Below are 57,671 nucleotides of genomic sequence, written 5' to 3'. Positions count from 1 at the left end.
TTACGCGAATCTTACTGCTTCAGCAAGCGCTCTTTGGGTAAAGAGTATGGTTATTCCGCTTTGCCAAGGGCCACGCGCAGGCGGTCAAGCCAGCCGGTAAATGCGCTTTGAGTAAGCAGATTGACGGCGCGGATATCGGGGATCCCAACATCGTTCAGCGGCGTGAATTGCGCCGCGCTAAAACGATCCGGTGAACGGGTCAGTAGCTCTACTGCCGCAGTCAGCACCCCGTGCGTTTGTAGCGCGTTTTGACGATGATTGATCAGAATCTCGCCCGTCAGGTTGAGCAGCGCAGGTTCATGGCTCAGTACCGGCGTGAGCGCCTGAAGTTCAGGCTCCGCTTGCCAGCGTGAAAGAGTCTCAAGCTGGAGTGGGGTGGCGTAGCGCAGTTCGACGACGGGGAGTACAGGAGTCCATACAGGAATAGTCACCGGTAAGGAGTGAGGCGGAATATGGTGTCCGGGCAGCCAGCGCACAGGATGCCCCAGTAACGCCTGAAACACCGCCACAACGCGCGCCTGAAAGCCAATAAAGCCGATAATCTGGTTGATCAGCACCATGTCATAGGTAGTCAGGCCCACTTCATCGAGCTGTAGCTGCGCTTTGTGGTCAATGACGTCTGGTGAGCTGGCGAGCTGGCGGGCATATTGCGTGATTTGTGCCAGACGGCGGTTGCTTTCGCGAGAGGAGTCGGGACCAGGAAGCGGGGCGAGCAGGGCAGCGTAGTGGTTACAGAGTCGCTGAACACCACATGCCTGAGCGACCGTCAACGCCGTACTGAGTCTGTCGTAGGCGCTGAGCGTGTGCAGCCGGTTAACCTCAATATCGAGCGGGAACAGTAGGTGGCACATGGCCCTGGCGGGAGAGAGCCAGCCATGGCACGCGGTGACAATCTTTTCAGGTAGATCTAAATCGAGCAAAAAACGATCGTCGACGTTAGCGGCTTCGGGCACCAAAGGCAGGACATCCGTTTGCGAGTGGTTGGACTGGGTTTCATGATACCAGTGGCCTTTGCCGGAAAAGCGGCGTTGTTCCATGGGCGTTCCTTGATCTCAAAATGGCGATCAATATCCTGGCGTAAGGCGGATGAGGGGAAAAATATTGTTAGGTGATAACAAATAACAGAAGGGAATAACGAAGAGGACTGCGGGGGGAGAGAAACTCTCTTCCCGGACGGGAAGAGAGTGACATGCTTATTTGATTTCCAGCTCGTTCATTGCAGCGATGTTGAAACCGCCGTCAACGTGAACCACTTCGCCGGAGATACCCGCAGAAAGGTCAGAGCACAGGAAGGCTGCAGAGTTACCCACATCTTCAATGGTAACGGTACGACGAATCGGGGTAACCGCTTCGCAGTGTGCCAGCATTTTACGGAAATCTTTAATACCGGAAGCGGCCAGGGTGCGGATAGGACCTGCAGAGATGGCGTTAACGCGCACGCCTTCAGGACCCATAGCATTCGCCATGTAACGTACGTTCGCTTCCAGAGAGGCTTTAGCCAGACCCATCACGTTGTAGTTAGGGATTGCACGCTCTGCGCCCAGGTAGGACAGGGTCAGCAGGGCAGCGCCCGGGTTCAGCATCGCGCGGCAGGATTTTGCCATCGCAACGAAGCTGTAGGAGCTGATGTCGTGAGCGATTTTGAAGCCATCACGGGTAACCGCGTTCACGTAGTCGCCGTCCAGCTGATCGCCAGGCGCGAAACCGATGGAGTGAACGAAACCGTCGAATTTCTCCCACGTTTTAGCCAGTTCAGCAAACATGCCATCGATGCTTTCGTCTTGTGCAACGTCACATTCCAGAACAATGCTGGAACCCAGCTGCGCGGCAAACTCTTCAACACGGCCTTTCAGCTTGTCGTTCTGGTAGGTGAACGCCAGCTCAGCGCCTTCGCGATGCATTGCCTGTGCGATGCCGTATGCGATGGACAGTTTGCTGGCAACGCCAGTCACCAGAATGCGCTTACCGGAAAGAAAACCCATAGCTTTAATCCTTATATTCATTGCTAATTTTGCCTTGTAATTCATAGCGTTACAGGCGGTATTTCAAAATCATTCGAAATTAGCTCGAAATTATAGCCCACTCACAGCCCCTTGTGTCACGATATTTCTCGCACTTCTCCGAAGACGCCTGCCCCGAAGAATGCACCGCGGACTCGCGGGGGCTCAAAATTTCAGCATTCGTCCAGTATATCACCCGGTAACAGCTTCGCCTCATCCAACCAGAGAAGGAGCGCGATTCCACCAGGGTATTCACGCTTTCCTGATGTTGTCGACGAAACGCGCAATGACGATAAAGAAAACGGGTACGAAGAAGATCGCGAGAAGCGTACCGCTGATCATGCCTCCAAATACGCCGGTACCGATGGCATGCTGCGTACTGTCGCTCGCCCCCCTGGCCAGCATCAAGGGAACAACCCCTAAAGTAAAGGCTAACGAGGTCATCACAATTGGGCGCAGGCGCTGGCTGGCGGCATGAATGGTTGCCGCCAGCAGGGGCTGCCCCTGGCGATGGAGCTGCCTGGCAAATTCAACGATTAAAATGGCGTTCTTGGCTGACAGGCCGATAAGCGTAATCAGGCCGACCTTGAAGAAAACGTCATTCGTCATACCAGCAACAGACACAGCTATCACCGCGCCGATAAGACCCAGCGGAACGACCAGCATGACCGCAAAAGGAATAGACCAGCTCTCATACAGGGCGGCGAGTACCATAAATACGACCAGTATCGACAGGACGATAAGGCCCGGAAGCTGAGATTCCGATTTTCTCTCCTGCAATGAACTCCCGGCCCACTCGCCCGCCATACCCTGAGGTAAATCTCTGGACAAACTCTCCATAATCTTCATTGCGGTGCCGCTGGACTCTCCCGAGGCCGCATTTCCGGTAATGCGAATAGCAGAATATCCCTGGTAACGCGTCAACTGCTGCGGCGCAACGTTCCAGGAAAGCGTGGCAAACGTCGATACCGGTACCATCTGACCCATCCAGTTTTTCACTGATAACATCAGTATCTGCTCAGGCTGCATTCGGTAGGGCGCATCGGCCTGAATAATCACCTGCTGAACGCGGCCGTTATACGTATAGTCATTAACGTAATTTGAGCCCAGGGTGACGGAGAGCGTCTGGTTGATTTCATCAAATGAGACGCCCATCGCTTCCGCCTTTTCTCTGTCAACCTGGAGCGCAAGGCTTGTTCCTTCCGGAAGTCCGTCTATATACACGTCACTCAGTTCAGGGCGCTGATTAGCGTGCAGGACCAGCGCGTCGGCAGCGCGCTTTAACGCCTCGTAGCCCAGCCCCGCTCTGTCCTGCACGTACCAGGTGAAGCCCGACGAGGTGCCCATATCCGAAATGGCCGGCGGGAGCAGGCTCATCGTGACGGCATCAGAGACGTTCGCCATGCTGGCCTGTATCTTGTCGGCTTCGCCCTGAGCCGTCGAGCCCTGCCGATCTTTCCAGTCCTTCAGCGTAGTGAAGGCCATAGCCGAGTTTGGTCCTGAACCTGAAAACCCAAACCCCAGGATCATAATGTTGCTTTCAATATCCGGCTGGGCCGCAATTTCCTTTTCAAATTTTTTAACCACGTTGAGGGTGCGCTGCATCGTGGCATCAGAAGACAGCTGGATTGAGGACATAAAGTAGCCCTGATCTTCGTCCGGCAGAAAGGACGACGGTAACGAAGACAATCCCAGAAACAGCGCAGCACAAAGCGCAGCGTACAGGAGCAGCATACGTCCGCTTCGCTTCAGAACGGCACCCAGCCCGGCTTCGTAGCAGACAGTGAGCGAACGGAAGCGCGCGTTAAACCTGGCCGCGAACCGTCCACCTCCACTCTTTCCTGCCTTGTGCGGCTTGAGTAACGTTGCGCACAGGGCGGGCGTCAGCGTCAGGGCTAGAAACGCGGACAGCAGTATGGAGACCGCCATGGAAATACAAAATTGTCGGTAGATAATCCCGACGGATCCTTCAGCAAACCCCATGGGGATAAAGACCGCGGTTAGCACCAGCGTGATCCCTATAATCGCCGGGGTGATTTCCTGCATGGCTTGCCGCGTTGCGTCACGCGGGGACAGGCTTTTTTCCTCCATCAGTCGTTCAACGTTTTCTACGACCACAATGGCATCATCAACGATAATCCCTATCGCCAGCACCATGCCGAACATCGTCAGAATATTGATGGAGTATCCGCTCAACAGCATCACCGTGAAGGTGCCAAGAAGTGCGACGGGAGCAACAATCGCCGGGATAAGCGTACAGCGTATCTTATGCAGAAACAGCAGCATAACCAGGAAGACCAGGACCATCGCTTCCACAAATGTCTGAACAACCTTCACGATAGAAAGTTTCACAAACGGCGCGGTATCGAAGGGAACCGTAAACGTCATTCCGTCGGGTAACACCCGGGAAAGCTCGTCGATGCGCGCACGCACGCCTGAAGCCGTACTCATTGCGTTGGCGCCTGGCGAGAGCTGAATTGCCGCCGCCGTTGCGGGCACCCCATTTTCGCGGATACCAAAGGCGTAGCTTTGCAGGCCAGATTCAACCCGTGCAATGTCGGACAGTTTCAGGCGGGCGCCGGATGCGTCAGATTTCAGGGTGATATTCCTGAACGCCTCGACCGAGGAGAGCTGTCCCTTTACGGTGATGGGATACGTTACCCCTTGTCCTTCAGAAGCTGGCTCATCTCCCGTTTTACCGGGCGAAACCAGGGCATTTTGCTGGCCAACAGCGGTAAGAACATCACTTACTGAAAGCCCATAGCTGTGGAGCTTCATGGGATCCAACCATATGCGCAGCGCTTTTTCGCCGCCAAACAGCTGAACTTTCCCTACGCCGGGCACGCGACGAAGCTCGTCACTGACGTTTCTGGCAAAATAGTCGCTTAAATCGGCTTCCTCAAATTGACCTGTCGCGGACTTCAGCCCCACCATCATTAAGAATCCAGAATTAGCGGCCTCAACGTTAATACCGTTTTGTCTTACTGCCTGAGGTAAACGAGGCTCGACGGTCTTAATCTGATTCTGCAGGTCCATTTGCGCCAGCTTGATGTCCGTGCCTGGTTTAAACGTGACGGTAATTGATGCGGAACCGGTTGTGTCACTGGATGATTCGAAATAGAGCAAGTTATCGACGCCAGAGATTTCGCGTTCTATTAACGACACCACCGACGTATTCATGATATCGGGGCTGGCCCCCGGGTAACTGACGGAAATAATGATTCCCGGTGGTGCCACCGCCGGATACTGCGAAATCGGTAAACGGGGAATAGAAAGAAGTCCCGCCAGAACGATAAAAAGCGCCACTACCCAGGCAAAAACGGGGCGTTCAATAAAAAAATGAGGCATTAAATTAACGTCCAGTTACGTGAATTTCATCATCAGTGGAAACGCGTTTACCGATGTCCCTGAGCTGCGAAAATTTCTCAAGAAGCTGCGGTGCGTCATCGAGGCTCGTCGCAAACATCCACATGTAGGTCATCACGGAATAAATATGCCCGGCGGTGATACCGGTTGAGCGCGTCATCCAGACGATGGTCAGTGTAAAAAGCGCGGCAACAAGTACGCCAACCCACAAATAACCCCACGCCTCGCGGTCAGATAATGCGATACGTAAACGCGCAAGCATGGAGTAATGTCGGTGAAGGGTGGCCGTACCCGCCTTATGAACATAATCCACTTCTTTTTCCAGCCGATTATTCAGGCGCATGAATAGCCATTCATTTTTACGGGCATATTCGGAGACAAATCCCAGGAGGATAAGTACAATCGCAAAGCACATGACGCCGGCCCAAAATTCAATAAACAGCAACATGATTGCAGCACCTAAAAGTGAACTCAGCGATGTAATAAGCAGGGGAAGGTGCATTTCAAAGAAATCCACATACTCGCGCGAGAGCGTTACCCTGGCGGCGATTGCCGAATGGTTTAGCTGATATTTGCGTTGTGTCAGGACGACGGATACCGCGAGTCCGGCATAAATGCGTGCAAACGTGCGGGTGTCTACGCTCCGTCTGGCCGCGCCGATGAACCACATACAAAGTACCATCAGGCCATACAGCGCGGCGTTAAGCGTCTCACCTGCAAGGATGGCATTTATCGCGATACCTGCCAGAACGGGATAAAGTAAAAAAGTGACGTTTTCGGCCACCACCAGCAAGAAAGTGACAACCAGTTTTTTTCGGTACCGTATCGCGAGCTTTTTAAGCGAGTGCATCACACCGACAGATTCCGAAGAACGGAGATTATTATTACGATTCATCATTATGGGTAAGTCGTGTCAGACTTTTCAGTGTATTATTTTTGTGCAAAAAAATGAGGTAGAGAGTCTACCGCACGCCTGTTTAGCGGAAATGGGTGGTTTGTGGAGGACGTGTGGAGCTCAGATTCAAATCATTCTCATAATGAGGTACAGCGGTGTTCCGCCAAAAAAAATGATCAAATAACACTCGTAATAAAAGATCAGATCTTCGATGTCGGGCATCGCGTTTAACAGCACGGTGAACGTAATAATGAGATAAACAAAAATCACCATTAGCCAAAAGGCGATGACAAGTAGTTCAGTCAGCGCGCCAGCTTTATTTTGGATTGTCAAAGAGACAACCGACAATGCGATGCAGCCATAAATGATGGGGGAAGAGGGTAGTGTCGAGGCGACTTTTTCGTCCATTCTGTGTATCAGCACCAGCCAAATATATAATAATCCCCAGGACAGCATCAGGAATAGGGAATATATGCCGATTTTTTTAGGGTGGAAATATTTAGAGAGTTCCATGTTCATTATCTCAGCCAACTTCAGAATGTCTTTAAGGGACACGATTATTTAGTCACGTTCGATGAAAAGATGGCATATGCCTGAACAGCTATTTTGAACAGGCATTGTCGAGTTTTTATTGCCTGAATGTGTATGCTGTGTGGAGAAACAACCGGGAATTTAAATCCACCCCGCAAAATTTTTTGACCACGGCACTTTTTCCCGAAGACTGTGTCTTATTGTGCTAAAGATGTCTGATAGCGTGCTCAAAGGGATTTCACCCACGGAGATAGAATGTACAAAAATACGCTGATCCTTGTCGTTGAAGATGAAGAGGAAATCGCCGATATACTCATGAGCTACTTAGAGCGCTCGGGAATGAAAACGCTCAGGGCCAGCCAGGGCGAGCAGGCAATAACGCTTAATCGCCTCCATAAACCGGATCTCATCTTGCTGGACATTCACCTGCCCGTATGTGACGGCTGGAGCGTACTTACCACGCTTCGTCAGGAAAGTTCTGTCCCCGTCATTATGGTTTCCGCTCTTGATCAGGATGTCGATAAGCTCATGGGGCTGAGGCTGGGCGCGGATGATTATGTGATCAAACCCTTCAACCCTTCAGAAATTGTCGCACGGGTTGAGGCGGTGCTGCGCAGGACGAAACCCACGCTTCAGCAGGCGGGTTCCCTGCCGCTGAGAACGCCATTTATTACGGTCTATCCGGATGACTTCTACGTGGAAGTCACCGTGGGCGAAGAGGCTATCTCCCCGGTATTAACGACGACCGAATTTAAATTACTTACCTACCTGGTGAGATATCCGCGAAAGGTCTGCTCCCGTGAAGAGTTACTCAACGCGTGTCTGCCGGAAGGTGATACTCTCGACAGAACGGTTGACAGCCACATGAGCAAGTTGCGTAAAAAACTAGAGCTTGCTGGCCTTTACGGTGTTCCCGAGAGCATCAGAGGCATGGGCTATCGGCTTGGGGAAAAGAAATGAACAAAGAGTCTGTCCTGAGCCGTCAGATCTTAACGTATATGCTGTTGCTGACGTTTACGATAATTGCCATCGCCATACTGGGCTCCTGGTTTTTTTACTCCTTTATACTGGATCATCTCCCGGGTGGCGCTGTTGCGGGCGATGACGAGCAGATGACAATGTGGGACTGGGTATGGATTGGGACCGCGACAACGATTAGCCTGATTATTGCACTCTTTTTCACGGTCAAACTTTCATCACGAATACTGACCCCGCTTAACGCAGTAGCGTCCAGCCTGAAAAAGATTTCTCAGGGCGATTTGGACGCACGGGCATTTTGTACCAGTTCCCGGCTTGGTGAGATCAATCACCTTGTGACGGATTTCAATGAAATGGCGGAAAAATTACAGACGCTGGATATCCAGCGAAAATCCTGGAATGCCGCTATTGCGCACGAACTGAGAACCCCGGTCACGATCTTACGCGGACGGCTTCAGGGATTGGTTGACGGTGTTTTTACCCCGGACCCGGTTCTGTTTAATAATCTTCTCAAGCAGACGGAAGGGTTAACCCGTCTGATTGAAGATCTCCGGGTTATCAGTTCGGGTGGCGGGGCGGGATATACCTTATATAAGTCCAGAACGGATCTAAAAGGGACAATACAGGATGCACTCGATACATTCATGCCCGAGTTCAACCGTAAGGCATTTACCGTCAATACAGAACTGAGAGATCAACAATGCGTATTCGATCCATTACGTATCAATCAGTGCCTGACCGTTTTATTTGACAATGCCTTACACTATTCAACCTCGCGCAAACTCATCGTGAAAAATGGCGTTTCTGATAAAGGCAATTATATCCTTATTCAGGACGGGGGGCCGGGCATCCCCAGGGAGTTTCATGATTTTTTATTTCAGCCCTTTCAGCGCGATAATGGCACCAGACATTTGAACCCGGAAGGCTGTGGTTTGGGCCTGTCGGTAGTAAAAGCCATCATGCTGGCTCATGATGGCGATGTTACCTATACCTTATCGACGCAAAACCATTCGATATTTAAACTCACCTGGCCCGACTCGTGAGATTCAGCGGCAGGCCAAATGTGCCTGCCCGCGATAAATGCCATATTTTTCCTAACTTAGCATCCCATTCCTGCGGGGTAATTGTCAGTTTACCGCGTCTTGGGCTTAAGGTTATTTCACTGAAGTAGATTTCATCTTTTTTCAGCATAAGGTCAACGCGGCAGTAGTCAATTCCAGCCGCCAGCTCCTGGGATGCCAACAATGCCTGTCGGAACAAGACCGGTTCGCATGGATCAGATGAAGTATTCGGATATTCCATCTGGAAGGGTTGTAAGTTCCAGTGCCTGTCATAAACGTTGATAAAACCTTTGCCGTTATCATCCGTAAAATCCGCTTCAATATAGTGGGCAACGCCATGAAAGCAATGGATCCTTAGCATTTCGGGCGTTATATTCCTGTCAGCATCATCGAAGAGATCGATGAGCGGCTCACAAAGTATACTCGGCGCAATGTTTTTGTATTGCCATTCGCGCGTGGTGTAGTACAAATTTTTCTTTAACGCGAGACTCAGTTTTTTACACGCTTCCCTATCGTTAAATTGCGCTTTGTTTGTACATATTACTGTGCTGCCACTGTCATGGTTGCACTTAAGGACGAACTTGTCAGGGAGTGCTGAAAAATCAATCTGCGACGCCCGGGAATAAACGCCAATTAGGGGAACCGTTTTCACTCGTTTTGTTCTGGAGGAAACGTATGCCCGAACGGCGAGTTTATCGGCGAGCATTGTGTAGAGGTTATTATGGTCATAGACCAGACGATGACATATTTTTTCACTCAACGTAGTGGGTGATTGAATGTTTGGGATTCTTCCTGAGGTTTTTTTAAGCCTGGTTGTATGGAAATGCAGGTCTGTGATTAAAAAAGAACGGCATTTTCTTATTAGATATTCAGTGTATTTGAGAACGTAAGTGGCGTTATTCATTTCTTCTCCTCCGTAATTTCTGGATATTCTGGAGGGGAACTATTGATTTATTTTGTGTGAAATATGGAGCAGGAGTGGAGACGAAAAGACAAAGGATTAAATAGCGTATACTAACTATTTAATCCTTAATTCAGTTGAGCAATTTCGTTCAGTGCCGCTACAGGAGCGTCTATCTCATGCTTATCGATCTTTTCTCCACGCATCGGCGGTCAATGCTTCACCGAAATGCCCGGCGATGAGCCGTTTCGTCAAATCGTGCAGCGGGGAGGCCAGCACATCAGCCGTGCTTCCACGTTCGACTACTTCACCCTGGTGCATCACCATGACCTGGTCGCTGATGTGTTTCATCATGCCAAGATGCTGGGTAACGTAGATATAAGAGATACCCTGTTTTTCCTGTAATTCCAGCATCAGGTTAATTAACTGCGAACGCATCGACATATCCAGCGCGGCAAGGGCTTCGTCGGCAATAATCACCTTTGGACGCAGAATCAACGCGCGTGCCAGCCCCAGACGTTGTTTCTGACCCGGCGCGAGCATGTGCGGGTAGTAGCTCACATGATCGGGAAGCAGTCCCACTAAACGCAGCGTTTCAACGATGCGTTTACGCCGGGCTTCAGGCTCCAGGTCGGTATTCAACCGCAGCGGGAAATCCAGGATCTGCGAAATTCGCTGGCGAGGATTGAGAGAAGTAGAGGGATCCTGGAAGATCATGCGGATGCGCTGGCTGCGGAAAGAGTAGTCACCGAATTTTAGCGGGTGATCGTCAATCAGCACTTCGCCATCGGTGGGTTCGACCATGCCCGCAAGCATCTTCGCCAGCGTGGATTTTCCTGACCCGTTCTCGCCAATGATCGCCAGCGTCTGTTTCTCGCGCAGCGTGAAGCTCAGCGGCTTTACCGCTTCTACGGTCTGGCGATGAAAGAGCCCTGTGCGGTAGCGAAAGGTCTTACTCAGGTTGCGAACTTCCAGCAAGGTTTCGACCATTTCACTCTCTCTCCATGTTCAGCGGGAAATGACAGGCGTACAGGTGGCTTTTTGCCCCTGTCAGACGCGGCGTCTCAATGCATTTGCGCTGAGCGTAGGGGCAACGCGGTCCCAGACGGCAACCAATAGGCAACGACTCCAGCAGGGGAATGGCACCCGGCAAGGTATTCAGACGGCTTTTATGCGGCATCGCGCTACCGAAATCCGGTATCGCGCGGATCAGTGCCTGGGTGTATGGATGATGCGGCGTATTCACCAGATCTTCGCTGACGGCCGTTTCGACCGTCTGACCGCAGTACATCACGTCAATTTTATCCGCCCATTTGCTCAGCATCTGCAGGTCATGGCTGATCAGCAAAATGGTGGTGTTATTGTTCTGGTTAAGACGCGTCAGCAGGCGGAAAATTTGCGCCTGCGTTGTTGGCTCCATCGCGTTTGTGGGCTCATCGGCAATCAGCATGCGCGGCTGGTTTGCCAGCGCAATGGCAATCATCACTTTTTGACATTCGCCATCGGTCAGCTCGTAAGGGAAGCTGCGCATCGCGTCTTTGTGATCTTTAATCCCGACACGGTGCAGTAGCTCAATGGCGCGGCGCTTGCGCCAGCCAAAACGCTGCCACCAGCGTCCTTTATAGGTCCAGCCGGGGATGTTCTGCATCAGTTGTTTACCGACGCGCTCGGACGGGTCGAGACAGGATTGCGGCTCCTGGAAAATCATCGACACGTTATGACCCACCAGCTTGCGGCGCTCCCGAGGGGAGAGGCGCAGCAGGTCGATATCATCAAAGCGCATGCGGTCAGCGGTGACGCGCCAGTTGTCTTTCGCCACGCCGCAGATGGCTTTGGCGATCAGGCTCTTACCGGAGCCAGATTCTCCCACCAGCCCGCGAATTTCGCCTTCAGCAAGGGTTATGCTGATGCGGTCCACGGCCTTCACCCAGCCTTCACCGGTCTTGAATTCGATTGTCAGGTTGCGGATATCAAGTAACGGCATTATTCCACCCCCGCATTAATCGCACGGCGAATGCCGTCGCCCAGCAGGTTGACCAGCAGTACGCTCACCATAATGGCCGCCCCTGGCAGCATGACCGTCCACGGCGCGACATAGATAAGCTCCAGGGCATCGCCGAGCATTGCACCCCATTCCGGGGAGGGCAGTTGCGCCCCCAGATCGAGGAACCCCAGCGCGGCGATGTCCAGGATGGCCATCGACAGAGCGCGGGTGATCTCAGTGACAAGCCCGGCAGCAATGTTCGGCAATACGGCAAACCACAAAATATTAAACGTGGTCGCGCCGTCCAGACGGGCAGCGACAACGTACTCTTTTTCCAGTTCGTCATGCACCAGGCTGTATACCGAGCGAACCAGACGCGGCAGGATCGCCAGCCAGACGGCAAACATCGCGTGTGACAGATGTGGGCCCGCGAACGCCACGACGATAATGGCAAGCAGCAAAGACGGAATAGAGAGCAGGGTATCCAGAATGTGGTTCAGCACCGCCGAACGCAGGCCGTGGGTAGAGCCTGCAAAAATACCCAGCGCCAGGCCGCAGATGGTGGCCGCCAGCGTAACCACAAACGCACCGCCCACCGTCGGGGCCGCACCGCTCAAAAGACGGCTTAACACGTCACGTCCGAGATCGTCAGTCCCGAGGAAGAAGGAGACTTCACCATAGCGGGACCACGACGGCGGCAAAAGCTGATAGCCAAGGAACTGCTGATCGATGCCATACGGCGCAAACCACGAGCCCAACACGCACAGCAAGGCCAGGCCAGCGCAGCCGTAAAGGCCGATCATTGCCGTGGTGTCACCATAGAATTTACGCCACACGGTACGTAGCGCACCGGGCGTGCGCTTTTCACTGTATACGCTATCGTAAGGCATACCATTCCTTATGCTTCAGTGGGTTGGCCATGGCACCCAAAATATCGGAAAGAACGTTAACAATAATCACCAGTGAGCCAATCACCATCACACCGGCGGAGATCGCCGCGTAATCCTGCTGGCGAATGGCATTAATCATCCAGCGCCCCAGACCCGGCCAGCTAAAGACCATCTCAGTGATCATCGCCAGGGTCAGCATGGTAGAAAATTGTAATCCAAGGCGGGGAATAACCGGCGGCAGCGCATTGTGCAGCACATGGCGACGCAGAATAGTCAGACGCGACAGCCCGCGCGTGGCGGCAGCTTTGACGTAGTTCTGGTCGAACACCTCGATGGTGCTGATGCGCATCAGGCGGATCACTTCAGTAGTAGGCGCAACGGCCAAAGTCAGAACCGGCAGCACCATATGACGCAGCGCACTCATGATCATCTCATCGCGCCAGACCGAATCGGAAAGCCATGCATCAATGATGGCAAACCCGCTTACCGTTTTTACCGTGTAAAGCAGATCGAATCGCCCGGAAACCGGCAGCCAGCCTAGCGTCAGCGAGAAGAAGAGGGTGAGCAGCAGTGCCAGCCAAAATACCGGAATTGAGAAGCCGAGCAGGGCAATTGCGCTGATAAATTTATCCTGCCATTTATTGCGATAAATGCCCGCCAGCATCCCCACGGGAATGCCCACCATCAAAGCAAAGCCAAAAGCCAGGATGCACAGCTCCATGGTCGCCGGGAAAACCTCTTTCAACTGTTCTGAGATCAGCTGTCCGTTAATGCTGGAAACCCCGAAGTCCCAGTGCAGTACGCCGTTAAACCAGAACAGCCACGCATCCCACAGTGACGATCCCTGAAGCGGGGCGTGGGGGGTGAAATAGCTCAGGCTAAAGCCCACGAAGGTCAAAAAGAACAGCGTAACCAACAGCAACAGCAGACGGCGCAAGGTAAATATAATCATGGTTTCTTCACCTCTTGCTCTTTTTCACGGGTGACCCCTGCGAAGGAGGCGTTGCCAAACGGACTCAGTACCAGCCCTTTAATATCGTACCGGTAGGCCTGCAAACGCAGGGATGATGCCAGCGGGAGCACCGGGAGTTCCCGAGCCAGAATATCCTGAGCCTCGTCGTAGGCTTCAATACGCGACGCAAGCTGCTGTGAGGCCAGTGCTTTTTGTAAAACGGCATCAAACTCCCGATGACACCAGTGCGCGTAGTTAGTCTGCGAGTTAATCGCGGCGCAGCTGAGCAACGGGCGGAAGAAGCTGTCCGGGTCGTTACTGTCGGTAGACCAGCCTGCCAGCGTCAAATCATGGTTCATATCCATCAGGCGAGCCTCCTGGAAACGACCTTCGACAGGGACGATGATCACTTTAACGCCCACCTGCGCCATATCGGCCTGCAACAGTTCTGCCGTTTTGAGCGGGCTTGGGTTCCAGGCCTGTGAGCTGGTTGGCACCCAGAGTTGCAGCGTCAGGTTTTCCGCTCCCAGAGCCTTGAGCTGCTCGCGCGCTTTCGCCGGATTGTATTCCGTAATTTTAGCTTCACCATCGTAGGCCCAGGAGGCTCTCGGTAAAATAGAAGCCGCCGTTTCTGCGGTACCGTAGTAAATCGACTGCATCAGACGCTGGTTATTGATCGCTAACGCCAGCGCGTGGCGAACGGCGGGATTATTCAGCGGCGGTTTATCGGTGTTAAACGCCAGATAGGCAATGTTCATCCCCGGACGCAATGTCAGGCGCAGGCGCGGATCGTCACGAAGAATAGTCAACTGGCTGGCAGCAGGCCAGGCGAGCACATCGCACTCACCGGTTAACAGTTTCGAAAGACGTCCCGTGCCGCCAGAGCCCAGATCGACAACCACCTGAGGCATCAGCGGCGTGCCGCGCCAGAAATGCTCGTGACGCTGCAGGCGAATAAACTGTCCGGCGCGATACTCTGCCAGCTGGAACGGACCTGTACCGACAGGCTGGCGGTCGAGCAGTTCCGGGCGATCTTTTTGCGTCAGCTTAGCCGCGTACTCCGCCGACATCACTGAGGCATAGTGTGTAGCCAGATGCCAGAGGAAAGAGGCATCCGGACGAACCAGCCGGAACTCCACCGTCCGGTTATCCAGCTTGCGCACGCTTTTGACCGTATCGGCAAACTGCAAACTGTCGAAATAGGGGAAGTTTCCGCCGTTAACGTTATGCCACGGATGGTTACGGTCAAAGATGCGCTGGAAGGTAAACACCACGTCATCCGCGTTCAGTTTGCGGGTAGGCGTAAACCATGGCGTGCGCTGGAAGTCGACATCATCGCGGAGGCGGAAACGGTAGGTTGCGCCGTTATCCAGCACTTCCCAGCTTTCAGCAAGCTCTGGCACGAGGCGATAGGTATAGGGGTCAACATCAAGCAGACGATCGTACAGCTGCGCGGCCAACGTATCGACAATCAGGCCGCTACCCGCTTTCTGCGGGTTAAAGGTATCAACTTGCCCGCTGACGCAATAGACAAAACCGCTATCGCGAATATCAGGGAGCGCAGATCGCTCAGGCGCAGCAACAGCCAGGTTGCTGAACAGACCGAGTGCCAACAAGGACGATAAAACCAGACGCATAATTTTTAAGGTTTTTAGGTTCGATCTGCAAAGTGTATCGCACTTACACCTACTTCGTAAAAATGTCTGCGGATAAGTGCTGATAATGTCAGCGCATTTGATGCTTTTTGAGCAATGCCCTTAATTGATGGTAGGTCAGACCCAGCAATTCAGCCGCCTGTTTCTGGTTATATTTCGCCTGCTGCAGGCTCTGTTCCAGTAACTGCTGCTCCTGCTTGTGCTGAAACTGGCGCAAATCGAGCGGCAGAGACGGCACGTCCGTTTTATCGACAGGCTCAACGGTGGGCTGAGCGTTGCGCTTAAACGGATCGAGAATGATGTTGTCCAGTTCGGTTTCGCTGCTGCCGTGGCGATAAACCGAACGCTCTACCACGTTTTTCAGTTCACGAATATTCCCCGGCCACGGGTAGCCGAGCAGGGTTTCTGTGGCGTAGTCGCTGAAGCCGGGGAAAAGTGGCAGACCCAGCTCACGGCACATCTGGATGGCAAACTGCTCTGCCAGCAGCATGATGTCGCTGCGCCTTTCACGCAGCGGCGGCAGTTGTACGACGTCAAACGCCAGCCTGTCGAGCAGGTCTGCGCGGAATTTATCTTCCGCCACCATTTCCGGCAGGTTGGCGTTGGTCGCGCAGACCAGACGCACGTTAACCTGCAGCGGCTGGCTTCCGCCGACGCGCTCCAGTTCGCCATATTCAATGACGCGCAGCAGCTTTTCCTGAACCAGCATTGGGGCTGTCGCCAGTTCATCCAGGAACAGTGTGCCGCCATCTGCACGCTCAAACCGTCCGGGATGGCGTTTTTGTGCGCCGGTAAACGCCCCCGCTTCATGCCCAAAGAGTTCCGTGTCGAGCAGGTTCTCATTCAACGCCGCACAGTTAAGGGAAATAAACGGCCCATCCCAGCGGCCGGATAAATAGTGGAGACGGTTGGCAATCAGTTCCTTGCCCGTACCGCGCTCGCCGATGATCAGCACCGGTTTATTGAGAGGCGCCAGGCGCGAAACCTGTTCAAGAACTTCAAGAAAACTGTTCGCTTCACCCAGTAAGTTGTCTTTGTATCCACTCATGACGAAATTAACCACTCCTTAGCGATATTCACCAGGTGAGGATAGTGCCTTGCTGCGCAAATATCAATCACATCTAATGATATCAATGAGATAAAAAGTTGGCATGAGAATTGTATTATCTCTGTAGCAGGGCATCGCCCGATAACAGAAATATGAGGATTTGATTATGGGTATTTTTTCTCGTTTTGCCGACATCGTGAACGCCAACATCAACTCGCTGCTTGAGAAAGCGGAAGATCCGCAGAAGCTGGTGCGTCTGATGATTCAGGAAATGGAAGACACGCTGGTTGAAGTGCGTTCTACCTCCGCTCGTGCGCTGGCTGAGAAAAAGCAGCTCACGCGCCGCATTGAGCAGGCGACCGCCCAGCTCAACGAATGGCAGGAAAAAGCCGAACTGGCGTTACGTAAAGATAAAGAAGACCTCGCTCGTGCCGCGCTGATTGAAAAACAGAAGTTGTCTGATGTCGTTACTGCGCTCGAACACGAAGTGACGCTGGTAGATGACACGCTCTCTCGTATGAAAAAAGAGATCGGCGAGCTTGAGAATAAACTCAGCGAAACCCGTGCACGTCAGCAGGCGCTGACGCTTCGCCACCAGGCGGCAAGCTCTTCCCGTGACGTTCGCCGTCAGCTGGACAGCGGTAAGCTGGACGAAGCGATGGCCCGTTTCGAATCTTTCGAACGCCGTATCGACCACATGGAAGCGGAAGCGGAAAGTCACAGCATCGGTAAGCAGAAAACGCTGGATCAGCAGTTTGCTGATTTGAAAGCCGACGACGAAATCAGCGAGCAACTGGCGGCGTTGAAAGCCAAAATGAAGCAAGACAACCAGTAATAATTCGTGCGGCACCTGAGCGTGCCGCATCATAAAACAAGGAGTACACATGAGCGCGCTTTTTCTGGCAATTCCCCTGACCATTTTCGTGCTGTTCGTTCTGCCGATTTGGTTATGGCTGCACTACAGTAACCGTTCTTCGCGTGGTGAGCTTTCTCAGAGTGAGCAACAACGTCTTGCGCAGCTTACCGATCAGGCGAATAAGATGCGCGATCGCATTCAGGCGCTGGAAGCTATTCTGGATGCAGAACATCCGAACTGGAGGGAGCGTTAATGTCTGGACTGAACCTGAATAAGAAATTATGGCGCATCCCGCAGCAGGGTATGGTGCGCGGCGTTTGTGCTGGACTGGCTCACTATCTCGATGTACCGGTGAAACTGGTTCGTGTGGTGACGGTGTTATCGATTTTCTTTGGTCTGGCTTTTATTACCCTGGTGGCCTATATCGTGCTGTCCTTTGTACTTGACCCCATGCCTGACGGTGAACTGGCGGCAGAAGGCGCACCGACCAGTAGCGATCTGCTCAACGCTGTTGATGATCGGCTGGCTGAAGGGGAGAAGCGGCTACGGGAAATGGAACGCTATATCACCTCTGATACCTTTACGCTGAGAAGCCGTTTTCGTCAGCTTTAAGAGAGAACATTAATGAAACAGAACTGGCAACAGGCCGGTCAGAAGGTAAAACCCGGCCTGAAAATCGCAGGTAAACTGGTTCTGCTGACAGCGTTGCGTTACGGTCCTGCCGGCGTGGCGGGCTGGGCGATAAAATCTGTTGCCCGTAAACCGGTCAGAATGCTGCTTGCCGTGGCGCTGGAACCGATGCTGCAGAAACTGGCAAAACGCGTCTCTCGCCGATACTTTTCCTGATCCTTCCTGATTGCGTTAGCCCTTTCTCACTCGAGAGAAGGGCTAGCGGCGTTTCTGCCTTCCTCCCCGTCTTTTTATTCTTTCTTTGCTGTAGCTCACATTACTGCTCTGTGCTGCTTTGTCAGGGCGATTTTATGCTTCCTGGTCCGTTGACAGATATTTTTCATGGGAGTAGATTGCAATCCGTGGGACCGCTACCATGGAAAATAATGTGAACGAAAAAATTAATAAACTCATTGATCTTGTTTACGGGGAAACCTTTACTGATACACACCGCAAGGTGTTATTAGAAAAAATCGGTAATGCCGCTTCTCTTATTACGGAAAAACGTAAATCTGGCTGGGATGAAAAAGATGTCGTACTCATTACCTATGCCGATCAGTTTTCGGCAGCAGGGGAGAACGCGCTGCCGGTGTTTACCCGTTTTTATAATAAGTGGCTTTCTCATTCCTTTTCTCATGTCCATCTTCTGCCTTTTTATCCGTGGTCCTCTGACGATGGTTTTTCTGTTATCGATTATCATGAAGTGGCACCAGAAACGGGAACCTGGAGTGATATTGCTGAATTAAAACAGTCCGCCAGCCTGATGTTTGATTACGTGTGCAATCACATGTCGGCAAAAAGCCAATGGTTTGCAAATTATTTACAGCAAACGCCTGGCTATGAAGATTTCTTTATCTCTGTCGATCCGGATACAGATTTATCCGCAGTGACGCGCCCGCGCGCGTTACCGCTTCTGACGCCTTTTACGCTTCATGACGGCAGCATTCGTCACCTGTGGACCACCTTTAGCGAAGACCAGATCGATCTGAACTTTGCTTCGCCGGATGTGTTAATCGCGATGGTGGATGTACTGCTTCATTATCTGATGGAAGGGGCGAGTTACATCCGTCTCGATGCCGTGGGCTTTATGTGGAAAATCCCCGGAACGCATTGCATCCATCTGGAACAAACCCACCAGCTCATCCAGCTCTTCCGCGCGATTACTGAGGTTGTGGCGCCGGGGACGGTCATCATCACCGAAACCAACGTTCCGCACAAAGACAACATTTCTTATTTCGGCAACGGTGAAAATGAAGCGCAGATGGTGTATCAGTTCTCTTTACCGCCGTTGGTGCTGCATGCGATTCATCGTCAGGATGTCCGTACCCTGAGCCAGTGGGCCTCATCGCTGGAACTTCCCTCCACGAAAACCACCTGGTTCAATTTTTTAGCTTCGCATGATGGTATAGGCCTGAATCCGTTACGCGGGATTTTACCTGAGTCCGATATCCTTTCGCTGGTGGAAAATCTTCAGCAGGAAGGGGCTCTGGTCAACTGGAAAAATAACCCTGACGGAACGCGAAGTCCGTATGAAATTAATGTTACCTATCTGGATGCATTAAGCCCAAAAAACGCTGCTGATGACGAACGTATTGCACGCTTTATTCTGGCGCATGCGGTCTTATTGAGTTTTCCTGGCGTGCCTGCCGTTTATATTCAAAGTGCACTGGGCTCTCGTAATGATTATGAAGGCGTTGAGCGACTCGGATATAACCGTGCAATCAATCGCAAAAAATACATTGCCAGTGAGATTGATTCCGAACTTTCAAACAAAACAGGCATTCGTCATAAAATATTTAAACAGCTAAGCGAATTGATTGCGATTCGCAGAGCAGAGCAGGTATTTCATCCAGACAGCGATGCAATTTTTGAAACATCCGGTGAACATATTCTTAAAATTATTCGCGTGGCCGATAACGGTGAGCGTATGACGGCGTTATTTAACTTTAGCCAACATATTCAGACCGTGAATTCTGACGGCGTATCCGGTACGGAATTGATTTCGAAACTGAATATTAGCGGAACGACTCTGACCCTTAATCCATGGCAGGTGATGTGGATTAAAGAAAACTAAAAAGGAACTTAAAAATGAAGATGCCAAAAATTGTGCTGATTTCAGCACTGGTTTCGTGCGCCCTGTTATCAGGATGTAAGGACGACAAGCCATCGAACGTCACCATTGAATTTATGCACTCGTCAGTGGAGCAGGAGCGCCAGGCCGTTATAACGAAGCTGATTGAGAAATTCGAGAAGGAAAACCCAACCATCACGGTGAAACAGGTTCCGGTGGAAGAGGATGCCTACAACACCAAGGTTATCACTCTGGCCCGTACCGGCGCATTGCCGGAAGTGATCGAAGTCAGTCATGACTACGCAAAGGTGATGGACAAAGAGCAGCTACTGGACCGGGACGCGATCGGTGAAGCGATTAAAGCCGTAGGCGAAAACACCTTCTACGACGGCATTCTTCGCGTCGTTCGTACTGAGGACGGCACGGCGTGGACCGGCGTGCCTGTCAGTGCCTGGCTGTCCGGCGTCTGGTATCACAAAGATGTTCTGGCGGCTGCGGGCATTGAAGAGCCGCATAACTGGGAGCAGCTGCTGCAAGCCAGCCAGAAACTTAACGATCCGGCCAGGAAACACTATGGCATTGCGTTGCCAACGGCAGAAAGCGTGATGACGGAACAGGCGTTCTCCCAGTTTGCTCTTTCCGGTGGTGCAAACGTCTTCAATGCGAAAGGTGACGTGGAGATTGATACGCCTGAGATGACGAAAGCGCTGGCCTTTTATAAAGCGCTGGCGGCAACCACCATGCCTGGGTCAAACGATGTCATGGAGATCAAAGATGCCTTTATGAACGGCTCTGCGCCGATGGCCGTTTACTCCACCTACATCCTTCCGGCGGTCTTCAAAGACGGCAATCCCGCTAACCTGGGCTTTGTGGTCCCGACTGAAAAATCCTCTGCTGTCTACGGCATGATCACATCACTGACGATCACCACAGGCCAAACCGAAGAGGAAACCAAAGCGGCAGAGAAATTTGTCACCTGGATGGAGCAGGCTCAGAACGCGACAGACTGGGTAATGATGTCGCCTGGCGCGGCGTTGCCTGTGAACAAACTGGTCGTGGGCACGGAAACCTGGAAAAACAACGATGTGATCAAAGCGTTTGGGCAACTGCCTTACGAGCTGATCGCGCAGTTCCCGAACGTGCAGGTGTTTGGTGCCGTGGGTGACAAAAACTTCACCCGCATGGGCGATGTCACGGGTTCCGGCATTATCAGTTCTATGGTGCATAACGTCACGGTTGGTCAACAAGATCTCAGTGCAACGTTAAGCAATAGCCAGAAGCGACTGACTGACCTGATTTCACAACGATAGGAGCGCTTTGCGAAGGGAATTATGAAGACGTTGTTTTCTGGTCGTTCAGATATGCCTTTCGCCATGCTGCTGTTGGCCCCCAGCCTGATTTTGCTGGGGGGCCTTGTGGCCTGGCCGATGATTTCCAACATTGAAATCAGTTTATTACGCTTGCCGCTCAACCCGCGCATCGATGCCGTGTTTGTTGGGCTGGATAACTACATCCGTATTCTGAGCGATGCTGCATTCTGGCACTCTCTGTGGATGACGTTCTGGTACACCGCGCTGGTCGTCATGGGCAGTACGGGGTTAGGGCTGGCCGTCGCCATCTTCTTTAACCGCGAATTTCGTCTGCGCAAAACGGCACGTTCACTGGTGATTTTATCGTACGTAACGCCGTCAATTTCGCTGGTGTTTGCCTGGAAGTACATGTTCAACAACGGCTACGGCATTGTGAACTATTTGGGTGTTGACCTGCTGCATCTGTATGACCAGGCACCGCTGTGGTTTGACAACCCCGGCAGCAGTTTTGTGCTGGTGGTGCTGTTTGCCATCTGGCGCTACTTCCCGTACGCGTTCATCTCGTTCCTGGCCATTTTGCAGACCATTGATAAGTCGTTATACGAAGCAGCGGAAATGGATGGTGCCAATGCCTGGCAGCGTTTTCGCATCGTCACGCTGCCCGCCATCATGCCGGTCCTGGCAACGGTGGTCACGCTGCGAACCATCTGGATGTTCTACATGTTTGCGGATGTCTATCTGCTGACAACGAAGGTCGATATTTTGGGCGTCTATCTCTATAAAACGGCCTTTGCCTTCAACGATCTGGGTAAAGCCGCCGCTATTTCCGTGGTGCTGTTCGTGATCATCTTCGCCGTCATTCTGCTGACCAGAAAAAGGGTAAACCTCAATGGCAACAAATAAACGCGTGCTGGGTCGTATTGGTTTTTATCTGGGGCTGGCGGTGTTCCTCATCATCACGCTGTTCCCGTTCTTCGTGATGCTGATGACGTCGTTTAAAAGCGCAAAAGAGGCGATCTCGCTGCATCCGACGATTTTGCCGCAGGAGTGGACGTTGCAGCATTACGTCGACATCTTTAACCCACTGATCTTCCCGTTTGTGGATTACTTCCGCAACAGCATGGTGGTGTCGCTGACCTCATCAGTGATTGCGGTGTTTCTCGGTACATTGGGTGCCTACGCCTTGTCCAAACTGCGTTTTAAAGGACGCACGACGATCAATGCGAGTTTTTACACCGTCTACATGTTCTCCGGGATTTTGCTGGTGGTGCCGCTGTTCAAAATCATCACTGCACTCGGGATCTACGATACCGAATTGGCGCTAATTATCACCATGGTGACCCAGACGCTGCCGACGGCGGTATTCATGCTGCGCAGTTACTTCGACACCATTCCGGATGAGATAGAAGAAGCCGCGATGATGGACGGCCTTAACCGCCTGCAAATCATCTTCCGCATCACCGTGCCGCTTGCAATTTCCGGTCTGGTGTCGGTGTTTGTCTACTGCTTCATGGTGGCGTGGAACGACTATCTGTTTGCCTCCATTTTCCTGTCCAGCGCCAGCAATTTCACCTTGCCGGTCGGGCTGAACACGCTCTTTAGCACGCCAGATTACATCTGGGGTCGCATGATGGCGGCATCGCTGGTGACGGCACTGCCTGTGGTCATCATGTACGCGCTGTCTGAACGTTTCATTAAAAGTGGTTTGACCGCCGGTGGCGTGAAGGGCTGAGGCGGCCAATTTTAACAAGGAGTAAGTCATGAAAAAGTTAGTTGCGACAGCGCCTCGTGTGGCGGCGTTGGTGGAATATGAAGATCGTCCTGTTGCCGTTCACGAAGTGAAGATCCGCGCGCGCTTTGGTGCCCCGAAACACGGTACCGAAGTGGTGGATTTCCGCGCGGCAAGCCCGTTTATCGATGAAGAGTTCAACGCCGAGTGGCAGATGTTCACGCCACGTGAAGAGGACGCGGCCCGCGGTATCGAATTCGGTAAATTCCAGCTGGGGAACATGATCGTCGGCGACATCATCGAATGCGGGGCTGACGTGACGGAATACCAGATTGGCGACAGCGTCTGCTGCTACGGCCCATTGCAGGAAACGGTCATCGTTAACGCGGTTAACAACTACAAGCTGCGCAAAATGCCGAAGGGTTCGTCCTGGAAAAATGCCGTTTGCTACGATCCGGCGCAATTCGCCATGAGCGGTGTGCGTGATGCCAATGTCCGCGTGGGTGATTTTGTGGTTGTTGTCGGGCTGGGTGCGATTGGACAGATCGCGATTCAGCTGGCGAAGAAAGCCGGCGCGTCAGTGGTCATCGGTGTCGATCCTATCGAACATCGCTGTGAGATTGCTCGCCGTCATGGCGCAGACCACTGCCTGAACCCAATCGGTACTGATGTCGGTCTTGAAATCAAAAAGCTGACCGGTAAGCAGGGCGCGGATGTGATCATTGAAACCAGTGGCTTTGCCGATGCACTGCAATCTGCACTGCGCGGTCTCGCTTACGGCGGAACCATCTCTTACGTGGCGTTCGCCAAGCCGTTTGCGGCAGGATTCAACCTCGGTCGCGAAGCGCATTTCAACAACGCGAAAATTGTCTTCTCCCGCGCCTGCAGTGAACCGAACCCGGATTACCCGCGCTGGAGCCGCAAGCGTATTGAAGAGACCTGCTGGGAATTGCTGATGAACGGTTATCTCAATTGCGAGGATCTGATCGACCCGGTTGTCACCTTCACCACCAGCGCTGAGAGCTACATGAAATATGTCGATCAGCACCCTGAACTGAGCATCAAAATGGGCGTCACTTTTTAAGCTAAGGAGAGCAAGCAATGAAGATTGCAACACAAAACCAGGCCTTTTTCCCGACCAATATCATGGCAAAATTCGAGTACATCAAAGCGATGGGTTTTGATGGCTACGAAATTGATGGCCGACTGCTGGTAGACAACCTTGATGAGGTCAAAGCGGCTATCAAAGCGACTGGCCTGCCGGTGACAACGGCCTGCGGCGGATACGATGGCTGGATCGGCGACTTTATCGAAGAACGCCGTCTTAACGGTTTGCAGCAGATTGAACGTATCCTGGAAGCGCTGGCAGAAGTGGGCGGAAAGGGCATTATCGTCCCAGCGGCCTGGGGCATGTTTACCTTCCGTCTGCCGCCGATGACCTCTCCACGCAGCCTGGACGGTGACCGCAAAGCAGTCAGTGCTTCGCTGCGCTGGCTGGATGAAGTGGCAGCACGCACCGGGACGACGGTATACCTGGAGCCGCTGAACCGCTATCAGGACCACATGATCAACACCCTGGCGGATGCGCGCCGTTACATCGAGGAAAATGCGCTCAAGCACGTGCAGATCATCGGTGATTTCTATCATATGAACATCGAAGAAGACTCACTAACGGATGCGCTGCATCAGAACCGCGATCTGCTGGGTCATGTGCACATTGCAGATAACCACCGCTACCAGCCGGGCAGTGGCGGCCTCGATTTTGCCAGCCTGTTCGATCAGCTGCGTGCTGACGATTATCAGGGTTACGTGGTGTATGAGTGTCGTGTTCGTGCTGACAATCCTGCGCAGGCTTATCAGGATTCGCTCACTTATTTGCGTGAATGCTAAGGATGACATGCGTGATGAGTGCTTCAACATCTTCGCCTCTGCGCGTCGCCATCATTGGCGCCGGACAGGTCGCGGACAAAGTTCATGCCTCGTATTACGCCACACGCAGTGATGTTCAGATGGTGGCTGTCATGGACAGCCGCCCTGAACAGGCACAGGCGTTTGCGGAACGTCATGGGATCCCGTCTGAATGGCAGGACGTGCGAACCATGCTGGAGACGGTCAGACCGGATGTGGTGAGCGTTTGTTCGCCTAACCGGTTTCACTTTGAGCATGTTATGGCGGCGCTTGAAACCGGATGCCATGTCATGTGTGAAAAGCCGCCCGCCATGACGCCGCAGCAGGCCGATCGGATGCGTATCGCTGCACGGAAGGCAGGCAAAGTGTTGGCGTATGATTTTCACCACCGGTTTGCACAGGATACGCAGTTGCTGCGTGAGGCCGTGTTGAATGGTGTTCTGGGTGAGGTCTACTTCACGACGGCGCAGGCGCTGCGTCGATGCGGTGTGCCGGGCTGGGGCGTTTTTACGAACAAATCGTTGCAGGGTGGCGGACCGTTGATCGATATCGGCATTCATATGCTGGATGCCGCCATGTATGTACTGGGGTTCCCGGCTGTAAAAAAGGTCACGGCGCACAGTTTCCAGCGGCTGGGTAACCGGAAAAACAGTGGCCAGTTTGGTGAGTGGGATCCGGCTCAGTTTACGGTCGAAGATGCGCTGTTCGGCACAATTGAATTCTGCAACGGCGGCATCCTGCGTCTGGATACCTCCTTTGCCCTGAATATTCGCGAGCAGTCGATCATGAATGTCTCATTCTGCGGTGAAAAGGCCGGGGCAACGCTGTTCCCGGCACACATTTACACTGACGAGGCCGGGGTATTACAGACCCTCACGCAGCGTGAAGAGGCTGACGACCAACGGCATTTGCGCAGTATGGACGCCTTTGTTCGTCATGTGCAGGGAGAGCCGGTCATGATTGCTGATGCGGAGCAGGGGCTGGTTATCCAGCAGCTTGTTGCCGCGCTCTATGAATCAGCAGAAACAGGGGAAAGCGTGACGTTATGCTGAACGTGTCTGTATTAACCGATCCGGGCTTTTGTCCTCACAGCCTGAACAAATTCGCGTCTATTATGGCATGCGGCAATGGCTATATGGGCATTCGCGCTGCGCATGAGGAAGACTATACCCAGCAAACCAGAGGAATGTATCTGGCGGGACTGTATCATCGTGCAGGTCGGAACGAGACCACTGAACTGATCAACCTGCCGGATATCACCGGTATCGAAGTTGAACTGGATGGCGTGAATTTTACCCTCCTGTCAGGTGAGATCCTGAGCTGGCAGCGCGAGCTGGATTTTGCCAACGGCGAACTGCGTCGCACGGTTCTCTGGCGCGCGCCCGATGGGAAGCGCTATCGTCTGGATAGCCGTCGCTTTGTGTCACTTGCTCAGCTGCCTCTGGTGGCAATGCAACTGTCGATCACGCCGCTGGATGCTGCATCGCAGGTGGTGTTGAAAACAGGCATTGATGCGACCCAAACCAACAGCGGCAGACAGCATCTGGATGAAGTATCAGTCAGAGTCTTTGACCAGCAATATCTGCAGGGCGTCTATGAAACCCAGGATCGCGCTGCAGAGGTGGTAATCTCCACAAGCTGCCGTCTGACATCGACTGGCAGCGACAGCTGCTTTAGCGCAAAAAATCGCCGCATCATGGCGCACCATTCGCTGACGCTTCCATTAGGTGACACTGTCACACTGGAAAAGCTGGTATGGATCACTCACCGCAAGGACAAAACGCTCTCGCAGGAAACCTATGCGCGTAATGCGCTGGCCGATCTCAAAGTGTGTGCGGCAAAAGGTTATGCATCGCTGCTTGAGCACTCCGCGCGTGCCTGGGAAAACGTCTGGCGCGACGCGCGGGTTGAGGTGGCATCCACGGACAAACAGGATCAGATGGCGCTTGATTATGCCGTCTGGCACCTGACAACCATGACGCCTGCGCATGATGAGCGAAGCAGTATCGCCGCCAAAGGTTTGACCGGGGAAGGGTACAAAGGCCACATCTTCTGGGATACCGAAATTTTCTTGCTGCCTTTCCATCTTTTCACCCGTCCACAGATTGCCCGCAACCTGCTGCGATATCGCTGGCTTAACCTGTCCGGAGCACGTGAAAAAGCGCGTCGTAACGGTTGGCCAGGCGCGCTGTTCCCGTGGGAAAGCGCCGCGAGTGGTCAGGAAGAGACGCCGGAATTTGCGGCAATCAACATCCGTACGGGCACTCGTCAGAAAGTGGCCTCTGCGCTGGCCGAACACCACATTGTGGCGGATATCGCGTGGGCCGTTGTCGCTTACTGGCAGGCGACACGGGATGACGCCTTTATGCGCAATGAAGGTTTGACGTTACTGATCGAGACGGCAACGTTCTGGATGGGGCGTGCCGTCGAAGCCAACGGTCGTCTGGAAATCCATGATGTGATCGGGCCGGACGAATACACGGAACACGTGAACAACAACGCTTACACCAACTATCTGGCCTGGCATAACGTCGCCTGTGCCCGCCAGTTTATGACGATGTTTGGTCGTGACGATGCCGCTTTCATGGCGAATGCCACCCGTTTTCTGACGCGCTTATGGCTTCCGGAAGCAAATGCCGAAGGTGTCCTTCCTCAGGACGATACCTTCATGGCGAAACCGGCTATCGATCTGAGTCGCTATAAAGCCAAAGCCGGTAAGCAAACCATTTTGCTTGATTACTCTCGCGCTGAAGTGAATGAGATGCAGATCCTCAAGCAGGCCGATGTGGTGATGCTTAACTACCTGCTGCCGGAAAGGTTTACCACACAACAGTGCGCTGCAAACCTGGCTTTCTACGAGCCACGCACCATACATGACTCTTCGCTGAGCAAGGCCATTCACGGGATTGTGACCGCGCGTTGCGGCGACACTGAAGGGGCATATGTCTTGTGGCGTGACGGCGTCGCCATCGACCTGGGGGACGATCCGCACAGCAGCGATGAGGGTATTCACGCCGCCGCGACCGGTGCCATCTGGTCGGGTGTGATTCAGGGTTTTGCCGGGTTGCAGATTGTGGAAGGGGAACTTCACCTCGCGCCGAAACTGCCTGTCCACTGGCGAATGCTGAGCTTCCCACTGCGGTGGCGAAACGCGCGAATGCATTTCTCATTTGAAAATGATGCGTTGACCGTCGAAACCTCTGCACCCGTCACGTTAACGCTCTGGAGTAAAACCCTTAACGTATCGGGGCAGCAGATCTTTGCACGTAAGGATTTTCTTGCGTCCATTAATGGGACCGCTACCACGGAGGGGCGCTATGACGCTTAACGCTGTTGTATTCGATTTGGATGGCGTGATCACCGACACCGCACATCTGCATTTCCTGGCCTGGCGTACCGTGGCAGGGGAGATTGGCATCACCATCGACGAAGCGTTTAACGAGCAGCTTAAGGGAATTAGCCGCATGGATTCTCTGCAACGGATCCTTCAACACGGCGGAAAAGAGGGGACGTTTGACGACAAGCAGCGCCTCGCGCTTGCCGGGAAGAAAAACGAGATCTATGTCCAGTCCCTGGCCTCGCTGACGCAAGATTCACTGCTTCCGGGTATCCGCGAAGTGCTGGCGGATATTCGCGCGGCGAATGTCAAAATTGGGTTGGCCTCTGTTTCCCTCAACGCTCCCGGCATATTACGGGCGTTGGGCATTCATAAGGCTTTCGATTTTTGTGCAGATGCTTCGCGTATTACCTGCTCAAAACCTGACCCGGAAATTTTCCTCGCCGCCTGCGCAGGGCTGAATGTACGCCCGGAAGAGGCCATCGGTATCGAAGATGCGGCGGCTGGCGTTGAAGCGATCAATGCGGCGGGAATGCTGTCGGTTGGGATTGGACCTGGCCTGGACCATGCGGAATTACAACTTCATTCAACGCGGGAACTGACCTGGAAATGCCTGACGGATTTCTGGGCGTCCCGGACGGTATTGATAAGGAATTAATAATGGCTCAACTGTCTCTGAAACACATTCAGAAAATCTACGATAACCAGGTCCACGTGGTGAAGGATTTCAACCTCGAAATTGAGGACAAGGAGTTCATCGTCTTCGTCGGGCCATCTGGCTGCGGTAAATCGACGACGCTGCGCATGATCGCCGGACTGGAGGAGATCAGCGCCGGTGAACTGGTGATTGACGGCGTTTGCATGAACGATGTCCCCGCCAAGTCTCGCGACATCGCGATGGTTTTCCAGAACTATGCGCTTTATCCCCATATGACGGTCTACGACAACATGGCGTTTGGCCTGAAGATGCAAAAAATCGCGCCTGCGGTTATCGAAGAGCGCGTTAACTGGGCGGCTCAAATCCTGGGATTACGTGATTACCTCAAGCGTAAACCCGGTGCGTTGTCCGGCGGTCAGCGTCAGCGTGTGGCGTTAGGCAGGGCGATCGTGCGCGAAGCCGGTGTCTTCCTGATGGATGAGCCGCTCTCTAACCTCGACGCCAAGCTTCGCGTGCAGATGCGTGCTGAAATCAGCAAGCTGCACCAGAAGCTCAATACCACGATGATTTACGTGACCCACGATCAGACAGAAGCGATGACGATGGCCACCCGCATCGTGATTTTGAAGGACGGCTTCATTCAGCAGGTAGGGGCGCCGAAGCAGGTGTACAACGAGCCCGCGAATATGTTTGTCGCCGGGTTCATCGGCTCGCCCGCGATGAACTTCATTCGCGGGGCATTAGACGACCGTTATTTTGTGACGGAAACACTGCGTCTGGAAATTCCGGAAGAGAAGCTCGCTGCACTGAACGCTGCGGGTTATCAGCGTAAAGCCGTGGTGTTTGGGATCCGACCGGAAGATATTCTGACGCTTCAAAGCCAGGGGGAAGCAATCCCTGCGAAAGTGAGCGTAGCCGAGCTGACGGGGGCGGAATTTATGCTTTATGCCGCCGTCGGTGGGCATGAACTGGTTGTCCGGGCGGGAGCAGCAAATGATTATGCCGCAGGGGATACCATCGGTATTCAGTTCGATATGAATAAGTGCCATTTCTTCGACGCTGATACTGAAACAGCTATTAGATAAGAAAGGTGTTCGCCGGAAATGAAAGTTTCCGGCTTTTTATGTGTTAATTATAAAGGAATATTTTAATGAGTACTCTACTAAGAAGTGCTGCGCTCGTACTGTGCGCAGGGGTTAGCTGCGCGCAAGCCGAAGAAACAGCAAAGCACTGGGAGTTTAATATCGGTGCAATGTATGAAATTGAAAACGTCGAAGGTCAGGGCGACGATAAAGACGGTCTGTATGAACCGTCCGTATGGTTTAACGCGACCTGGGATGCATGGACAATTTCGATGGCGATGTATCAGGAAGGCCCGGTTGATTACAGCAGTATGACCCGCGGAACCTATTTCGATCGTCCTGAATTTGAATTGCGCTATCGCTTTATTGGAACGGATGATTTCACACTCGGCCTGACGGGTGGTTTCCGTAATTATGGATACCACTTCAAAGATGAAAAGGGGGCGAAAGACGGCAGTGCTAATATGCAGCGCTATAAAATTCAGCCTGACTGGGATATAAAATTAACCGACGACTGGCGTTTTGGCGGATGGTTTGCCATGTATCAGTTTGCAAACGATCTGGAAAAAACCGGATATGCTGACAGTCGCGTCGAAACCGAAACGGGCTTTACCTGGACCCTTAACGAAACCTTCTCGGCTAAAGTGAATTACTATTTAGAGCGCGGTTTCAATATGGACAGTTCACGCGATAACGGCGAATTTTCGACGCAGGAAATTCGTGCGTATCTGCCCATTTCGTTAGGCCAGACGACGTTAACGCCTTATACCCGTCTGGGACTTGATCGTTGGTCTAACTGGGACTGGCAGGACGATCCTGAACGTGAAGGACACGATTTCAACCGTCTCGGTCTGCTTTACGCGTATGATTTCAACAACGGTTTATCCATGACGCTGGAATATGCCTATGAGTGGGAAAACCATGATGAAGGTGAAAGCGACCGCTTCCACTATGCGGGCGTTGGCGTGAATTACGCATTCTGATCGGCATAATCCCAGGGGCTAACCGCCCCTGGGATTACCGTAGGGAGGCTGCAAGTGAAAAATGGGTATCAACCAGTACCTTTTGTGGTGCAGGATTACCGGCGATACGCTTAAACAAGAGATCGCAACTCTCTTCGCCCAGCCTGCGGGTTGGGATATCAAATCCCCCTGGTGCAGGCGTGAGGATGAGTGACAGCATCGGATCGCTGTATCCCGCTACCACAACCTGCTCTGGGATCATCAGGTTTAACTCATCCGCCGCGCGATAAAGACCAAGTAACTTCATACTGTCAGTCGCAAATACCGCATCAGGCGGCGTGGTTGAGGACAATAATTTAATGGCCGCTGCGAGCGCGCTCTCGTGGGTATATCCGCCGTTGATGATCCAGTCTGGATTAATCGCAATGTTATTCTTTTTCAGACTGGCTTTATATCCTGAAAGACGATCAATCGAAACATGATAATCAAGTGGCGCATGCAGGCAGGCAATTTTATGCCGTCCATTTTTAATAAAATTATCTGTTAGCGTGGCGCTGTCATGAAAATTATCCGTGTCGACAGAATAAATATTCGCAAAATCGCCTTCCACTTTACCGATGACGACTACCGGTACGCCATACGCATCCAGGGTAGTAAAAAAAGACTCATCGGCCGGTGAACTCAGCATAATGATCCCTTTAATCATTTTCTGCTTTATTTTGTTCACACATTTTAGCAGGTCGTCTTCACTGCTTTTAGACGTCTGCAAAATAACGTCAAAACCTTCCTCTTCAGCTTTTGCCGTAATGGCATGAAGAACATCAGAGAAGAAAGGGTTACCGGCAGTCGTTTTGGTTGAACGCGTTGAAATTACCATAATGGCGTCGAAGCCAGAAGAAGTCAGGGCGCGGGCAAGTTTGTTGGGCTGATAATTTAATTCGTCAATCGCCTTCAACACTTTGTCACGCGCTTCAGGAGAAATATTCGTTTGTTTATTCAGAACGCGCGACACGGTTGATTTTGAAACGCCAGCAACCCGGGCGATATCATAGATAGTGGGTGACATACACCTCTCACTCCAGACAAACAGCAATGTCGTTCATCTTACTGGAGAGAAAACGGCAATAGCAATAAATAAGAATTGATAATCAACGATCTGCCCCCATTTATTGTATTCTGAAGCCATGCATTTCAGGTTTCCACGCAATGAAGGACGGCGATGAAGCGACTTAAAAACGAACTCAACTCTCTGGTGAACCGCGGTGTTGATCGCCATCTGCGTCTGGCGGTGACGGGACTTAGCCGCAGCGGCAAAACGGCGTTCATCACGGCGATGGTGAACCAACTGCTGAATCTGCACGCCGGTGCGCGCCTGCCGCTGCTAAGCGCCGTGCGCGAAGAGCGTTTGCTGGGCGTTAAGCGCGTGCCTCAGCGCGATTTTGGCATTCCTCGTTTTACCTATGATGAAGGGCTGGCACAGCTTTATGGCGACCCGCCGACATGGCCGACGCCGACGCGCGGCGTGAGTGAAATTCGCCTTGCGCTCCGTTTTCGCTCCAATGAATCCCTCATGCGCCACTTCAAGGATACCTCGACGCTGTATCTGGAAATTGTGGATTACCCTGGTGAGTGGCTGCTTGATTTGCCGATGCTGGCCCAGGATTATCTGACGTGGTCCCGCCAGATGACGGGATTATTGCAGGGGCAACGTGCCGGGTGGTCGGCAAAATGGCGGCAGCTGTGTGAGGGGTTAGATCCCCTGGCCCCAGCGGATGAAAACAGGCTGGCAACGATTGCCGAAGCCTGGACGGAATATCTGCATCAGTGCAAACATGAAGGGCTGCATTTCATCCAGCCAGGCCGTTTTGTTCTGCCGGGCGACTTAGCGGGGGCACCAGCACTGCAGTTCTTCCCCTGGCCGGATGTGGATGCATACGGTGAATCAAAGCTGGCGCAGGCGGATAAGCACACAAACGCCGGGATGCTGCGCGAGCGCTACAATTACTACTGCGAAAAAGTGGTTAAAGGTTTCTACAAAAATCATTTTTTACGTTTCGATCGCCAGATTGTGCTGGTGGACTGCCTTCAGCCGCTTAACAGCGGACCGCAGGCGTTTAACGATATGCGCCTCGCGCTGACACAGCTGATGCAAAGTTTTCATTATGGACAGCGCACGCTGTTCCGCCGTCTGTTCTCGCCGGTGATCGATAAACTGCTATTTGCCGCCACCAAGGCCGATCACGTGACGGTCGATCAGCATGCCAATATGGTCTCGCTGCTGCAGCAGCTGGTGCAGGATGCCTGGCAGAACGCTGCGTTTGAGGGGATCGGTATGGACTGCCTCGGGCTGGCGTCAGTGCAGGCGACACAGAGCGGGTTGATTGACGTGAATGGCGAAAAAATCCCGGCACTGCGGGGCAACCGTCTCAGCGACGGTGAACCCTTGACCGTCTACCCGGGGGAGGTTCCGGCTCGTCTGCCGGGTCAGGCATTCTGGCAAAATCAGGGCTTCCAGTTCGAAGCCTTTCGGCCACAAACCATGAGCGTCGATCGGCCGTTACCGCACATTCGTCTGGATGCGGCTCTGGAATTTTTGATTGGAGATAAATTGCGATGACGGAACCGTTAAAACCGCGCATTGACTTTACCGGGACGCTTGAGCAAGAGCGTCAGGATGCGTTTAAAACGGCGCAAACCTTTAGCGGCGTGCAGGCTGATAACTTTGCTCCAGTGCTGACTGAAGAGCCTGGCGTCGAGGACGGCCCGGCTGAAGCGGTTGTCGAAGCGGCCTTACGCCCGAAACGTAGCCTGTGGAGGAAGATGGTCACTGCAGGACTGGCGTTATTTGGCGTAAGCGTGGTGGGTCAGGGCGTACAGTGGACGATTAACGCCTGGCAAACCCAGGATTGGGTTGCGCTGGGTGGATGTGCTGCGGGTGCGCTGATTGTGGGGGCGGGTGTCGGGTCGGTTGCTACCGAGTGGCGGCGTCTGTGGCGTTTGCGACAGCGCGCGCACGAGCGAGATATCGCCCGGGATCTGCTTCACAGCCACGGCACGGGAAAGGGCCGCGACTTTTGTGAAAAACTGGCTGCACAGGCCGGGATTGACCAGTCTCACCCGGCGCTTCAGCGCTGGTATGCCGCCATTCATGAAACTCAGAACGATCGTGAAGTGGTGACGCTTTATTCCCACATGGTGCAGCCGGTGCTGGATGCGCAGGCGCGACGCGAAATCAGCCGTTCGGCGGCGGAGTCCACGCTGATGATTGCCGTCAGTCCGCTGGCGCTGGTCGATATGGCATTTATTGCGTGGCGGAACCTGCGTTTGATTAACCGTATCGCAAATCTGTACGGCATTGAGCTGGGCTATTACAGCCGTTTGCGCCTGTTTAAGCTGGTGTTGCTGAATATCGCATTTGCCGGTGCCAGCGAGCTGGTTCGTGAAGTGGGGATGGACTGGATGTCACAGGATCTGGCGGCGCGTCTGTCAGCGCGTGCTGCTCAGGGGATTGGTGCCGGTTTACTGACTGCTCGTTTGGGTATCAAAGCGATGGAAGTGTGCCGTCCGCTGCCCTGGATCGATGGCGACAAGCCCCGTCTGGGCGATTTCCGCCGTGAGCTTATTGGCCAACTGAAAGAAACGCTCAATAAAAAGCCGGCCCCGTAAAGACTTTGCTGACTATTCGTGCAGGCTGTCAATATTTGTTGACAGCCACCTTCCAGAATACCGTGATCTGACATATCATTTTAGCGTTAATGGCTAAGAACGGTGAATTTCCCATGCGTCTGGAAGTCTTTTGTGAGGACCGTCTCGGTCTGACCCGCGAGTTACTCGATCTGCTTGTTTTACGTAGCATTGATTTACGTGGCATTGAGATCGATCCTGTCGGGCGAATTTACCTCAATTTTGCCGAAATTGAATTCAACACCTTCAGTAGCCTGATGGCGGAAATCCGCCGTATCGCTGGCGTTACGGATGTCCGTACCATACCCTGGATGCCGTCAGAGCGCGAGCACCTGGCGCTGAGCGCGCTGCTGGAAGCCATGCCTGAACCTTTCTTGTCTCTCGACATGAAAAGTAAAGTCGAGCGCGTGAACCTGGCGAGCTGCCAGCTTTTTGCGCAGAGTCAGGAGAAACTCAGCAATCATCACGCTACGCAGCTGATCCCCGGCTTTAACTTCCAGCGCTGGCTGGACAGCAACCCGCAGAACACCCACAGTGAACACGTCGTCATTAACGGGCAAAATTTCCTGATGGAGATCACGCCGGTCTACCTGAAAGGGGAAAACGACAGTCGTGTCCTGACGGGGGCCGTGATCATGCTGCGTTCCACCGTCCGAATGGGACGCCAATTGCAGAATATCTCCAGCCAGGATGTCGGCGCATTCAGCCAGATTATTGCCGTCAGCCCGAAAATGCGTCATGTGGTCGATCAGGCCCGTAAGCTTGCCAGTTTGACTGCTCCGTTGCTAATAACGGGGGACACGGGAACCGGGAAAGATTTACTCGCGCATGCCGTTCACATGGCCAGCCCGCGGGCGGCCAAACCTTACCTGGCGCTGAACTGTGCGTCGATCCCTGAAGATGCCGTTGAAAGTGAACTGTTTGGCCACGCGCCGGAAGGGAAGAAAGGCTTCTTCGAACAGGCCAACGGCGGTTCGGTCCTGCTGGACGAAATTGGTGAGATGTCTGCGCGCATGCAGGCTAAGCTGCTGCGCTTCCTGAACGACGGTACCTTCCGTCGCGTGGGCGAGGACCATGAAGTCCACGTCGACGTTCGCGTCATTTGCGCCACCCAGAAGAACCTGGTGGAGCTGGTGCAAAAGGGAGTGTTCAGGGAAGATCTCTATTATCGTCTGAACGTGCTGACGCTGAACATCCCGCCGCTGCGCGATTGTCCGCAAGACATCATCCCGCTGACGGAGCTGTTTGTGGCCCGCTTTGCGGATGAGCAGGGGGTGCCGCGTCCGAAGCTTTCTGCCGATCTGGGCACGGTGCTGACGCGCTACGGCTGGCCGGGCAATATTCGTCAGTTGAAAAACGCCGTGTATCGCGCGTTGACTCAACTGGAAGGATACGAGCTGCGCCCTCAGGATATCCTGCTGCCGGATTACGATGCCGGGACGGTGTCGGTAGGTGAAGAGGCGATGGAAGGCTCGCTCGACGATATCACCAGTCGTTTTGAGCGCTCTGTGCTGACGCAGCTGTATCGTAGCTATCCAAGCACCCGCAAGCTGGCCAAGCGGCTTGGGGTGTCGCATACTGCGATTGCGAATAAGTTGCGAGAGTATGGCTTGAACCATAAGAAAGGCGACGAATAAAAGCAAAAGCCTCCGGATGGAGGCTTTTGATTATCCACTTATTCCTTCGCGATTGGGGTGGCAACGAGGTCTGGTTTTGTCTTACCCTGAATCGTTGCGATCCTGTTCTCCACCTCTTTCACCTGATCCTGGTTATGAAGCAGGGTATAGGTGAGATCGAACTGGGTACTTGCGCCTGGTTGCAACTGCTTAACGCGTTTCTGCTCGCGTTCAATCGTGACCGGATAGGCGTAGCTGGTACCAGGTTCAATACCCGTGACATAGCCTTGCTTCAACGTGTCGGTGTTTTTCCACAACGTCAGAACCGGCAACTGGCGAGTATCAAACTGAATTGATGCCCCTTTATCACCCGCTTTGTTGACCACCGCAGCAAGCGTCTGGTGATCTTTGTCTGCCAGCGGCGTGATATTAAAGACCATCTCATCAAACCCTTTTGTCGGACCCGCATAGGTTTGCCAGCCGTTCAAACCCGCTTTGGCGTAATCGTTAAATGGACTCACGCTGGCGACCGGAGCAAGGAAGCGAGCGCCTTCTTCAAGGATCGGTGTGCCAAAGTTGCTGTGGTAGATGATTTGATAGTCATGCGGGTAGTCAGCATGGTTGGTCAGGACATCATGCAGGCTGAACTGGTTGCTTCCTGGAACGTAACGCAGTTCGGTCATTGTTTGCAGATCGGCTTTTTTGAAGGTGCTCTCTTTAATGAGACCGCGAACGCGGATTTCATGCGGCGCAGCATCTGCGACCTCAACTTCAACCTGAGACACCGGCGTATTCCCCGCCTTGCCGTGCAGCGTGTAAATCTGCCCGTCTGCTGTCACTGGGTGGCCTGTCCACTCATAGCCGCAGCGAACCATCATTTCGTTGAAGCCTTCCAGCCAGCCGAGTCCATTTCGGCTTTCCAGATTGATAAATGCCGGGTTAACGACCTCTTTAACCGGAGAGTCCCATCCCAATTTCGAACCAAAACCCTCGACGCGCAGTAAATTCATGCCACGGGTTGGGCTTAACATTATCGTCAGGCCATTTTGACTGCTAATAACAAGGACTTTACTGCCTTCCTGCTTACCGCCGTGGAGAACTTTTTGTTCAATGCTGAAGTTCGGCCCTTTAGCGTTCAGCTGATCGCTCGAAATTCGCCAGTTTCCTTTTTCCACACCGCTTTCAGCGCTTGTCAGCACCCATGTTTTTGCCGAGGCATGACCCGAAATCAGTACTGCAACCACCGTCAACGCCAGTTTAATTTTCATATTTATCCCTTTTTGCTGAAACGATTATTTGAGTTCGTCAGCAAATCTAATGTTTAGAGGGAAGGGGAAATGTGATGCGCTTCACTGGGGAGAAAATAACGGCTTTTTAACCTGAAAAATGAGATTTAACTCTCCTGTTTGTTTATCGACTAAACAATCTTTACATAAGAAGTGTGAGGTAAAAGTACTTATGCCTTAACGATTCAGCGATTAATGCAATAAAAAACCCCGCCAACGCGAGGTTTCAGGACAATGCTAAGCTTTATAGATTGCTAAGCAATCATTATGCTTTCAGGGCTTCCAGCGCAGCGGTGTAATCCGGCTCGGTGGTGATTTCGTTTACCAGTTCGCTGAAAACAACGTTGTCGTTTTCGTCGATGACCAGAACTGCACGTGCCGCCAGGCCTTTCAGGGCACCCTCAGAAATGCCAACGCCGTATTTCTCCAGGAAGTCAGGGCTGCGCAGAGTAGACAGGGTGATGACGTTGCTCAGACCTTCAGCGCCGCAGAAGCGCGACTGGGCGAACGGCAGGTCAGCGGAAATGCACAGCACCACGGTGTTGTCCATTTCTGTTGCCAGTTGGTTGAATTTACGCACGGATGCGGCACAAACGCCGGTATCAATGCTTGGGAAAATGTTCAGGACCTTGCGCTTGCCAGCAAACTGGCCCAACGTGACGTCAGACAGATCTTTAGCCACCAGCGTAAAAGCCTGCGCCTTGTTACCTACCTGCGGAATGGCACCTGCAACAGAGACCGGGTTGCCCTGGAAATGAACGAGTTGTGACATAGATATCTTCCTGTTTACATATAGTTAACGTCGGGGCTAGTGTATGCCATCCGCGGATAACACGGCAAACCAATTTTTATGCCTTACCGGGCTGCAAGGAGTCAGTGATGAGAAGCGTTAAGGTCTATGAAGAAGCCTGGCCATTGCATACCCCATTTGTGATCTCCCGCGGCAGCCGCAGTGAAGCCCGCGTCGTGGTGGTCGAAATAGAGGAGGACGGCATTAAGGGGGTCGGTGAATGTACGCCTTATCCTCGTTACGGCGAGAGCCTTGCTTCGGTGATGGCGCAAATCATGACGCTTGTACCCGATCTGCAAACGGGTCTTACCCGCGAGGCGTTGCAACATCGGTTGCCTGCCGGAGCGGCGCGCAACGCGATTGACAGCGCGCTGTGGAGCCTGCAGGCCGGACAGCAGCAGACAACCTTGCCCTCACTCCTGGGCCTTACGTTGCCGGAAGCGGTAGTGACCGCGCAGACGGTGGTTATCGGTGAGCCAGAACAGATGGCCGCCAGTGCGAAAGCGCTTTATGACGCTGGAGCAACGTTATTGAAGGTCAAGCTTGACGATCGATTAATCAGTGAACGAATGGTTGCCATTCGTGCGGCGGTGCCGCAGGCAACGCTGATAGTGGATGCGAATGAATCCTGGCATAGCGAGGGACTGGCCGCCCGCTGCCAACTGCTGGCCGACCTGGGCGTTGCCATGCTTGAACAGCCCTTACCGGCGCTCGAGGATGCCGCCCTGGCGAATTTTATTCATCCTCTGCCTGTCTGTGCGGATGAAAGTTGTCACACCCGCGACAGTCTGGACAGCCTTAAAGGTCGCTATGAGATGGTGAATATTAAGCTCGACAAAACGGGTGGATTAACCGAAGCGCTTGCGCTGGCGACAGAGGCGCAGGTGCAGGGATTTACCCTCATGCTGGGATGCATGTTATGCACTTCCCGGGCGATTGGCGCTGCGCTACCGCTGGCAAATCAAGTGCGTTTTGCCGATCTTGATGGCCCGACGTGGCTGGCGGTTGATGTCTCACCCGCGCTGAATTTTACCACGGGCGTGCTTCACCTTTGAGGTTCCCACCGCAGAAGATCTGTCATCGCCCTGAGATACTTTTCGCTGGCCTCATCAGACGAAATGGGCGGGAATTCTGCAGTGATACAGTGCAGCCCCAGGTCAGCGCACCAGCTGCCGAACGAGCCTGGTGTTTCGTAACCCACGCTGGTCACAAGCGGAAGGGCGAATGCCTCAGCAAGCCACTGGCCCAGCGCCGTATGGCGCGGATCTTCGATACAGGCCAGCGGATCGTGGAACGAGACAACCCAGGCCGGGTGGAGCTTATGAATGAGCTGGCATAACGCCTGTGTCTCCGGCTCCGAGCCGGGGGTGTCTCCCGTCAGCAGGACCACATCGCGCTCTTCGGCGGAGCTGTTCCAGCGATATACCGTCTCACCGGCACGCCAGTTTGCTGCCGGAAAATTTCGGTTTAAGTCGACTCCCCTCGCATTGGCGCGCAACCCAAGCTGACAGCCATCCGGGTTGACGGTCAAGATCACGTGATGACGCCGCAGTTCTGGAGTCAGTGTCCTCAGCGCGCACGACAGCGTCACAATGGATGAGTTCTCATCGCCGTGCGTACCGGCAATAATCAGACCGCTGTCGCGATCGGCCTCCGGGGCAGGAAACCAGATCAAAGAAGCACCAAAAAAAGAACGGCCATATTGCTCAGCGCCAGGCGGAAATGCACCACGTTGCGCTCTTGGTCGGGTGATTGTCATACGAAATCCTGATAAAAAAGTCTCTACTGGCAGTGTTGTGCAAAACTTGCTGTTTATCAAATAGTTTCCGTAATAGCGGAAAATTGCCAGATATCAACTTTCCGGATGAAGGTATTTGCTTTTCTCATTTGTGAAACAAATAATTACGCATCTGCTGGTTATCTGAATTCAATCAAGGGGATCTTATGAAGCATCCTGTTTCGCGTCTCTGTACTGCACTCTGGTTGTGCGGACTTTCTTCACTTTCGTACGCTGCTGATGTGCCGCGGGGGACAGTTCTGGCGCAAAAACAGGAACTGGTGAGACACATTAAAGACGAACCGGCTTCGCTCGATCCGGCTAAGGCCGTGGGTTTGCCTGAAATTCAGGTGATCCGTGACCTCTATGAAGGCCTGGTGAATCAGAATGAAAAAGGGGAACTGACCCCCGGCGTGGCAACGCGCTGGCAGAGCAACGATAACCGCGTCTGGACCTTCACGCTGCGAGATAACGCCCGATGGTCTGACGGCACGCCCGTGACGGCGCAGGATTTTGTCTACAGCTGGCAGCGTCTGGTTGACCCAAAAACCACCTCACCGTTTGCGTGGTTTGTGGCGTTGGCGGGTATCAACAACGCGCAGGCGATTATCGATGGTAAAGCTGCGCCTGATACGCTTGGCGTTACGGCCGTTGATGCCAGAACGCTGCGCGTACAGCTGGATAAACCGCTGCCCTGGTTCAGCAACCTGACGGCTAACTTCGCGTTTTATCCTGTCCAGAAAGCCAATGTTGAGAGTGGTAAAGAGTGGACGCGTCCGGGCAGCCTTGTGGGGAACGGTGCGTATGTGTTGAAAGATCGTGTGGTCAACGAGAAGCTGGTGGTGGAGCCGAATACGCACTACTGGGACAATGCCAAAACGGTACTGAAAAAAGTCACTTTTGTGCCCATTAACCAGGAGTCTTCAGCAACAAAACGTTATCTCGCGGGCGATATTGATATCACCGAGTCGTTCCCGAAAAATATGTATCAGAAGCTGCTGAAGGATATTCCGGGGCAGGTGTATACGCCACCGCAGCTGGGCACCTATTACTATGCGTTCAACACGGAGAAAGGACCAACGGCTGACGCTCGCGTGCGTCTGGCGCTGAGCATGACAATCGATCGACGCATTATGGCGGAAAAAGTGCTGGGTACCGGTGAGAAACCTGCCTGGCACTTCACTCCTGACGTCACGGCTGGTTTTACGCCGGAGACATCCCCCCTTGAGCAGATGTCGCAGCAGGAGTTAAATGCACAGGCGAGGACGCTGTTGCAGGCGGCAGGTTACGGTCCGCAGCGCCCTCTGAAGCTCACTCTGCTGTACAACACGTCCGAGAACCACCAGAAGATTGCCATCGCCGTGGCCTCGATGTGGAAGAAAAACCTGGGTGTCGATGTCAAATTGCAAAACCAGGAGTGGAAAACCTACATAGACAGCCGTAACACCGGTAATTTTGATGTGATCCGCGCGTCGTGGGTAGGGGATTACAACGAGCCGTCGACGTTCCTGTCGCTGCTTACCTCAACCCACAGCGGCAATATTTCCCGTTTCAAGGACCCGGCTTACGACAAGATTATCAACCAGGCGACGCTTGAAACCACCGAGAAAGCGCGTAACGAAGATTACAACGTGGCTGAAAAAATCCTGACCGAGAAAGCGCCGATAGCCCCGATTTATCAGTATACCAATGGACGCTTGATCAAACCGTGGGTGAAAGGTTATCCGATTAATAACCCCGAAGACGTAGCCTATAGCCGGACGATGTATATCGAAAATCACTAATCAGTACAGGTTGCCTGATAACCTAAGGCTACTCCCGCAAAACCTGAGCTGGCGCGCTTGCAGCGCCAGTTTCTACATTTGACTCTCTCTCGCCACAGTTAAAATCCGAAAAAGGGTATCCAGCAATTAAGTCTGGGAAACCTTATTACGAAGCTGTTATATTGACAGTTGTGCCTCAATTGGAATAAACCTTACGTTGGGTTCTATCAGTTATGATGTACAGGTCAATAATGGACTATTACTGCATGGAACATCTTTCGTCTGAATAGTGTATTCATGGTGCGAATAATAATCATATTTTCATTGCGGTTCTGAATTTATATTTTGTCCAATATTGGACCTTTTTATTACTGGTCTTTTTAAAAAAATTATCCTATTGGTATTTCTGACTTCGGAAATTTCTCAAGCGTTAGGGTGTCTATTACAGCATTCAAGTATTGATTTATATCAATAAAATGTCGGCGCTTTGATATAAGGGTGTTGTTTTCATCACTGGTGGATATTAATTCTATTGGTTTGTGAATAAAGTGGTTAATGCTTTGTGAAGTTTATGTTTTATTGGCGTGACTCTCTATCTGTTTGCAGTCTAAAATTCTTAATAAAATTCTTATGTCAGATCTATGGTCTGTTTAGTTGATCTTGTTTGGTGTTTTGTTCTACTATGGATTTGTAAAGAAACATCGTTATTTCCAACAAACATTCCTTAAGGAAAGGGACCGCTATGGCCGATACGTTCCAGAACGAGGTGCCGAAGGCACGCATAAATTTAAAGTTGGCTCTGCACACTGGTGGCGCACAGAAGAAAGTCGAACTGCCGCTTAAACTCCTCACCGTCGGTGATTTCAGTAATGGCAAAGAAAGCCGTCCATTATCTGAAAGAGAAAAAATCAACGTCAATAAAAATAATTTTAATAGTGTACTTTCGGAATTTAGCCCGGAGGTAAATCTGATTGTGCAGAACACGTTGGCTGGAGAGGGTACGGAAGAAAATGTGAAACTGCGTTTTTCCGATATTAAAGATTTCGAGCCTGAGCAGGTGGCCCGTCAGATCCCTCAGCTCCGCGCCATGCTGGCGATGCGTAATTTATTACGCGATCTGAAATCTAATCTCCTTGATAACGCTACTTTCAGAAAAGAACTCGAGAAAATTCTTAAAGACCCGGCGCTGTCTCAGGAATTACGCGACGAAATGAGTGCACTGGCCCCGAAATAAGCGGCGTGCGTTATTTAATGGATTAACCGGGAATATGCTGATGTCTGTAAATTCTGAAACCGCCTCCGTACAGGGGCAGACCACCGTACTTGAAAAAGAGAGCGTTTACGCCTCCCTGTTTGAAAAAATCAACCTGATCCCGGCCTCAAGCCTGGGTGATATTAACGCGTTTCTGGATGATGCGGCGCTTTCTGACGCGCCAGCTGGCGAGCGCCTGACGGCGGCGATGCAGGTATTTATGGACTGCATCCGCAAGTCCGGTCAGCAGGTCGAGAAACTCGACAAAACGCTGATTGACCACCACATCGCGGAGCTGGATTTCCAGATCAGCCGCCAGTTGGACGCGGTGATGCACCATCAAGAGTTCCAGAAAGTGGAATCGCTGTGGCGCGGTCTGAAGCAACTGGTGGACAGCACTGACTACCGCCAGAACGTGAAGACTGAAATTCTGGACGTCTCAAAAGACGATCTGCGTCAGGACTTCGAAGACGCGCCGGAACTGATCCAGAGCGGACTCTACTGGCACACCTATACCGCCGAATATGACACCCCAGGCGGAGAGCCGATTGGCTCAGTGATCTCCTCCTATGAATTCGATGCCAGCCCGCAGGACGTGGCGCTGCTACGCAACATCTCTAAAGTGTCAGCCGCGGCACACATGCCGTTTATCGGTGCAGTCGGCCCGAAATTCTTCCTGAAAGACTCCATGGAAGAGGTTGCGGCGATTAAAGATATCGGCAACTACTTTGACCGTGCTGAGTACATTAAGTGGAAATCCTTCCGCGACACCGACGACTCACGCTATATCGGCCTGGTGATGCCGCGCGTGCTGGGGCGTCTGCCGTACGGTCCGGACACCGTGCCGGTGCGCAGCTTCAACTATGTCGAGCAGGTGAAGGGCCCGGATCACGAAAAGTATTTGTGGACCAGCGCGTCATTCTCTTTCGCCTCAAACATGGTGAAGAGCTTCATCAATAATGGCTGGTGCGTGCAGATCCGTGGCCCGCAGGCAGGTGGTGCGGTGAAAGATCTGCCGATCCACCTGTATGACCTTGGCACTGGAAACCAGGTGAAAATCCCATCTGAAGTGATGATTCCGGAAACCCGCGAGTTTGAATTCGCCAACCTGGGCTTTATCCCGCTGTCTTATTACAAAAACCGCGACTACGCCTGCTTCTTCTCGGCTAACTCTGCCCAGAAACCGGCGCTTTACGATACCGCGGATGCCACCGCCAACAGCCGCATCAACGCGCGTCTGCCGTACATCTTCCTGCTGTCGCGCATTGCGCATTACCTGAAGCTGATTCAGCGCGAAAACATCGGCACCACCAAGGATCGCCGTCTGCTGGAGCTGGAGTTGAACACCTGGGTGCGTGGACTGGTGACGGAAATGACCGATCCGGGCGACGAGCTGCAGGCATCCCACCCGCTGCGCGACGCGAAGGTAGTGGTGGAAGACATCGAGGACAACCCGGGCTTCTTCCGCGTGAAGCTGTTTGCAGTGCCGCACTTCCAGGTGGAAGGGATGGACGTGAACTTGTCTCTGGTAAGCCAGATGCCGAAAGCGAAAGCGTAAGGCGGGGAGATCTCAGGGATGAAAATTTACCGCCCACTTTGGGAGGATGGGGCCGCTCTGGCCCCGCAACAGTTCCAGCAGCAGGCCCGCTGGAATGAGCACGTTGCCAGTATGGTCGCCCGGATGGGTATTTCTCATCCCTGGGGCGTGATTGCTGCAGAGTTCGATGATGCTTCACTGGCGCTCTCGCGCCTGAATGCCACCCGTCTGGTGCTGCGCTTTCAGGACGGTACTCTTGTTGATACGAACCTGGCAGACAATCTTCCTCCGGTTTGCGATGTGTCTGTCGCGGCCAGCAGTGAGGTTGTTGACGTGGTTGCAGCACTGCCGTTACTGAGCGCCAGTGGTGGCAACCTCGATAACGGGCAGGACAGTGAGCGCCCGCGTCGCTGGAAAGCTGAACGTGTGGTGGTGCAGGAGCTGGCGGGTCATGAAAGCGGGGAACTCGCTATTTTGCGTCATGCACTGACCCTGCGTCTGTCTAGCCAGGAAAATACGGCTTACTTGACCTGTCCGGTAGCCCGTCTGGTTCGTAATGCTCAGGGGCAGTGGAGCCGGGACCCAGCTTTCATTCCGCCGATGCTTTCCATTTCTGCAAGCCCGTTGCTGACCGCCGAACTGGGGGACCTGCTGGTCCGCCTGCAGGTTCGCCGCCGTCGCCTGATGGCCATGAGACGTGAAAGCAATGAGCGGATGGCCGATTTTGCGGTCGCGGATGTCTCCCTATTCTGGCTGCTCAATGCCCTGAACAGTGCCGAGCCGGTGTTGACAGAACTGCTGCAGACGCCGGATCGTCATCCGGAACTGCTGTACCGAGAACTGACCCGTCTGGCCGGCAGCCTGCTGACCTTCTCACTGGAGCACGACGCCAGTGACATTCCTGATTATCAGCACGATGCACCGGAACGGGTATTCCCGCCGTTGCTGACGCTGCTCGATAAACTTCTGGAAGCCAGCCTGCCGTCGCGGGTGGTGAGTATCCACCTGGAGCATCAGGACCAGATCTGGAAAGGTGCCCTGCACGATGCGCGTCTGCGCGAAGGGGCAGACTTTTACCTCTCCGTACGCTCCTCCATGCCGAACCATGAGCTTCAGACGAAATTCCCGCAGCTGTGTAAAGCGGGTAGCTCTGATGATGTTTCAGATGTGGTGAATGTGGCCCTGAGCGGGATGCTTATCAAGCCTCTGACGCATGTTCCGGCTGCTATTCCGTTACGTCTTGAGAACCAGTATTTCTCGCTGGATCTGAGTACTGAGGCGGCACGGGCGATGCTTGAAATGGGCAACTGCACCTTCTATATCCCGCGCTCACTGGGGGATGTGAAACTTGAACTCTTTGCGGTGCTGCGCACATGAATAAATCCGAACTCAGTCAGACAGAACGTATCTTCTACCCGGGATGGCTGATGGTCAGCCAACTGCGGGGCGGTCAGGAAGTCCGTGACGGGGAAGGGCTCTATCGCAAGGCCTGCCGTCTGGTGCTGGAGGCGAAGGCTGCGCTCACGGAGGCAGGTTACAGCGACACCAGCCGTGACCATATGGTGTATGCCCTGTGTGCGCTGCTTGATGAGAGCGTGATGAACCGGGGAACCACCGATGATGGCTACCTGACCTGGCACCGCGATCCGCTGCAGGCGCATTTCTTTGGCACCCTCAATGCCGGTGAGGAGTTATGGGAACGGATCCGCGATCTGCTGAAGGAAACCGCCCCTGATGCCGCCGTCCTGACCTGCATGTACCGGACCCTGCAGCTGGGGTTCGTTGGTCAGTATCGTGCCCAGGATGATGAGCGTCGGGAAGATGTTGTTCGCGCACTCGCGGAACGGGTGCCTGCGTTCACGCTGGCTCAGGACGCCCCCATTGTTGCCCGCGCATCACACCTGCGCAGTGGCCGCCGTTGGTACTGGCTGACCTGGGTTGTGGCCGCTGTCGCTCTGGCGGCACTCTGGTTCTTCCTCTCGTCCTCGCTTACCGAGCTGGTAAGCCAGACTGTCAGGTTGGGGTAAGCGATGCGGGAAGTGTACCGAAGTCTGTTAACTGCCCTGGGTGCAGTACTGGCGCTGTGGCTCATCCTGGGATTCTGGCCACTGTCCATGGGTAGCCGTGTGGCACTCAGCCTACTTGTTACTCTGGTAGCCGGGGTGATGTTCTGGCGTCAGCACCGGGCTTTTCAGGCGCGGGCGACCGCACTACGGGAGATTGTGGATGAAAACCTGCCCCCGGAAGATTTTCAGGGGGCTGTTATCCTCGTTTCTGGCGACAACACCCCTCTGTTTGTGCCAGGAGCCCGTTACCGGGAAACCCGGCAGGGCTGGTATCTGTGGGTGAAGGATGCAGAACAGCTGCCACTCCTGGCGCAGCACCTGAGCCTTGTCCGCCCAGCCCTGGTATCGCAGATCTCGGTCATGCTGGCGGTAGTACCCGAGTTGCACACATCCGGTGATGATTTTACCCAGTCCCTGCGGGGATGGCAGCGGGCTGTCGTCCAGTGCCGTGCGGCATTCGGCATGATCCCTCCGCTGTGGACCGTTACCTGGGTATCTCCACCCGCGGCCTGTGCGGAGGCTGAGCCCGTCTGGTTTACCACAGTAAGTCAGCGGACCGGTATTCAGGTATATCAGCCCGGTCAGGGCAATGTGTCACTAACAGAGTGGATCCGGGAGACCGGTGCAGACGGACGTCTTTCGCGTCTGAGTCAGGGTCTGTGGCTGGACGGTCTGCTTGCCTGGCAGAACGGCGCGGTCAATGAACTGCTATCGGTACGGCGGGGTGAGTTACCGGCGATGAAACCCTGCGTACAGGGCATGTGCATGGTTCCGGTGAGCGGTACCCAGTGCAATCTCTGGCAACAGCACATTACTGCCGTGACCGCGCTGCCACCGGATGTTGCCCTGACTACAGAGCCACTGCCACTGCCTGAACAACTGCTGTCGGGGTTACCGCGACGACGTGGTGTCAGTCGCCGGATGGTGTTCTGGCGTTACGTCGGTTTTCTGGGCGGGATTTTCCTGGCCCTTGCCATGCTGGCGTCCTGGATGAACAACCAGCGTCTTATCCGTAATGTTGGCGATCATCTTGCGTTATACCACCATCTCACCGGCACGCCGGTTGCACCGAAACTCCGGGCGCAACAGCGCCTGCGAGCCGATGGCGCATTGTTGGACGACTGGGCGCGTCGCGGGGAGCCTCTGCGCTACCGTCTGGGTCTGTATCAGGGGATGCGTCTTGTTCCGCCTGTTGAGGCCGCCGTGAGCGACTGGGCACCGCCGCCACCGCCTCCACCGGTCATAAAGAAAATTATTCAGGGTCCGAAAACCATTCGCCTTGACAACATGTCCCTGTTCGACACTGGCAGATGGGCGCTGAAACCCGGCTCGACGAAGTTGCTGGTGAACTCGCTGGTTGGCATCAAGGTTAAGCCCGGCTGGCTGATTGTGGTGGCGGGCCATACCGATAGCACGGGAGATGACAAATCAAACCAGGTGCTGTCGCTTAAGCGCGCGGAGTCCGTGCGCAACTGGATGCGTGACACTGGCGACGTGCCGGAAAGCTGTTTTGCAGTGCAGGGCTATGGCGAAAGCCGCCCTGTCGCAACCAATGACACCCCGGAAGGCCGTGCGCTTAACCGCCGTGTCGAAATCAGTCTGGTACCGCAGGCAAATGCCTGTCTGATGCCAGGCAAACCCTCAGCGTCATCGCAGGATGATGGCGCTTCACTACACAATGGAGAGTAATTCCATGGCAATTCCTGTTTATCTTTGGCTGAAAGACGACGGCGGCGCGGACATCAAAGGGTCTGTTGACGTTCAGGACCGTGAAGGAAGCATCGAAGTGGTGGCTCAGGAGCATAACCTGTACATCCCGACCGATAACAACACCGGCAAACTGACCGGTACTCGTATCCACACGCCGTTCCTGTTCACTAAGGAAATCGATTCGTCCAGCCCATACCTGTACAAGGCAGTGACCACCGGTCAGACCCTGAAGTCTGCGGAATTCAAATGGTACAAAATTAACGATGCAGGCCAGGAAGTTGAGTACTTCAACACCAAACTCGAGAACGTAAAAGTGGTGAAAGTGAATCCTGAAATGTACGACATCAAGGATCCTTCCAAAGAGAAGCACAACCATCTTGAGCGCGTAGAACTGCGTTACGAAAAAATCACCTGGACCTACAAAGACGGCAACATCATTCATTCCGATTCCTGGAACGAACGCGCCACCGCGTAATCCTGATGCGGGCAGGGTTTTCCTGTCCGCAGTTTTTTGCTGAGTGCCTGTTTGAAACGGGCGTTGAGCAAAGAAACCCACAATCTGCCAGCCCGACCTCATGCGCTTTGGTCCCCGTCACGGGAAACAGCGATGGGCGGTAGCGTGTCCAGGAACCGACAAAGAGAGAAAGTCATGGAAAATCCAGCCATCCTGCTGCGACGTCTGAACCCTTACTGTGCCCGTGCGATGGAAGGCGCTGCCTCGCTCTGCCAGACCCGCGCGCATGCAGAAATCCTGCCCGAGCACTGGCTGCTGAAATTGCTGGAGCAGGGGGAAGGTGACCTGACGGTGCTGGCGCGCCGCTACGAGTGGGATATGGATGCGCTATGGCAGGAATTGCTCGGCTGGCTGGATAATCAACCGCGTTCGGTACGCAGTCGCCCGCAGTTGTCCTCTGATATCAAGAAACTGATGCAGGAAGCCTGGCTGATTGCCTCCCTTAACGGCGAAGAGCACATCCGCAGTGTCCATCTGCTAATGGTGCTGGTCAATAAGCCTAAACTGGCGCGCTGCAACGGTTTGTGGCCTTTGCTGACGCTCGGCCAGAGCCAGCTTGATCGTCTTCGCCCGCTATTGGACGCGCAGTCTGATGAACGTCCGGATGTACATCAGGAAGCAGAACTGGCACAAAATCACGGTGGTGAAGTGGAATTTGTTGGACGTCCGGTCGGCGCCCAGACAAAAGACGGCGAACTGAACCCGGCGCTACAGAACGCACTGGATAAATTTACCCTCGACGTTACCGCCAGAGCGAAAGAGGGCAAAATCGACCCGGTGTTTGGCCGTGACACCGAAATTCGCCAGATGGTGGACATTCTCTCCCGTCGCCGCAAAAACAATCCGATCCTGGTCGGCGAACCTGGCGTCGGCAAAACGGCGCTGGTCGAAGGGCTGGCGCTGCGTATCGCCGGGGGCAACGTACCGGAATCGCTCAAGCCGGTGGTGCTGCGTACCCTCGACCTCGGCCTGTTACAGGCGGGAGCAGGCGTGAAAGGCGAGTTCGAACAGCGTCTGAAAAACGTCATCGATGCGGTACAGCAGTCACCAGTGCCGATATTGCTGTTTATCGACGAAGCCCACACCATTATTGGTGCCGGAAATCAGGCGGGCGGTGCCGATGCGGCAAACCTGCTGAAACCGGCGCTTGCCCGCGGTGAACTGCGCACCATCGCCGCGACCACCTGGAGCGAATACAAACAATATTTTGAGCGCGACGCTGCCCTGGAACGCCGCTTCCAGATGGTCAAAGTGGACGAGCCGGATGACGACACGGCATGCCTGATGCTCAGGGGGCTGAAATCCCGCTACGCTGAACACCACAACGTGCATATCACCGATGACGCGGTACGCGCAGCCGTGACGCTTTCCCGACGCTATCTGACGGGGCGTCAGCTGCCGGACAAAGCTGTTGACCTACTGGACACCGCGAGCGCTCGTGTGCGCATGAGCCTTGATACCATTCCGGAACCTCTGACCCGCATTCGCTCACAGATGACCTCTCTTGAAATGGAGAAACAGGCGCTGCTGGAAGACATCGCTGTGGGTAATCAGCAACATGGTGAGCGACTGGCCGCGATTGAACAGGAAGAAGTACGCCTGATAGTCGAGCTGGATGAACTGGAAACCCGGTACGGGCAGGAACTTAATCTCATCGAACAATTGCGGGAAAGCCGCCAGGACATCTCTCGCCAGAGTGAAACGCATGCGCTGCAGCTGGAGCTGAACGGTATGCAGCACAGCAACCCACTGCTTTCTGTTGATGTGGACGTGCGTACCGTTGCCACCGTGATTGCCGACTGGACAGGTGTGCCGCTTTCTTCCCTAATGAAAGACGAGCAGACGGAGTTGCTGAACCTGGAAAACGAAATCGGCAGACGTGTTGTCGGTCAGGATGTGGCGCTCGAGGCCATCGCTCAGCGCTTGCGCGCCGCAAAAACCGGGCTTACGTCTGAGAACGGCCCGCAAGGTGTATTTCTTCTTGTCGGTCCGAGCGGTGTAGGTAAGACCGAAACCGCGCTTGCGCTAGCGGATGTGATGTATGGGGGAGAAAAATCGCTGATTACCATCAATCTCTCCGAATACCAGGAACCGCACACCGTGTCCCAGTTGAAGGGCTCACCTCCGGGTTATGTCGGTTACGGTCAGGGCGGTATTCTCACCGAAGCGGTGCGCAAGCGCCCGTACAGCGTGGTGCTGCTGGATGAAGTGGAAAAGGCGCACCGTGACGTAATGAACCTGTTTTATCAGGTATTCGACCGGGGCTTTATGCGTGACGGCGAAGGGCGCGAGATTGATTTCCGTAACACCGTTATTCTGATGACCTCCAACTTGGGCAGCGACCACCTGATGCAACTGCTGGATGAACAGCCGGACGCCACCGAAGGGGATATGCAGGAACTGCTGCGCCCGATTTTACGTGACCACTTCCAGCCCGCGCTGCTGGCCCGCTTCCAGACTGTGATTTACCGTCCGCTCGCCGAAGCGGCGATGCGTACCATCGTGAAAATGAAACTTTCGCAAGTCAGCACGCGCCTTAACCGCCACTATGGCCTGACCACGCAGATTGATGAGAGCCTGTATGACGCGCTGACCGCCGCCTGCCTGCTGCCGGATACCGGTGCGCGCAACGTCGACAGCCTGCTCAACCAGCAAATTCTGCCGGTACTGAGCCAGCAACTGTTGGCCCGCATGGCTGCAAAACAGAAACCTCACTCCCTGACGCTCGGCTGGAATGATGATGAAGGGATTGTACTGATGTTTAATGAGGCGCACGGAGGCTGAAATGCAGATTTGCAAGATGGATTACAGCAACCTGTCGACGGATGGCAAAACGGCGTATCTGAAATGCTACGGCATCGGGACGTTTGAAGTGCTGTCGGGGATTGAGCGCTATATTAATAACCCTGACTGTGCCGACCATGAGAAGGCGGCTATTCCACCCGGTACATACTGGGTGACCGACAGGCCTGCCGGCAGTCTGTATAACCGCGTCAGGGCAGAGGCGATTGATGCGTGGAATGGTTACCGGAATCATCATTCTGAATGGTTTGCACTGTTCAGCGATAAAACCAAAAAAGACAGTCTGAATGTGAATGGCCTGAACCGGACCGGATTTCGACTTCATCCGCTGAACAGCGACGGAACCGGTGTTTCATGGGGCTGTATCACCCTGCGTCGTTACAGTGACTTCCAGCATCTGCGCCGTCTTTTACTGAGCCGCGGTACGTTTACGGTTCCGGGGGGCAACGGCCTGATGGCCTGGGCCCGTATTGATGTGCGCGGTACGCCCGATTTCAGCCAGTGCGAGAAAGAGGTCAAGGAAAAGGAAAACGCTGACAAGCGTCGGGCACAACAGGCCCTGAAGAAACGCATGGAGAGCGCAGAATGAAAATCCTGCTCGTACTGGTCCTGGCATTGGTCGGGTCGTTCTTCCTTCCCGATGGCAGCCTTACCGATTTTGTCATCAACCACCTTCCGGTGCCGGGAGACGGCGAAGAGGGGATGGATAACCTGGCGATGACGGTCATCCTGATAAAAGCCCTGCTGAGCGGCATCGGGGCATACCTCCTGCTGACCCTGCTCCACTGGCTGCGCAATCGTCTGAATAAATAGTCCGTTTTCTGCTTCTCTGACCGATACTGGCCCGCGCCAGCCCTGACGGAATAACCGAATACACAATGGAGTCAATGCCATGAGCCTGACGGATACCCTGAACACGATGGTGGCCACCGTCACCGGAAAAGCCCTGAACCGCTACCGCCTCGATATCCCTTCCTGTACGGCCGATATCGACGTGGAGGACTTCAGCGGCTCAGAAGCGATGAGCGAGCTTTACAGCTACACCATCAATTTCACCAGCGCCGACAAGAACATTGATGCCCGCCAGATGCTGAGTAAGCCGGCGACCCTGACCATGGGCGCGGGCAATTTGCTTTCCCTGGCGGAGCGCAAGGTGGTTCACGGAGTGGTGACCCGTTTCGAGCGTACCGGTGGTTCAGCAGATGAAGCGCATTACTGCATCGTGCTGGAACCGTTCCTGGCATTGCTGGGGAATCAGTTCCGCACCCATCGCTTTTTCGTCAACAAGTCGGTGCCGGAAGTGGTTGCAGAGGTGCTCACGGAACATGGCCTGAAAGGCTGGGAGTATGAGTTTACCCTCAAAGCCGATTATCCAAAGCGTGAGCAGATTAACCAGTATCAGGAAAACGACCTCGCCTTCATTGAACGCCTGCTGGCGGAGGTGGGGATTTTTTACTTCTTCACCCTGCAGTCTGATACCCAGACCGAAGTAGTGCACTTTGCGGACAAGCAAAGCGCCTGGACGTTTGGTAAAAAACTCCCGCTGAATAGCCCGTCAGGGGCGAATGACAATGCGGCCGACTCGGTGTGGGATGTGCACGTGTGGCATAACGTGGTGGAGCGCTCGGTCACTGCCAGCGATTACAACCACCGCGAAGCCCAGAACGTCCTGACGTCCGTGCCGGCGGACATGACCCGCGGGGACGGGGAAGGGAACACCTACGGCGATGTGTACCATTATCGCCCGCGTCACCTTGAACGTGGCGACAAAATTAACCCCGAAGCGGAAACAGGTAACTTCTGGGCACGCCTGGAGCATGAACGCTACCTTTCCACCCAGACCACTGTAACTGGCAGCAGTACCGACCATACCCTGGGCCCGGCTCAGGTGTTGACTATCACCGAGACGGCTATCCCACCGACGCTGCCGCGAGAAACCGAAAACGGTCTTGTCATCATTAGCGCGGGTTACTCCGCCAGCCGTCAGAGCGCGCTGAAGGTTGAATGGGCGGCTATGCCGTACTACGAGAACCGATGCTGGCGTCCAGCCGCGAAAAAGCGTCCGGTGGTCAGCGGCACCGTGATGGCGCGTGTCACCAGTGCCAAAGATAACGACATCTACGCCTGGCAGGATGCATCCGGCATGTACCGGGTGAAATTTGATGCTGACCGCGACGATAAACGCCAGGGCATGGAAAGCATGCCGGTGCGTTTTGCCAAGCCTTATGGTGGTGATAAGTACGGTTTCCACTTCCCACTGATTCAGGGTACTGAAGTCGCCATTGCGTTCCATGAGGGCGATCCTGATCGTCCGTATATTGCCCATGCGCTTCATGACTCCCGCCATGTTGATCATGTGACTGAAGCCAACAGCACGCGCAACGTCATTCGCACTGCTGGTCTGAACAAGCTGCGGATGGAGGACAAGCGCGGTGAAGAGCATATTAAGCTCAGTACTGAGTACGGGGGCAAGACGCAGCTTAATTTAGGACATTTGGTCAATGCAAATAGGGCATTGCGGGGGGAAGGTTTTGAGCTGCGCACTGACGAGTGGGGAGGTATCCGGGCGGGGAAAGGGATATTCATTACTGCAGACAGCCAGCCTGAAGCACAGGGGAAAGTGCTGGATATGGCAGCAGCACATTCCTTATTGGCGCAAGCTGTTAGTCAAATGGAGTCTCTGTCACAGGCAGCATCAGCAGCAAATGCACAGCTCTTGAAATATGAGCAGCAACAGGCACTGATGGAAGAGAAGTTACTTACGCTAAAGCAGGCTGTATTGCTGATGAGTGCACCGGAAGGTATTGCATTAACCAGTGGAAACCATTTTCAGACAGTTGCAAGTGAAAATATTTTTTTGACTGCAGGGCAAAATGTTGAACTTGGAGCAAAGAAAAATATTACCCTTGCCGCTTCAGAAAAAATATCAATATTTACCGAAGCTGAGGGCATAGAATCTATTGCAGCCAAAGGCGATCTAATATCACAAGCTCAGTCAGGAAATGTTGAAGTAATTGCTAAGAAAAATATTTCTCTGACCAGTACAACAGAGAATATGACTTTTACAGCGGCAAAAACCTTAACGTTGAGCTGTGCTGGTGGGGCATATATCCGCCTATCCGGAGGAAACATCGAGCTAGGCTGCCCTGGTGATATTATGATGAAGCAAAGTAAGCTTCTCTATAGTGGCCCAGTTTCTATGCAGTCAAATATTCCGGATCTTCCCGGTAGTGGTCCCCAATCAATGAGTTTCATGTTGTTAGATGCTCTAGGTAATGCTGCGCCATCTGTTATGAAAGTGAGCCTGTTTGACAGTGAATCAAAAGAAAAAATATGGAGTTCTGCTTTTAATAATGGAGAGTCAGGTTGTTTTGAGCAACCTGAGAATAAAAATTTTCATGCAATAATCGGTGATGATAAATGGACGAGCCTTTTTTCTAATGATGATGAACATGAGATTGAAGATGAGATTTATGATGATCTGGATTTTGGTGAGCATGGTCCGCAGTATGATTGTGAAATAAACGAACAAGATAAGGAATAACCATGGAAAAGTATACCGTTCAGAAAGGTGACAGTCTGTGGAAAATAAGTCGTAGATTTGGAATAGATATCAATGAACTTACAAATATTAATGGTCTTCGCACTAAAGCAGAACAACATATAATCCAGCCCGGACAGATATTAAACTTACCCTCGAAAGATAAGGTATATGATACTCAATTAGCTTTGATAATTTGTGATCTTGCCTGGCGCCCACTTACGAATGTAAAAGTCAGAATCACTTTCGATGGTAAGGCCTATGATTATCTAACCGACGGTAATGGAATTGTGGCTGGTCTGCTTATTGAGGATAGTACCAAAGGTATAAAGGTTGAACTACAGCATTTGAATGAAAAAGAATATATTTTGATTGCCAATCATAAAAAACTGCCGCTGGGAAGGTTAAGTCTGCGGATATCGTCCAGAGAAATGATAATAAAAGGGAGTACAAGCGTTAAACAAGGTACTCAACAATCGAGTAAAAAACAGGAGAAAGAAAAAGCAAAACAAAAAGGTAATCCCTCTGCTTCCAGTTCCTCAAAAGATAAAACAATGGAAAGCCCGACGCCTTCTTTGAATCAAACCACTAGAATTGAAGGTGGGGTCCCCATCAGTGTGAATAATATCGGAAATGTCAGTGAGGGATTGCGCCTTCCTCCGGAGGCAGAGCAATATCGTGATTATATTATTGAAGCGGCTAAAAAATATGATTTCCAACCAGAGGGACTTGCAGCATTAATCTATGCGGAGTCACGATGGAAAGCAAACGCTACTAATAATACCGGTTCTGGGGCGGTAGGGTTAGGGCAGTTTAAGCCTGATACATGGTTGTCTCTTTGTGCTAAACCTGAATCCAGAGTTTATCAGTTTATAACAGGAAAATATTCATACCAGAAATTAATATACAGAAATAAAAAGCTTTGGGGAGAAACGGTTGACGGAACTATAGCAGAAATTGATACAGATACTGTTTTATCTTTACGGCTTAATGCAGAATATAATATTGATATGATTGGTTTACTTGACCGAAAGAGTATTGAAGAATTAATTAATAAGTGGAACTTACTTTCTATCAAAGCACTTGAACCTGACGAAATGGTCAAAGTTGCCTATCTTGTTCATACGAATGGAACGCTTGGATCTGTTGATATTATTATGAATGGAGATGAGGTGGCAGAAAATAATTATGATAAGAATCATATCCCTACTGAATCAACATACGAAAAACGTTTATTTTCCAATTTAAAAGATACAATAAAAATAGAGCGTTATCATTCTATTGATGGAACTTATAGAACCGCTTTTGTAGCATGGATGATTGACTATTACGATTCACTTATCGTACCTGATCATTACAGGGTTGTGCCGGAAGAAAAAAATTATTCTATCAAAGATATTATTCATAAACTGAATCCAAAATATATACCAAAAAATGACCTACCTTCTGAGGGCGTTCCGAGTCTACAGACACAAGCACAGACACGAGCACCGGTTACAAGTCAATGGCATAACCCTATAGAGAGTTGTCAAATAAGAACGGCTGGTATGATAAGCGCCAGGAGCGCAAGTTTCGGACAGGACGTGAGGCGGGATGCAGCCGGTAATCCTAGACCACATCAGGGAGTAGATATAAAAGCGGAACCAGGGACCCCAATTTATGCTGTAGCAGATGGTCATATTCAATTTATAATAAGGAATCCAAGCGATACGGCACCCTACGGCAAAACATTGTGTATTGTCGTGGATATAAACGATCTTCCAGAAGATAAAAAAGAATTATGCAAATATGAAGATCAACCCTTAGAACGAGTGTATTTTTTTTATGCGCATTTATCTGAAATTAGCCCTCATTTATCGAGAAATGCAAAAGTAGAGTGTGGTGATATCTTAGGTAAAACAGGTCATACAGGTAATGCGAACAGGATGACAACAATTGCAAGGGGCGCTCATTTGCATTTTGAAGTTCGAACTAGATGGGATACAGGTTTAGGGTGTGATTTCCATTTAGATCCATCGCCATTTATTGATGGTTTTGACTACCCATAGGGATAAATTATGAGATGTTTTTGTTTTTTTGTTTTTTTGTTTTTTTGTTTTCAATATCGTTCACTAACGCTAGTGATAAAAAGGATGAGATATTATCTTCCGGCGATGGTCTCGAAAGCTTAATTGATCAAGATGCAAATGAAAGATATGATGATCAATTTATTAATTTTAAAAATAGTCAAAATAATCTCTCTGATAGTGAAAGAACAAAAAAATTGCTCCAAAATCAATACTGGTTGATCAATAAAAATCAGAACTTTTGGGTTGGATTTTTTGATGGAAAACAAGTTAAAGTATCTAAAGGAATTTATCCAGATATAAATATTGATTCATATCTGCCACAACAAATCATCAGGATAAAAAGTGGAGGTAAACTGTCTCAGTTTGTTATAAAAAGCACTGATGTAAGTAGTTATGGTTCTCCTTTACACTGTTATAATAA

49 protein-coding genes and 1 pseudogene are annotated in these 57,671 nt (G+C 52.7%); 34 read left to right on the top strand and 16 right to left on the bottom strand.

Going from position 1 to position 57,671, the window contains the following annotated elements; all coding sequences use genetic code 11:
- Positions 1-50 precede the first annotated feature (50 nt).
- From K5E19_RS04960 to K5E19_RS04940, 5 genes are all read right to left on the bottom strand, one after another.
- On the bottom strand, positions 51-1,037 hold the full coding sequence (locus K5E19_RS04960; protein ID WP_221550250.1) for a CMD domain-containing protein: 987 nt from the start codon (positions 1,035-1,037) through the stop codon (positions 51-53).
- A gap of 156 nt (positions 1,038-1,193) precedes the next feature.
- Positions 1,194-1,982, bottom strand: a complete 789-nt coding sequence (fabI, locus tag K5E19_RS04955) for an enoyl-ACP reductase FabI (protein ID WP_010431723.1) — start codon at positions 1,980-1,982, stop codon at positions 1,194-1,196.
- A 270-nt stretch (positions 1,983-2,252) separates the two neighbouring features.
- Positions 2,253-5,348 carry a multidrug efflux RND transporter permease subunit gene (locus tag K5E19_RS04950; protein ID WP_221550249.1) on the bottom strand — a complete coding sequence of 1,032 codons (3,096 nt, stop codon included), beginning with the start codon at positions 5,346-5,348 and terminating at the stop codon, positions 2,253-2,255.
- Between the two features lie 4 nt (positions 5,349-5,352).
- Positions 5,353-6,264, bottom strand: a complete 912-nt coding sequence (locus K5E19_RS04945; RefSeq protein ID WP_409334597.1) for an ABC transporter six-transmembrane domain-containing protein — start codon at positions 6,262-6,264, stop codon at positions 5,353-5,355.
- Positions 6,265-6,387: 123 nt separating this feature from the next.
- On the bottom strand, positions 6,388-6,774 hold the full coding sequence (locus tag K5E19_RS04940) for a transporter (RefSeq protein WP_221550248.1): 387 nt from the start codon (positions 6,772-6,774) through the stop codon (positions 6,388-6,390).
- Between the two features lie 273 nt (positions 6,775-7,047).
- Between K5E19_RS04940 and K5E19_RS04935 the strand changes: the two genes are divergently transcribed.
- Positions 7,048-7,752 carry a response regulator gene (locus K5E19_RS04935; RefSeq protein ID WP_221550247.1) on the top strand — a complete coding sequence of 235 codons (705 nt, stop codon included), beginning with the start codon at positions 7,048-7,050 and terminating at the stop codon, positions 7,750-7,752.
- Entirely contained in the window at positions 7,749-8,813 is a 1,065-nt protein-coding gene (locus tag K5E19_RS04930) for an ATP-binding protein (RefSeq protein WP_221550246.1), read from the top strand. The genes K5E19_RS04935 and K5E19_RS04930 overlap by 4 nt, the downstream gene beginning before the upstream one ends.
- On the opposite strand, the gene K5E19_RS04925 is transcribed toward K5E19_RS04930, so the two are convergent.
- From K5E19_RS04925 to pspF, 7 genes are all read right to left on the bottom strand, one after another.
- A complete protein-coding gene (locus tag K5E19_RS04925) occupies positions 8,794-9,735 on the bottom strand; it encodes an ATP-grasp fold amidoligase family protein (protein ID WP_221550245.1) in 942 nt (313 codons plus the stop codon). The genes K5E19_RS04930 and K5E19_RS04925 overlap by 20 nt on opposite strands.
- 180 nt (positions 9,736-9,915) lie before the next feature.
- Positions 9,916-10,722, bottom strand: coding sequence for a putrescine export ABC transporter ATP-binding protein SapF (sapF, locus tag K5E19_RS04920; RefSeq protein ID WP_221550244.1), 807 nt, complete (start codon positions 10,720-10,722; stop codon positions 9,916-9,918).
- A gap of 1 nt (position 10,723) precedes the next feature.
- Complete coding sequence (gene sapD, locus K5E19_RS04915; RefSeq protein ID WP_221550243.1) at positions 10,724-11,716, bottom strand: putrescine export ABC transporter ATP-binding protein SapD; 993 nt, start codon at positions 11,714-11,716, stop codon at positions 10,724-10,726.
- Positions 11,716-12,606 (bottom strand): putrescine export ABC transporter permease SapC, encoded by an 891-nt coding sequence (gene sapC / locus K5E19_RS04910; protein ID WP_089600639.1) that lies wholly within the window; start codon positions 12,604-12,606, stop codon positions 11,716-11,718. Before sapC ends, sapD begins: the two co-directional genes overlap by 1 nt.
- Complete coding sequence (gene sapB, locus K5E19_RS04905) at positions 12,593-13,558, bottom strand: putrescine export ABC transporter permease SapB (protein ID WP_010431704.1); 966 nt, start codon at positions 13,556-13,558, stop codon at positions 12,593-12,595. Before sapB ends, sapC begins: the two co-directional genes overlap by 14 nt.
- Complete coding sequence (gene sapA / locus K5E19_RS04900) at positions 13,555-15,195, bottom strand: ABC transporter substrate-binding protein SapA (protein WP_221550242.1); 1,641 nt, start codon at positions 15,193-15,195, stop codon at positions 13,555-13,557. The genes sapB and sapA overlap by 4 nt, the downstream gene beginning before the upstream one ends.
- A gap of 88 nt (positions 15,196-15,283) precedes the next feature.
- On the bottom strand, positions 15,284-16,261 hold the full coding sequence (gene pspF, locus K5E19_RS04895; protein WP_260411644.1) for a phage shock protein operon transcriptional activator: 978 nt from the start codon (positions 16,259-16,261) through the stop codon (positions 15,284-15,286).
- A gap of 166 nt (positions 16,262-16,427) precedes the next feature.
- Between pspF and pspA the strand changes: the two genes are divergently transcribed.
- From pspA to K5E19_RS04820, 15 genes are all read left to right on the top strand, one after another.
- On the top strand, positions 16,428-17,096 hold the full coding sequence (gene pspA, locus K5E19_RS04890) for a phage shock protein PspA (RefSeq protein ID WP_221550240.1): 669 nt from the start codon (positions 16,428-16,430) through the stop codon (positions 17,094-17,096).
- Positions 17,097-17,145: 49 nt separating this feature from the next.
- Positions 17,146-17,370 (top strand): envelope stress response membrane protein PspB, encoded by a 225-nt coding sequence (gene pspB, locus K5E19_RS04885; RefSeq protein ID WP_221550239.1) that lies wholly within the window; start codon positions 17,146-17,148, stop codon positions 17,368-17,370.
- Positions 17,370-17,729 carry an envelope stress response membrane protein PspC gene (pspC, locus tag K5E19_RS04880; RefSeq protein WP_216356680.1) on the top strand — a complete coding sequence of 120 codons (360 nt, stop codon included), beginning with the start codon at positions 17,370-17,372 and terminating at the stop codon, positions 17,727-17,729. Before pspB ends, pspC begins: the two co-directional genes overlap by 1 nt.
- Before the next feature lie 12 nt (positions 17,730-17,741).
- Complete coding sequence (pspD, locus tag K5E19_RS04875) at positions 17,742-17,963, top strand: phage shock protein PspD (protein WP_010431696.1); 222 nt, start codon at positions 17,742-17,744, stop codon at positions 17,961-17,963.
- Positions 17,964-18,162: 199 nt separating this feature from the next.
- Positions 18,163-19,860, top strand: coding sequence for a sugar phosphorylase (locus K5E19_RS04870; protein WP_260411643.1), 1,698 nt, complete (start codon positions 18,163-18,165; stop codon positions 19,858-19,860).
- Between the two features lie 14 nt (positions 19,861-19,874).
- Positions 19,875-21,167 carry an ABC transporter substrate-binding protein gene (locus K5E19_RS04865; RefSeq protein WP_221550237.1) on the top strand — a complete coding sequence of 431 codons (1,293 nt, stop codon included), beginning with the start codon at positions 19,875-19,877 and terminating at the stop codon, positions 21,165-21,167.
- A gap of 21 nt (positions 21,168-21,188) precedes the next feature.
- Positions 21,189-22,070 (top strand): carbohydrate ABC transporter permease, encoded by an 882-nt coding sequence (locus tag K5E19_RS04860; protein ID WP_221550236.1) that lies wholly within the window; start codon positions 21,189-21,191, stop codon positions 22,068-22,070.
- Positions 22,057-22,899, top strand: coding sequence for a carbohydrate ABC transporter permease (locus tag K5E19_RS04855; RefSeq protein ID WP_120158286.1), 843 nt, complete (start codon positions 22,057-22,059; stop codon positions 22,897-22,899). Before K5E19_RS04860 ends, K5E19_RS04855 begins: the two co-directional genes overlap by 14 nt.
- Before the next feature lie 28 nt (positions 22,900-22,927).
- Positions 22,928-23,980 carry a zinc-binding alcohol dehydrogenase gene (locus K5E19_RS04850; protein WP_221550235.1) on the top strand — a complete coding sequence of 351 codons (1,053 nt, stop codon included), beginning with the start codon at positions 22,928-22,930 and terminating at the stop codon, positions 23,978-23,980.
- Between the two features lie 17 nt (positions 23,981-23,997).
- Positions 23,998-24,786: a sugar phosphate isomerase/epimerase gene (locus K5E19_RS04845; protein WP_221550234.1), complete on the top strand. Its 789-nt coding sequence runs from the start codon at positions 23,998-24,000 to the stop codon at positions 24,784-24,786.
- A gap of 11 nt (positions 24,787-24,797) precedes the next feature.
- The gene (locus tag K5E19_RS04840; protein ID WP_221550233.1) at positions 24,798-25,856 is read left to right on the top strand and encodes a Gfo/Idh/MocA family protein; all 1,059 of its coding nucleotides are present in this window, start codon (positions 24,798-24,800) and stop codon (positions 25,854-25,856) included.
- Positions 25,850-28,132 (top strand): glycoside hydrolase family 65 protein, encoded by a 2,283-nt coding sequence (locus tag K5E19_RS04835; protein ID WP_221550232.1) that lies wholly within the window; start codon positions 25,850-25,852, stop codon positions 28,130-28,132. Before K5E19_RS04840 ends, K5E19_RS04835 begins: the two co-directional genes overlap by 7 nt.
- Entirely contained in the window at positions 28,122-28,799 is a 678-nt protein-coding gene (gene pgmB / locus K5E19_RS04830) for a beta-phosphoglucomutase (RefSeq protein WP_221550231.1), read from the top strand. The genes K5E19_RS04835 and pgmB overlap by 11 nt, the downstream gene beginning before the upstream one ends.
- Positions 28,800-28,801: 2 nt before the next feature.
- Positions 28,802-29,884 (top strand): ABC transporter ATP-binding protein, encoded by a 1,083-nt coding sequence (locus tag K5E19_RS04825; protein ID WP_221550230.1) that lies wholly within the window; start codon positions 28,802-28,804, stop codon positions 29,882-29,884.
- Between the two features lie 65 nt (positions 29,885-29,949).
- A complete protein-coding gene (locus K5E19_RS04820) occupies positions 29,950-30,864 on the top strand; it encodes an OmpG family monomeric porin (protein ID WP_221550229.1) in 915 nt (304 codons plus the stop codon).
- 34 nt (positions 30,865-30,898) lie between these two features.
- On the opposite strand, the gene K5E19_RS04815 is transcribed toward K5E19_RS04820, so the two are convergent.
- Positions 30,899-31,909, bottom strand: a complete 1,011-nt coding sequence (locus tag K5E19_RS04815) for a LacI family DNA-binding transcriptional regulator (RefSeq protein WP_221550228.1) — start codon at positions 31,907-31,909, stop codon at positions 30,899-30,901.
- 153 nt (positions 31,910-32,062) lie between these two features.
- Here K5E19_RS04815 and K5E19_RS04810 point away from each other — a divergent pair, with 153 nt between their 5' ends.
- From K5E19_RS04810 to tyrR, 3 genes are all read left to right on the top strand, one after another.
- A complete protein-coding gene (locus K5E19_RS04810) occupies positions 32,063-33,460 on the top strand; it encodes a YcjX family protein (protein ID WP_221550227.1) in 1,398 nt (465 codons plus the stop codon).
- On the top strand, positions 33,457-34,509 hold the full coding sequence (locus K5E19_RS04805) for a YcjF family protein (protein ID WP_221550226.1): 1,053 nt from the start codon (positions 33,457-33,459) through the stop codon (positions 34,507-34,509). Before K5E19_RS04810 ends, K5E19_RS04805 begins: the two co-directional genes overlap by 4 nt.
- Before the next feature lie 113 nt (positions 34,510-34,622).
- Positions 34,623-36,164: a transcriptional regulator TyrR gene (tyrR, locus tag K5E19_RS04800; RefSeq protein WP_221550225.1), complete on the top strand. Its 1,542-nt coding sequence runs from the start codon at positions 34,623-34,625 to the stop codon at positions 36,162-36,164.
- A 38-nt stretch (positions 36,165-36,202) separates the two neighbouring features.
- On the opposite strand, the gene K5E19_RS04795 is transcribed toward tyrR, so the two are convergent.
- Both K5E19_RS04795 and tpx read right to left on the bottom strand, forming a co-directional pair.
- The gene (locus tag K5E19_RS04795; protein ID WP_221550224.1) at positions 36,203-37,411 is read right to left on the bottom strand and encodes an aldose 1-epimerase family protein; all 1,209 of its coding nucleotides are present in this window, start codon (positions 37,409-37,411) and stop codon (positions 36,203-36,205) included.
- Between the two features lie 283 nt (positions 37,412-37,694).
- Complete coding sequence (gene tpx, locus K5E19_RS04790; protein WP_221550223.1) at positions 37,695-38,201, bottom strand: thiol peroxidase; 507 nt, start codon at positions 38,199-38,201, stop codon at positions 37,695-37,697.
- A 107-nt stretch (positions 38,202-38,308) separates the two neighbouring features.
- Between tpx and ycjG the strand changes: the two genes are divergently transcribed.
- Positions 38,309-39,274 carry an L-Ala-D/L-Glu epimerase gene (ycjG, locus tag K5E19_RS04785; RefSeq protein WP_221550222.1) on the top strand — a complete coding sequence of 322 codons (966 nt, stop codon included), beginning with the start codon at positions 38,309-38,311 and terminating at the stop codon, positions 39,272-39,274.
- On the opposite strand, the gene mpaA is transcribed toward ycjG, so the two are convergent.
- Positions 39,265-39,978, bottom strand: coding sequence for a murein tripeptide amidase MpaA (mpaA, locus tag K5E19_RS04780; protein ID WP_221550221.1), 714 nt, complete (start codon positions 39,976-39,978; stop codon positions 39,265-39,267). The two genes, ycjG and mpaA, sit on opposite strands and share 10 nt — an antisense overlap.
- A gap of 185 nt (positions 39,979-40,163) precedes the next feature.
- Between mpaA and K5E19_RS04775 the strand changes: the two genes are divergently transcribed.
- The 13 genes and pseudogenes from K5E19_RS04775 to K5E19_RS04715 all read left to right on the top strand — a co-directional run.
- Positions 40,164-41,780 carry an ABC transporter substrate-binding protein gene (locus tag K5E19_RS04775; RefSeq protein ID WP_221550220.1) on the top strand — a complete coding sequence of 539 codons (1,617 nt, stop codon included), beginning with the start codon at positions 40,164-40,166 and terminating at the stop codon, positions 41,778-41,780.
- Between the two features lie 721 nt (positions 41,781-42,501).
- Entirely contained in the window at positions 42,502-42,993 is a 492-nt protein-coding gene (tssB, locus tag K5E19_RS04770; protein WP_221550219.1) for a type VI secretion system contractile sheath small subunit, read from the top strand.
- A gap of 40 nt (positions 42,994-43,033) precedes the next feature.
- Positions 43,034-44,569 carry a type VI secretion system contractile sheath large subunit gene (gene tssC, locus K5E19_RS04765; RefSeq protein ID WP_221550218.1) on the top strand — a complete coding sequence of 512 codons (1,536 nt, stop codon included), beginning with the start codon at positions 43,034-43,036 and terminating at the stop codon, positions 44,567-44,569.
- Positions 44,570-44,587: 18 nt separating this feature from the next.
- Entirely contained in the window at positions 44,588-45,925 is a 1,338-nt protein-coding gene (gene tssK / locus K5E19_RS04760; protein WP_221550217.1) for a type VI secretion system baseplate subunit TssK, read from the top strand.
- The gene (gene tssL / locus K5E19_RS04755; RefSeq protein WP_221550216.1) at positions 45,922-46,575 is read left to right on the top strand and encodes a type VI secretion system protein TssL, short form; all 654 of its coding nucleotides are present in this window, start codon (positions 45,922-45,924) and stop codon (positions 46,573-46,575) included. Before tssK ends, tssL begins: the two co-directional genes overlap by 4 nt.
- Before the next feature lie 3 nt (positions 46,576-46,578).
- The gene (locus K5E19_RS04750) at positions 46,579-48,303 is read left to right on the top strand and encodes an OmpA family protein (RefSeq protein ID WP_221550215.1); all 1,725 of its coding nucleotides are present in this window, start codon (positions 46,579-46,581) and stop codon (positions 48,301-48,303) included.
- Between the two features lie 4 nt (positions 48,304-48,307).
- Positions 48,308-48,799 carry a type VI secretion system effector Hcp gene (hcp, locus tag K5E19_RS04745; protein ID WP_023325816.1) on the top strand — a complete coding sequence of 164 codons (492 nt, stop codon included), beginning with the start codon at positions 48,308-48,310 and terminating at the stop codon, positions 48,797-48,799.
- Positions 48,800-48,973: 174 nt separating this feature from the next.
- Entirely contained in the window at positions 48,974-51,622 is a 2,649-nt protein-coding gene (tssH, locus tag K5E19_RS04740; RefSeq protein ID WP_221550214.1) for a type VI secretion system ATPase TssH, read from the top strand.
- Position 51,623: 1 nt separating this feature from the next.
- Positions 51,624-52,229, top strand: coding sequence for a DUF2778 domain-containing protein (locus tag K5E19_RS04735; protein ID WP_221550213.1), 606 nt, complete (start codon positions 51,624-51,626; stop codon positions 52,227-52,229).
- Positions 52,226-52,453: a hypothetical protein gene (locus K5E19_RS04730; protein ID WP_221550212.1), complete on the top strand. Its 228-nt coding sequence runs from the start codon at positions 52,226-52,228 to the stop codon at positions 52,451-52,453. Before K5E19_RS04735 ends, K5E19_RS04730 begins: the two co-directional genes overlap by 4 nt.
- A 79-nt stretch (positions 52,454-52,532) precedes the next feature.
- Positions 52,533-55,184: a type VI secretion system Vgr family protein gene (locus K5E19_RS04725; RefSeq protein ID WP_221550211.1), complete on the top strand. Its 2,652-nt coding sequence runs from the start codon at positions 52,533-52,535 to the stop codon at positions 55,182-55,184.
- A gap of 2 nt (positions 55,185-55,186) precedes the next feature.
- Positions 55,187-57,229 (top strand): peptidoglycan DD-metalloendopeptidase family protein, encoded by a 2,043-nt coding sequence (locus K5E19_RS04720; protein ID WP_221550210.1) that lies wholly within the window; start codon positions 55,187-55,189, stop codon positions 57,227-57,229.
- 14 nt (positions 57,230-57,243) lie between these two features.
- Positions 57,244-57,671 (top strand): annotated as a pseudogene (locus tag K5E19_RS04715) (hypothetical protein); the annotation flags it as partial.

This window comes from Enterobacter sp. RIT637 (genome assembly GCF_019718755.1).
Lineage (GTDB): Bacteria > Pseudomonadota > Gammaproteobacteria > Enterobacterales > Enterobacteriaceae > Enterobacter.
Note: the sequence above shows the minus strand (reverse complement) of the source record. Positions and strands in the feature narration are given on the sequence as shown.

What these genes read in the sequence shown, in the direction of transcription:
- K5E19_RS04960 (WP_221550250.1), bottom strand. Translation starts at nt 1,037, where the DNA reads ATGGAACAACGCCGCTTTTCCGGCAAAGGCCACTGGTATCATGAAACC.
- fabI (WP_010431723.1), bottom strand. Translation starts at nt 1,982, where the DNA reads ATGGGTTTTCTTTCCGGTAAGCGCATTCTGGTGACTGGCGTTGCCAGC.
- K5E19_RS04950 (WP_221550249.1), bottom strand. Translation starts at nt 5,348, where the DNA reads ATGCCTCATTTTTTTATTGAACGCCCCGTTTTTGCCTGGGTAGTGGCG.
- K5E19_RS04945 (WP_409334597.1), bottom strand. Translation starts at nt 6,264, where the DNA reads ATGATGAATCGTAATAATAATCTCCGTTCTTCGGAATCTGTCGGTGTG.
- K5E19_RS04940 (WP_221550248.1), bottom strand. Translation starts at nt 6,774, where the DNA reads ATGGAACTCTCTAAATATTTCCACCCTAAAAAAATCGGCATATATTCC.
- K5E19_RS04935 (WP_221550247.1), top strand. Translation starts at nt 7,048, where the DNA reads ATGTACAAAAATACGCTGATCCTTGTCGTTGAAGATGAAGAGGAAATC.
- K5E19_RS04930 (WP_221550246.1), top strand. Translation starts at nt 7,749, where the DNA reads ATGAACAAAGAGTCTGTCCTGAGCCGTCAGATCTTAACGTATATGCTG.
- K5E19_RS04925 (WP_221550245.1), bottom strand. Translation starts at nt 9,735, where the DNA reads ATGAATAACGCCACTTACGTTCTCAAATACACTGAATATCTAATAAGA.
- sapF (WP_221550244.1), bottom strand. Translation starts at nt 10,722, where the DNA reads ATGGTCGAAACCTTGCTGGAAGTTCGCAACCTGAGTAAGACCTTTCGC.
- sapD (WP_221550243.1), bottom strand. Translation starts at nt 11,716, where the DNA reads ATGCCGTTACTTGATATCCGCAACCTGACAATCGAATTCAAGACCGGT.
- sapC (WP_089600639.1), bottom strand. Translation starts at nt 12,606, where the DNA reads ATGCCTTACGATAGCGTATACAGTGAAAAGCGCACGCCCGGTGCGCTA.
- sapB (WP_010431704.1), bottom strand. Translation starts at nt 13,558, where the DNA reads ATGATTATATTTACCTTGCGCCGTCTGCTGTTGCTGTTGGTTACGCTG.
- sapA (WP_221550242.1), bottom strand. Translation starts at nt 15,195, where the DNA reads ATGCGTCTGGTTTTATCGTCCTTGTTGGCACTCGGTCTGTTCAGCAAC.
- pspF (WP_260411644.1), bottom strand. Translation starts at nt 16,261, where the DNA reads ATGAGTGGATACAAAGACAACTTACTGGGTGAAGCGAACAGTTTTCTT.
- pspA (WP_221550240.1), top strand. Translation starts at nt 16,428, where the DNA reads ATGGGTATTTTTTCTCGTTTTGCCGACATCGTGAACGCCAACATCAAC.
- pspB (WP_221550239.1), top strand. Translation starts at nt 17,146, where the DNA reads ATGAGCGCGCTTTTTCTGGCAATTCCCCTGACCATTTTCGTGCTGTTC.
- pspC (WP_216356680.1), top strand. Translation starts at nt 17,370, where the DNA reads ATGTCTGGACTGAACCTGAATAAGAAATTATGGCGCATCCCGCAGCAG.
- pspD (WP_010431696.1), top strand. Translation starts at nt 17,742, where the DNA reads ATGAAACAGAACTGGCAACAGGCCGGTCAGAAGGTAAAACCCGGCCTG.
- K5E19_RS04870 (WP_260411643.1), top strand. Translation starts at nt 18,163, where the DNA reads ATGGAAAATAATGTGAACGAAAAAATTAATAAACTCATTGATCTTGTT.
- K5E19_RS04865 (WP_221550237.1), top strand. Translation starts at nt 19,875, where the DNA reads ATGAAGATGCCAAAAATTGTGCTGATTTCAGCACTGGTTTCGTGCGCC.
- K5E19_RS04860 (WP_221550236.1), top strand. Translation starts at nt 21,189, where the DNA reads ATGAAGACGTTGTTTTCTGGTCGTTCAGATATGCCTTTCGCCATGCTG.
- K5E19_RS04855 (WP_120158286.1), top strand. Translation starts at nt 22,057, where the DNA reads ATGGCAACAAATAAACGCGTGCTGGGTCGTATTGGTTTTTATCTGGGG.
- K5E19_RS04850 (WP_221550235.1), top strand. Translation starts at nt 22,928, where the DNA reads ATGAAAAAGTTAGTTGCGACAGCGCCTCGTGTGGCGGCGTTGGTGGAA.
- K5E19_RS04845 (WP_221550234.1), top strand. Translation starts at nt 23,998, where the DNA reads ATGAAGATTGCAACACAAAACCAGGCCTTTTTCCCGACCAATATCATG.
- K5E19_RS04835 (WP_221550232.1), top strand. Translation starts at nt 25,850, where the DNA reads ATGCTGAACGTGTCTGTATTAACCGATCCGGGCTTTTGTCCTCACAGC.
- pgmB (WP_221550231.1), top strand. Translation starts at nt 28,122, where the DNA reads ATGACGCTTAACGCTGTTGTATTCGATTTGGATGGCGTGATCACCGAC.
- K5E19_RS04825 (WP_221550230.1), top strand. Translation starts at nt 28,802, where the DNA reads ATGGCTCAACTGTCTCTGAAACACATTCAGAAAATCTACGATAACCAG.
- K5E19_RS04820 (WP_221550229.1), top strand. Translation starts at nt 29,950, where the DNA reads ATGAGTACTCTACTAAGAAGTGCTGCGCTCGTACTGTGCGCAGGGGTT.
- K5E19_RS04815 (WP_221550228.1), bottom strand. Translation starts at nt 31,909, where the DNA reads ATGTCACCCACTATCTATGATATCGCCCGGGTTGCTGGCGTTTCAAAA.
- K5E19_RS04810 (WP_221550227.1), top strand. Translation starts at nt 32,063, where the DNA reads ATGAAGCGACTTAAAAACGAACTCAACTCTCTGGTGAACCGCGGTGTT.
- K5E19_RS04805 (WP_221550226.1), top strand. Translation starts at nt 33,457, where the DNA reads ATGACGGAACCGTTAAAACCGCGCATTGACTTTACCGGGACGCTTGAG.
- tyrR (WP_221550225.1), top strand. Translation starts at nt 34,623, where the DNA reads ATGCGTCTGGAAGTCTTTTGTGAGGACCGTCTCGGTCTGACCCGCGAG.
- K5E19_RS04795 (WP_221550224.1), bottom strand. Translation starts at nt 37,411, where the DNA reads ATGAAAATTAAACTGGCGTTGACGGTGGTTGCAGTACTGATTTCGGGT.
- tpx (WP_221550223.1), bottom strand. Translation starts at nt 38,201, where the DNA reads ATGTCACAACTCGTTCATTTCCAGGGCAACCCGGTCTCTGTTGCAGGT.
- ycjG (WP_221550222.1), top strand. Translation starts at nt 38,309, where the DNA reads ATGAGAAGCGTTAAGGTCTATGAAGAAGCCTGGCCATTGCATACCCCA.
- mpaA (WP_221550221.1), bottom strand. Translation starts at nt 39,978, where the DNA reads ATGACAATCACCCGACCAAGAGCGCAACGTGGTGCATTTCCGCCTGGC.
- K5E19_RS04775 (WP_221550220.1), top strand. Translation starts at nt 40,164, where the DNA reads ATGAAGCATCCTGTTTCGCGTCTCTGTACTGCACTCTGGTTGTGCGGA.
- tssB (WP_221550219.1), top strand. Translation starts at nt 42,502, where the DNA reads ATGGCCGATACGTTCCAGAACGAGGTGCCGAAGGCACGCATAAATTTA.
- tssC (WP_221550218.1), top strand. Translation starts at nt 43,034, where the DNA reads ATGTCTGTAAATTCTGAAACCGCCTCCGTACAGGGGCAGACCACCGTA.
- tssK (WP_221550217.1), top strand. Translation starts at nt 44,588, where the DNA reads ATGAAAATTTACCGCCCACTTTGGGAGGATGGGGCCGCTCTGGCCCCG.
- tssL (WP_221550216.1), top strand. Translation starts at nt 45,922, where the DNA reads ATGAATAAATCCGAACTCAGTCAGACAGAACGTATCTTCTACCCGGGA.
- K5E19_RS04750 (WP_221550215.1), top strand. Translation starts at nt 46,579, where the DNA reads ATGCGGGAAGTGTACCGAAGTCTGTTAACTGCCCTGGGTGCAGTACTG.
- hcp (WP_023325816.1), top strand. Translation starts at nt 48,308, where the DNA reads ATGGCAATTCCTGTTTATCTTTGGCTGAAAGACGACGGCGGCGCGGAC.
- tssH (WP_221550214.1), top strand. Translation starts at nt 48,974, where the DNA reads ATGGAAAATCCAGCCATCCTGCTGCGACGTCTGAACCCTTACTGTGCC.
- K5E19_RS04735 (WP_221550213.1), top strand. Translation starts at nt 51,624, where the DNA reads ATGCAGATTTGCAAGATGGATTACAGCAACCTGTCGACGGATGGCAAA.
- K5E19_RS04730 (WP_221550212.1), top strand. Translation starts at nt 52,226, where the DNA reads ATGAAAATCCTGCTCGTACTGGTCCTGGCATTGGTCGGGTCGTTCTTC.
- K5E19_RS04725 (WP_221550211.1), top strand. Translation starts at nt 52,533, where the DNA reads ATGAGCCTGACGGATACCCTGAACACGATGGTGGCCACCGTCACCGGA.
- K5E19_RS04720 (WP_221550210.1), top strand. Translation starts at nt 55,187, where the DNA reads ATGGAAAAGTATACCGTTCAGAAAGGTGACAGTCTGTGGAAAATAAGT.